Below are 56,378 nucleotides of genomic sequence, written 5' to 3'. Positions count from 1 at the left end.
CCCTGATCCGGCCAAGCCTCGGGCACTTCATCGCCGATCGGTCCGAGCTGCTCCGACGCGCCGCCGACGTGCTTGAATTGGTGCGCACCAAGGCGCTTGAGACCACCGTGACGGCCCGCTACCCGCTCGCCGAGGTCGCCCAGGCTCACCGCGATCTGGAGGCTCGGCGTACCACCGGCAAGCTACTCGTCATCCCGTAGGCACGGGGTATGGAACGCAGCCGGTAGCGGATTTCCCCAGGGAGACGCCAACCGCACCAACATCGGCTCCGAACCAGACGGGCCGGCACGACGGTCACGGCGGATCGTCACATACAGCTCAACCTTGGACACGGATACCCGCATGCGGGCTCCCAGCGGGACAGCACACCGATGGAGGCTTGGCAGTCGATCCGCACCGACACAGATCGCGCGACGAAGACCGTCTTCGAGCTTGGCCACGTGCTGGTGCGGCTCACCGAGCCACCGGCGGGTGGCTTAGGGCCGGTCGGTGAGGTAGCCGCCCATGGAGGTGAAGTAGTCGGTCGCGGCCAACTCCCTGCCCTCCTCGGTGCGGACGCGGGTGATGGCCAGGCCGTGGTTGCGGCCGGTGCGGGCGTCCGCCCCGGCGACGATCACCACGCCGTCTCCCTCGCGGTAGAAGACGCGGCCCGGGGTGCCGCCGTAGCGGCCCTCGGACACCACGGCGGCGAGGACCTCCAGCCGCCTGCCCCGGTGGTGGGTGAAGGCGCTCGGGTACGGGGCGGACTGGGCGCGCACCAGGCGCGCGAGGTCCTCCGCCGGCCAGTTCCAGTCGATGCGGCTGTCCTCGATGGACCGCTTGTGGAAGAAGGACGCCTGGGAGCGGTCCTGTCGGGTGAACTCCGTCTGCCCGGAGGCGATGAGGCCGAGCGCGCCGACGGTGACCGGGGCGATCAGGTCGACCGTCTTGTGGAAGAGGTCGGTGGCGGTGTCCGTGGGTCCGACCGGCACCGCCTCCTGGCGGACGATGTCACCCGCGTCGAGCTCGTCGTTCATCATGTGCGCGGTGACGCCCACTTCGGGCTCCCCGTTGATCAGCGCCCAGATCAGCGGGGAGAAGCCGGCGTACTTCGGCAGCAGCGAGTCGTGCACGTTCAGCGTGCCGTGCCGGGGGAGCCCGAAGATGCGCGGCGGGATCCAGGTCCGCCAGTTGTTGGCCACGATGACGTCCGGGTCGGCGTCCTTGAGACGCTCGAACAACTCGTCGTCGTCGGGCCGGTTGCGGATGAGGACCGGGACGCCGTGCTCCTCCGCGAGGTCGGCGACGGAGTCGCTCCAGATCTTCTCGTACGCGTGCTCGCTCTTGGGATGTGTCACCACCAGCACCACGTCGTGCTCGGAGTCCAGGAGGGCTTGCAGGGTGCGATGCCCCCAGGTCTGGTAGCCGAACATGACGACCCGCATGGGCTTCCTCCTCAACGGCGGGGACTGATCCGAAGTAAGTAAAGCAAGCCTTACCTTAGCTTTCAACGGGCCCTCGATGGGCAGTAGTTGCCCTATCGACAGCCTCGCAAGATTAGCTTAGGCTCACCTAAGTTCGCGGTTGTGCCGCTCCGTCGGCATGCCCACCTCGCGTTTTCCCCCACGCCCGACAGGCGACTGCCCGCACGATGGGAGAGACATGTCGCAGGTTCTACCTGGTGACGCTTCACCGGTCCTTGACCTCATCGGAATCGGCTTCGGGCCGTCCAATGTGGCGATGGCGATCGCACTCGGCGAGCACAACCGGCGCGCCGACCGGCAAGAGACGGTCACCGCCCACTTCTTCGAGCAGCAGCCCCGCTTCGGCTGGCACCGCGGCATGCTGATCGACGACGCCACCATGCAGGTCTCCTTCCTCAAGGACCTGGTGACGCTGCGGAACCCGACCAGCGAGTTCAGCTTCCTCTGCTACCTCCAGAGCAAGGGCCGGCTGATCGACTTCATCAACCACAAGAACCTCTTCCCGCTCCGGGTGGAGTTCCATGAGTACTTCGAGTGGGCCGCGGCCAAGGTCGAGCACATGGTCTCCTACGGCCATGAGGTCGTCGGCGTAGCGCCCGCCGTCCGCGAAGGAGTCGTCGACCACCTGGAAGTGACGGTCCGTTCGGGCGAGGGGCTCGCGGTCCACCGGGCCCGCAACCTCGTCGTCGGCACCGGACTGCGTCCCCTCATGCCGGAAGGCGTCGAGCGTGGCGACCGGGTCTGGCACAACTCCGAACTGCTGGCGAGAGTCGGGGAGTTGGAAAGCGGGGTGGGGGCGGCGGGCGCGCCAGGCGTACAGGGCGCCGAAGACGCGCGAGGCCCGTCCCGGTTCATCGTCGTGGGCGCCGGCCAGAGCGCCGCCGAGAACGTCGCCTACCTGCACCGCCGTTTCCCCGCCGCCGAGGTCTGCGCGGTCTTCTCCCGCTACGGCTACAGCCCCGCCGACGACAGCGGTTTCGCCAACCGCATCTTCGATCCCGCCGCGGTCGACGAGTACTTCGCCGCGCCCGAGAGCGTGAAGCGCCGGCTGATGGACTACCACGGCAACACCAACTACTCCGTGGTGGACATCGATCTGATCGACGACCTGTACCGGCAGATGTACCAGGAGAAGGTCCTCGGCGCCGAGCGGCTGCGCTTCCTCAACGTCTCCCGGCTCACCGACGTCAAGGAGACGCCGGACAAGGTCCGTGCCACCGTGACCTCCCTGGTCACCGGCGAGGAGACCCTCCTGGACGCGGACGTCGTCGTCTTCGCCACCGGCTACAGCCCCGCCGACCCGCTCGGCATCCTCGGGGAGGTCGCGGACCGCTGCCTCCGCGACGACCTGGGCCGCGTCCGCGTCGAGCGCGACTACCGCATCGTGACCGATCCGGACCTGCGCTGCGGCATCTATCTCCAGGGAGGCACCGAGCACACGCACGGCATCACCTCGTCGCTGCTGTCCAACACCGCGATCAGGGTCGGCGAGATCCTGGACTCGCTCCTCGACCGGGGCGTCAAGTCCGCCTCCGGCGAGGCCCGGACGCTCGCCGACGGAACCGGAAGCACCGCCCGCTGATCACCGAGGGATAACGTACGTCGACATGGGCACGACTGGAGTGGAGCGCCCCGCCTCGGGGGGCACGACAACGGCTCGTCGTCGACGAGTCGTGGGTCTGGGCACGTTGGTGGTGATCCTCGTGGCCGCGGGTGCGGTGTCGTTGGCTGTCGGTGCGCGCGCGTTGAGTCCCGCCGAGGTGTGGCACGGGCTCTTCGCGGCGCCCGACCCCGACCGGCGGCTCACCGAGATCCGGCTCATCGTGCAGACCGTGCGGGTGCCCCGGACGGTGCTCGCGATCGTGGCGGGCGTCGCCCTGGGCGTCGGCGGTGCGCTGATCCAGGGCCACACCCGCAACCCGATCGCCGACACGGGCCTGCTGGGGGTGAACTCCGGGGCCTCGTTCGCCGTGGTGACGGCGATCTCCCTGTTCGGCTTCGACAACCCGTTCCAGTACGTATGGTTCGGCTTCCTCGGGGCGGCGCTCGCCGGGGTCGTCGTGTTCGGGCTGTCGAGCATCGGCAGGGGGGCCGGCAACCCGCTGACCCTCGCACTGGCCGGGCAGGGCGTCACGGTGTTCCTCGCGGCGGTGACCACGGCGATCGCCCTGTCGGACCAGGCCGCGCTGAACGCGCTGCGGTTCTGGAACGCGGGCTCGGTGGCCGGCGTCGGATTCGACGTCATCTGGCCGGTGGCCGGGTTCATCGCGCTCGGCCTGGTGCTGGCCCTGACCACGCTGCCCGCCGTCAACCTGCTCAACCTGGGGGACGACGTGGCGCGGGGGCTCGGCGTGAACATCGCGCTGAGCCGGACCGTCGGCATCGTCGCCATCACCCTGCTGGCGGGCGCGGCGACCGCGGCGTGCGGCCCCATCGCCTTCCTCGGGCTCATGGTGGCCCACGTCGCCCGGTACCTGACCGGGCCGGACTACCGCTGGCTGGTGCCGTACGCGGGTCTGCTCGGCGCGGTCGTCCTGCTGGTCTGCGACATCGTCGGGCGCATGGTGGTGCGGCCGGGCGAGCTGGACGCGGGCGTCGTCGTCGCCCTGCTCGGCGCCCCGTTCTTCGCGGCCCTGGTGTGGCTCGGAAAGTTCAGGAACGCGTGAACAGGGCCGAGACGAACGGGATCGAGACGAACGGGACCGGGATGAAGGGGACCGAGGCGACCGGGACGCAGACGAACGGGACCGGGGCCGGGACCAAGGCGACCGAGGCGACCGGGGCCGAGGCGAGGCCGTCGTTGGCGCCGGGCGTGCGGCTCGGCCGGGTGTCGTTCGTGTGGCGGCCCTGGGCGGCCTGCGTCACGCTGCTGCTGGCCGCGGCGGTCTTCCTGGTGTTCTGCCTGTCCATCGGCGTCGGGGACTTCCCCATCGGCCTGCCCCAGGTGATCGCCACCATCGTCGGCCGGGGCGAGCAGGTCGACGAGTTCGTGATCATGGACCTGCGGATGCCACGCGCCCTGGCCGGCCTCGTCGTGGGGGTCGCGCTCGGGGTCTCCGGGGCGATCACGCAGTCCATCGCGCGCAACCCGCTGGCCAGCCCCGACATCCTCGGGATCACCGGGGGCGCCGGCGCGGTCGCGGTGTTCCTGGTGACGGCGTCGGGCGGGGCCGCGTCGGCGATCGCGGACACGGTGGGCCTGTCCGCGGCGGCGCTCGCGGGCGGCCTCGGCACGGGGCTGCTGGTGTACTTCCTGGCCTGGCGGCGCGGCGTCGACGGCTTCCGGCTCATCCTCATCGGCATCGCGGTGAGCGCCGTGATGGAGGCGATCATCACCTGGCTGCTGGTCAACGCCGACATCAGGGACGTGGCCCGCTCCCAGGCCTGGCTGGTCGGCTCGTTGGACGGCCGCTCGTGGGGCGAGGTCCGGGTGGCGATGTGGTGCACGCTCGTCCTGCTCGTCGTCGTGTCCTGCGTCGCCTTCCAGTTCAAGCCGATGCACTTCGGCGACGAGGTCGCCGCCGGTCTGGGCGTGCGGTACGCGACGGTGCGGGCGGTCATGCTGCTGTGCGCGGTGCTGCTGGCCGGCACGGCGGTGAGCGCGGCGGGCCCGGTCCTGTTCGTCGCGCTGGTGGCGCCGCAGGCGGCGATGCGTCTGGTGAGATGTCCGACGCCGCCGCTGACGGCCTCCGGCCTGGTCGGGGCGCTGGTGCTGATCGGCGCGGACCTGGTGGCGCGCACGGCGCTGCCGGTCACGCTCCCGGTCGGCGTGGTCACCGCCGTGATCGGCGGCCCCTTCCTGGTCCACCTGCTGGTGCGGGCCAACCGCAGGTAGTCGACAGTCAGTTGATACAACGTCGGATATGCGTGAACGAGGGGGAGCCGTGGCCGCTGAGGGCAGCACCGGGAGAGGGGCGGGAGTCGGGGAGGACGTCCCACGGCTGGCGGCCAGGGGTGTCAGCGTCGGCTACGGCTCGCGGACCGTCCTCGACGATCTCGACGTGACGGTCCCGCCCGGGGTGATCACCACGATCATCGGCCCCAACGGCTGTGGGAAGTCCACCCTGTTGCGGACCCTGTCGCGGCTCCTCAAGCCGACCAGGGGGACGGTCGTGCTGGACGGCGACGACATCGCCAGGCTCAGGACCCGGGACGTGGCGAAGAAGCTCGGCCTGCTGCCGCAGGCGCCGGTCGCGCCGGACGGGCTGACGGTGGCCGACCTGGTCGCCAGGGGCCGTCATCCGCACCAGAGCTGGCTGCGGCAGTGGTCGTCGGACGACGCGGCCGTGGTGGAGCGCGCGCTCGCCATGACCGGGGTGGCCGACCTCGCCGACCGCCCGGTGGACGCGCTGTCCGGCGGACAGCGCCAGCGCGTCTGGATCTCGATGACGCTGGCCCAGGGCACCGATCTGCTGCTCCTCGACGAGCCGACCACCTACCTGGACCTGGCGCACGCAGTCGACGTGCTCGACCTGGTGGACGATCTGCACGAGTCGGGATGCACCGTCGTCATGGTGCTGCACGACCTCAACCTGGCCACGCGCTACAGCGACAACGTCATCGTGATGCGGGCGGGGTCGATCCTGGCGCAGGGGCACCCACGAGACGTGATCACCGCCGAGCTGCTGCGCGAGGCGTTCGGGCTGCGCGCCGAGGTGATCGACGACCCGGTGGGCGACCGGCCGCTCATCGTGCCGATCGGTCGCACACACGTCCAGGTCAACTACCGTGAAAACAGAAGTTAGGCTAGGCTAACCTCACTTTTGTGGGTAGGGTTTGCGTGCCCTCAGAGCGGGCGCAGGGGACAGTGCGAGAGCAAAGGGATTGCGGATGCTCCTCCATCGAACGACCCTCATGAAGCCCCGGCGGCGGTGCGCGGCGGCCTTGTCGGCCGTGGCCCTCGGCGCGGGACTCCTGGCGGGATGCGGCTCCGGCTCGGCGGACGACAAGGGCGCGTCGAGCGGAAAGGGGGCCTCGGGCGGCGGCGCCTCGGCCTCCGCCGCCACGGGCGCCTTCCCGGTCACCGTGGAGCACGCCTTCGGGTCCACGACGGTCGACAAGGCTCCGCAGCGGGTCGTCTCCGTCGGCTACACCGACGACCAGACCATCCTCGCGTTCGGCATCAAGCCGGTCGGCATGACCGACCAGTACCCGAACCCCGCGGGGCAGAGCCCCGACATCAACACCCAGTGGCCCTGGGTGAAGGACAAGTGGGGCGACGCCAAGCCCGAGGTCATCATGAAGAACGGCGACTCCGGTCCCAACTTCGAGAAGATCGCCGCTCTTCGGCCGGACCTGATCATCGCGGTCTACTCCGAGCTCGACCAGGCCGGCTACGACAAGCTCTCCAAGATCGCCCCCACGGTGGGCCGTACCAAGGCCGAGAAGGAGCCGTTCAGCGCTTCCTGGCAGGACAACGCGCTGCACATCGCCAAGGCGCTCGGCAAGGCCGAGGAGGGCGAGAAGATGGTGGCGGACGTCCAGGGCCGACTCGACGCGGCCAAGAAGGCGCACCCCGCCTTCGCGAACGAGACCGCCGTCGCGCTGTCCTGGTACGAGAACTCGGTGGCGCCGTTCACCTCCACCGACGTCCGCGGACGGCTGGTGTCGGGCATCGGCTTCACGTATCAGACGGAGATCGACAAGGTCGCCGGCGGCAGCTTCTACACCAAGCTCTCCCCGGAGCGCGTCGACCTGGTCGACGTCGACCGCATCTTCGTCATCAACGACAAGGCGGACACCGAGGCGTTGAAGAAGTTCGAGCTGTTCACCAACCTCGACGCGGTGAAGAAGGGCAAGGTGTCGTACCTGCTGGACAGCGAGGGGCCGGCGGTCGGCGCGGCCATCTCCCAGGGCACCCTGCTGTCCATGCCGTACGCGATCGACGAGCTCGTCAAGTCGGCCGAGCAGGGGTGAGCGCGACCGACACGCGTGTCGCCCCGGCGGTCCTGCGCACGGCGACCGGACGAGAGGGCGCCCGATGGGTCACGGCCCACTGCCGTGAGACGCCGTGGCTGACGACGGCCACCGTCCTCACCACGGTGGCCGGAGCCGCGCTCCAGGTGCTCCCGGTGCTCCTGCTCGGCCGTGTGGTCGACGGGGTCGTCGAGGGCGAGGACCGCTCGGTCCTGGTCACGATCGGGGTGTTGATCGGGGCCGCCGCGCTGCTCGGCGCGGCGGCCACCGCGGTGTCGACCTACCTCATCGGCAGGCTGGGCGCGGACCTGCTCGCCCGGCTGCGGGAAGGCGCCGTACGGGCGGTGCTCGGGATGCCGAGCGCACGGATCGAAGAGGTGGGCCGGGGCGATGTGCTCTCCCGGGTCGGCGACGACGTGGCCGTGCTGTCCAAGGGCATCCGCACGGCCATCCCCACGGTGTTCTCGGCGGGCGTGCTGGTCCTCATCGCCACGGTCGGCATGTTCGGCCTGGACTGGCGGCTCGGCCTCGCCGGCGCCGGCGCGCTGCCCGCGTACGCGCTCGCCCTGCGCTGGTATCTGCCCCGGTCCGCCCCGCTCTACCGGCGGCAGCGGGCGGCCCAGGCCGACCGCGCGCAGGCCCTGATCAGCGGGCTCGACGGGATCGACACGGTCCGGGCGTACCGGCTGGAGGCGGCGTTCCGGGAGAAGGTCACCGGCGAGTCGTGGCGGGTGCGCGAGCTGGGCATCGAGGTGTTCCGGTTCTTCGGCCGGTTCGTCGGCCGGGAGAACCGCGCCGAGTTCATCGGGCTGGTGCTGATCCTCGTGGTGGGGTACGCCCTGCTGGAGGGCGGCGCCGCCAGTCTGGGCGAGGTGTCGGCGGCCCCGCTGATGTTCCACCGGCTGTTCACCCCGCTCGGGGCGATCATGTTCACCTTCGACGAGGCGCAGAAGTCGGGCGCGAGCCTGACCCGGCTCGTCGGGGTGCTGGGGGAGGGCGCGCAGGAGCGCCTGGTGGGCGACGCGTCCGTCACGCCGGCGGCCGCCGGCGCGTACCCGGTGACGGTGAAGGGGCTGACGTTCAGCTATGCCGGGACCGACGAGCCGGTCCTGCGGGACGTGGACCTGACGATCCCGGCCGGCGGCTCGCTCGCGCTCGTGGGCGCGACGGGCACGGGCAAGTCGACCCTGGCCGCGCTGATCGCGGGCATAGGGACCCCCGGGTCCGGGTCGGTGCGCATCGGGTCGACCGATCTCGCGGGTCTGGACGAGGCCGGGGCGCGGGCCCTGGTGAGCATCCTGACGCAGGAGACCCATGTCTTCTCCGGCCCGCTCGCCGACGATCTGCGGCTGGCCGCGCCGGAGGCGACCGACGACGAACTGATGGACGCGTTGCGCACGGTCGGCGCCGACGGATGGGTCCAGACGCTGCCCGACGGCCTGAGGACCGCAGTCGGCGAGGGCGGGGAGCGGCTGGACGTCACCAAGGTCGCCCAGATCGCCCTGGCGCGGCTGGTGTTGGCGGGTTCGCCGGTGGTGGTGCTCGACGAGTCGACCGCCGAGGCGGGCAGCGAGGGCGCCGCCGAGCTGGAGCGGGCCGTGCTGGCCGCCTGTGCGGGACGGACCACGCTGTTCGTGGCGCACCGGCTCACCCAGGCGATGGCCGCCGACCGGATCGCCGTGCTGGACGCGGGACGTGTGGTGGAGCAGGGCACGCACGAGGAGTTGGTGGCTCTGGGCGGCCGGTACGCGCGCCTGTGGCGGGCTTGGCGAGAGGGTAGTTAGGTAAACCTTACTTAGGTTAGGCTAACTTTCAGACCGTGGAAGGGACGCTGAGTCTTCGATGATGCAACCGAGCGCTCGTCAGGTACTGCTCTCCCAGACCCGCATGACCGATCTGCGCCGGCGCACCGGCGACCACTCCGACCGGACCCTCGCCGAGGCGTGCGCCATCGGGCTGTCGTACTGGGCGACCGGCCGCAGCCCCGACGGCATCGACCTCACTCCCGGCACCCTGTTCGCCGAAGTCCTCGGCTGGGTCGACAACGGCGGCGGCGTGCCCGCCGGTTGGGAGGTCGACGCGGACGACCGGAGCATCTCCCTGCCGGAAGGCGTCGCGCCGGCCGACGCCCAGCTCGCCCTGGACGACCTCGCCGACTTCCCCGACCGACCCCTCGGCACCATCGGCCCGGCCGGCGTGGCGGAGCGGCTCGAAGCACTGGCCGAGTGGAACGACACCCACGCCGACCGGATCCGCCCGACCCTGGTGGAGATGTTCCTCGAACAGGCGCGGACCAGACCGGACGCCGTCGCCGTCGTCGACGAGCAGCGCATCCTGACCTACCGTCAAGCCGCTGATCTTTCAGCGCAGTTGGCCCACCATCTGCTCGGACGCGGGCTCACCGCCGAACAGGTCGTCGGCATCTCGCTGGGCCGCTCCGCGGACATGGTGATCGGACTGCTCGCCGTGCTCCGGGCGGGATGCGCGTTCGTGCCGCTCGACCCGCAGTGGCCCGCAGCGCGACGGGCCGTCGTCATCGAGGACGCCCGGGTCGTGGTGCAGCTCAACGACTCCGGCGAGCACGACCCGGCGGAACCGGAGGCCGTCGCCGTCGACCTCGGCGACTGGAGGCACGGCGACCGCCCCACCGACGCGCCCGCGGTCACCGTCCCCGGCGCGGCCCTGGCCTACGTCATCTTCACGTCCGGCTCGACCGGGCGGCCCAAGGGCGCGATGATCCGCCACGAGGCGATCAGCGAACGCCTGTTGTGGCAGGTCGATGAGATCCTCGGCTTCGGCCACGACGACGCGTCGCTGTTCAAGGCGCCGCTGTCCTTCGACATCTCCATCAACGAGATCTTCCTGCCGCTGGTGTCCGGCGCCCGGTTGGTCGTCCTGCGGCCCGGCGGCGAACGCGACCCGCACCATCTGCTGAGCGTGATCGCCGAACAGCGCGTCACCTTCACCTACCTGGTGTCGTCCATGCTGGACGTGCTGCTGGAGATCGCGGGCGACACGGGACGGCTCGACAGCCTGCGCCATGTGTGGTGCGGCGGCGAGGTGCTGACCCCTGAACTGTACGAGCGGTTCCGCACGAAGCTCGACATCCCCATGTACCACGGCTACGGCCCCGCCGAGACGACCATCGGCGTCTCCCACGTCGTCTACCGGGGCGCGGCGGAACGCCTGTCGACGTCGATCGGCAAGGCCAACCCCAACACCCGGCTGTACGTCCTCGACGACGAACTGCGCCCGGTCCCGGTCGGCGTCGGCGGCGAACTCTACGTGGGCGGCTTCCTGTTGGGACGCGGCTATGTCAACGCGCCCGGCCTGACGGCCTCCCGCTTCGTGGCGAACCCCTTCGCCGACGACGGCTCCCGCCTGTACCGGACCGGTGACCTCGCCCGGTTCGCCCCGGACGGCTCGCTGGACTTCCTCGGCCGCGCCGACAACCAGATCAAGATCCGCGGCATGCGGCTGGAGATCGAGGACGTCGAGGTCGGTCTCGCGGAGCACCCCGGGGTACGGCACACCTGCGTCGTCGCCAAGAAGAACACGGCGGGCGGCACCTACCTGGTCGGGTACGTCATCCCGGCCGCCGGCCGCGAGGACCTGCGGGCGGACGAGGTCAAGGCGTGGGCCGCCGAGCACATGGTGGAGTACATGGTGCCCGCCCACATCGTGGTGATGACGGAGTTCCCGCTCACCGCGAACGGCAAGCTCGACCGGGGCGCGCTGCCCGAACCGGTCGTGGGCACGGGCACGATCGTCCCGCCCACCACCGAGAACGAACGCCTGGTGTGCGCGGCGGTCGCCCGGGTCCTGCGACTCGACGAGGTCGGCGTCGACCAGGACGTCTTCCAGCTCGGCGCGGACAGCATCCTGGCGATCTCGCTGCTCAGCGCGCTGCGCGAGGTCGGCCTCCACGTCACCGCCGGGCAGATCTTCACGCACAGCGGCGTCGGGGCGCTGGCGGCGGTGGCGAGCCGCGAGGACCGCGCCGCGGTGGACCACGCCGACGTCCCGACCGGCCCCGTCGTCGGAGCGCCCGTCGTGCAGTGGCTCGGCGAGACCACCGACGCGATCGACGGCTTCGTCCAGTCGGTCGTGCTGAACACCCCGGCCGACCTGACCGCCGACGCCCTCGACGCCGTCCTCGCCGCCCTGACCGACCGGCACGACATGCTGCGGGCCCGACTGGTGCGCGGCGACCGCTGGAGCTTCGACATCCTCGAGGCGGGCCGGGCGGCCGGTGAAGGGGGCGCTTCGGGGTGGCAGGAGAGCGACCTCCCGCTCGACGAATGCGTCCGACTCGCCGGCGCCGAACTGGACCCGGACGGCGGGGCGATGCTGCGCGCCGTCTGGCGCCGCGAGGCACGGCAGTTGGTCCTGGTCGCCCATCACGTGGTGATCGACGGCGTGTCCTGGCGGGTCCTGATGGAGGACCTCGCCACCGCCTGGCGGCAGCTCGCCTCCGGCACGCCCGTCGAACTGCCCCCGGTGGGAACGTCGTTCCGACGCTGGACCCAACTCCTGGAGCGCGCCGCGTTCGACGCGGACAGCTCCCACTACTGGCGCCCCCTGCCGGGGGAGGACCTGCCGCTGGGCCGGCGCGCGCTGTCCGCCGCCGACACCGTCGCGGACGAGCGGCTCCTGACCGTCTCGGTCGGACCCGAGATCACGGCCGCGCTACTGGGCGAGATCCCCGCGAAATTCCACGCGCGCGTCAACGACGTGCTGCTGACCGCGCTCGCCGTCACCCTCGCCCGATGGCGCCGGGACCTCGGACAGGACCAGACCTTCGCCCACATCGAACTCGAGGGCCACGGCCGCGAAGCGCGGTTCGTGGCGGCCGCCGCCGGCTTCGAGCCGGACCTGTCGCGGACGGTGGGCTGGTTCACCACCCTGTTCCCGGTGACCGTGGACCCCGGCGCGGCGGCCGACCTCACCGCGCCCGCCTACCTGGCCACCGCCCTCAAGGCGGTCAAGGAGGACCTCGCCCGGGTACCGGACAACGGCGTCTCCTACGGCGCCCTGCGGTACCTGACCCACACCGAGTTCGACGCGCCCGCGCCGCAGGTGCTCTTCAACTATCTCGGCCGCTTCGAGGCGGGCGCCCCCGGTGACTGGCAACTCGCGGGCCACACAGGTCAGTTGGGTGAGAAGCGGGACCCGAGAATGCGGCTGCCGCGCGCCCTGGAGTTCAACGCGATCGCCGAACCGGCGCCGGCCGGCGGCTACGAGCTGGCCACCACCGTCTCCTGGCCCGACGGCATGTTCACCGACGAGGACATCGCTACGGTCGGCGCCTACTTCTCGGAGACCCTGACCGGCCTGGCCGCCCTGGCCGCCCTCGACCTGGGCGGCCACTCGCCCAGCGACTTCCCCCTGGTGCCGCTCGCCCAGGCCGACGTCGACGACCTGGACGGCCCGGCGCTGCGGGACGTCCTGCCGCTGACCCCGTTGCAGGAGGGCCTGTACTTCCACTCCGTCTTCGACGACGACTCGCCGGGTGCCTACGTCGAGCAGCAACTGCTCACGCTGGACGGCGAGGTGGACGCCGGCCGGCTCGCCGCGGCCGCCACCCGGCTGCTCGCCCTGTACCCGAACCTGGCCGCGCGGTTCACCGCCCTCGCCGACGGCCGCGTGGTCTCCGTCCTGGACAACTCCACGGAAGCGCCCTTCACCACGCTGGACCGCCCCGGCATCACCGACGCCGAGATACGCGAACTCGCCGAACGCGACCGCCGCGCCGGGTTCGACCTGGCCACCGGGCCGCTGATGCGGTACACGCTCGTCCGCGCGGGTGCGGGCTCCGACGGGGGCGCCGGCCGGAACGTCCTGGTGCAGACCGTGCACCACATCATCGCCGACGGCTGGTCCGTGCCGCCCATGCTCCGCGCGCTGCTGGCCGAGTACCACGCGCCGGGCAGCGTGTACCCGCTCGGCGGCTTCCGGGACTACGTGGCCTGGCTCGCCGGACGGGACGACGACGAGAGCGACCGGGTGTGGCGCGAGCAGCTCGCCGAACTGCCCGGCCCGTCGCTGGTCGCCGAGGGCCACACCCCGTCCGACCGGTTCGCCGACACCGCCGTGGAGCCGGACGACGACGTCGACGCGGCCGCCCGGTCGGCCGGCGCGCCGCTGAGCGTGGCCGTGCACAGCGCCTGGGCGGTGACCCTGGGCTCCCTGCTGCACGGCACGGACGTGGTGTTCGGCTCCACCGTGTCCGGACGCGACGCGGACGTGCCCGGCATCGCGGACATGGTGGGCCTCTTCATCAACACCGTTCCCGTACGCGCCCGTTGGGACGACGCGACCACCGCGGGCGACCTGCTCGCCTCGGTGCGGGAACACCAGAGCGCGGTGCTGCCGCACCAGCACGTCTCGTTGGCGAGGATCGGCCGCCAGGCCGGCGCGGGCCCGCTCTTCGACACCCTGGTGGTGTTCGACGTGGCGACCGACGTCGGCGCTCTGCGCAGGCCCGGCGACACGCTCGTCATCGCCGACATCGTCAACGAGGGTGCCCCGCACTACCCGTTGACACTGGTCGTCGAGCGCGCGCCGGACGGCCGCTCCCGCTTCAACCTGATCTACGACGGCGAACTGCTCCGGGAGACGAGCGCCCGGGCGATCCTGCGGACGTTCACCTCCACCCTCACCGGCCTGCTCACCCGGCCGGACGCCCTCGTCAACTCCCTTGCGGGCGAGGTCTCCCCGGAGCACGGCCGGCGTCCCGCGTCCATCGCCCCGGTCACCCTGGGCGAGCTGTTCGACGCCGTCGCGCGGCGCGACCCGGCCGCCACCGCCGTCACCCAGTGCGCCCTGGACGGCGGTACCCGCTCACTGACGTACGGCGAACTGGCGGACTCCAAGGACGGGTTGGCGTCCGCTCTGCGCGCGGCCGGGGTCGGGCCGGGCCAGCGGGTCGCCGTCGCCGTCCCGCGCTCCGTCGAGCAGGTCGTCGCCCTGGTCGCGATCGTCAGCGCGGGCGGCGCGTACGTGCCGCTGGACCTGGCCTACCCGGACGAACGGCTGGAGTACATCCTCGCCGACGCCGCCCCACAGGTCGTCCTCGTCGAGAACGAACAACGTGAGCGCTTCAAGGGGCTCCTCGCCCGGGCGGGCGTGTCGGCCCGGGTGCTGGTGCGGGGGGACGAGCATCCGCCCGCCGCCAACCAGCTCGATGTCGCCATCAGTTGGCAGGACCCCGCATACGTCATCTACACGTCCGGATCGACGGGCCGGCCCAAGGGCGTCGTCGTCCCGCACTCCAGTGTGGTGACGCTGCTCGCCCGGACCCGGCCCGACATGGAGTTCGGCCCGCACGACGTGTGGGTGCAGTTCCACTCCTTCTCCTTCGACTTCGCGGTCTGGGAGCTGTGGGGCGCGCTGGCGCACGGCGGTGAGCTGCTGGTGCCGGAGTACGGACTGACCCGCTCCCCGGTCGACTTCCACCGGCTGGTCCGTGAGCGCGGGGTGACCGTGCTCAATCAGACGCCGTCGGCGTTCTACCAGTTCATCGAGGCCGACCGGCACGTCGGCGAGCCGCTGCCCGCGCTGCGCCGGATCGTCTTCGGCGGCGAGGCGCTGGACCTCGGGCGGCTGCGCGGCTGGGTCGAGCGGCACGGCGTCGCCTCGCCCGAACTGGTCAACATGTACGGGATCACCGAGACCACCGTCCATGTCACCCACCGGGTGCTCACCGACGAGGACTTCGCCCACGGCGACGACGTCAGCCCGATCGGCGGTCCGATCCCCGGCCTCGCCGCCTATCTGCTCGACGACCGGCTCCGACCGGTGCCGCCGGGCCGGGTGGGCGCCATCTACGTCGCCGGCGACCAGGTGTCGCTCGGCTATCTGGGCAGGCCCGGACTCACCGCGGGCCGCTTCGTGGCGAACCCGTTCGCGGCCGACGGCTCCCGCATGTACCACACGGGCGACCTCGCCCGCCGCACGCTCGACGGCGAACTGGAGTTCGCCGGCCGCGCCGACGACCAAATCCAACTCAAGGGCTTCCGCATCGAGTCCGGCGAGGTGGAGGCGGTGATCAGGGAGCTGGACGGCGTGGTCGACGTGGCCGTCACCGTGGCGGACGGCGGCGATCACCTGATCGCCCATGTCGTGGGCCGCGCGCCCGCCGACCTCACCACCCGCCTGTCGTCCAAACTGCCCGCGCACATGGTCCCGGGCCGGGTACTCCCGGTCGACGCGCTACCGCTGACGGTCAACGGCAAACTGGACCGCAAGGCGCTCACCCGACGGGCCGCGCTGGTCGACACCCCGGCAGCAGGCTCCTCGGACACCGGCGACTCCGCGCTCGCCGCCCTGATCGACATCTTCGCCGACACCCTCCCCGGCGCAGCCCCCACCGCCGACACCGACTTCTTCACCGCCGGAGGCGACAGCATCGTCGCCATCACCGTCGTCAACCGGGCCAGGGCCATCGGCCTGCCGATCGCGCCACGGGACGTGTTCCTCCACCGGACGCCGCGCGCCATCGCCGAGTACCTGGGGACGCACACCCCGCACACCCCGCACACACCGGCCCCCGCGCCCGCCCGCCGCGAGGACGGCCCCCTGCCGGCCACGCCGATCGTCCTGCGCCAGCGTGAACTGGGCGGCTCCCTCACCCGGTTCGCCCAGGCCAGGACGCTGCCGGCCCCCGAGGGCGCCGGGTTCGCCGACGTCGAGCGGGCCGCGAACGCCGTCGTGGCCGCACACCCGGCACTGCGGCTCCGGCTGCGCGTCGAGCACGGGGCGTGGGCCCTGAGCACCGAACCCGCCCGCGAGATCACCGTCGTACGACCGGACACCGCCGACGCGACGGCCGCCGCGAACGAGGCCGCCGGGCGGCTCGATCCCGAGTCCGGGGACGTCGTCGCGTTCGCGTGGCTGGAGGCGAGCCGGACCCTGGTCGTCACCGTGCACCATCTCGCCGTCGACTCGGTGTCCTGGCTGGTCCTGCTGGACGACCTGGCCGCCGCCCTGCGCGGGGAGACCCTGCCGGCGCCGACCACCTCGTACACCGAGTACGCGGAAGCGCTGACGCTGAGCTCCGCGCGGGTGATCGACGGCCTTGGCCGCTGGATCACCGCGCTCCGGGCGCCCGCGCTGCTGTCGTCGGTGGACCGGCTGCGCGAGACCACCGTCGTCCTCGCGCCGGACCTGAGCGACCGCGTCACCCGCACCGCGCCCGCCGCGCTCGGCGTCGGACTCACCGAGCTGCTGTGCGGCGCGCTGCGCGCCGCGCTGACCCACGTCCAGCCGTCGCCCACCGATCTCGCGATCGAGCTGGAGCGGCACGGCCGGGTGCCGGCCCTGGAACACCACGACTACAGCCGCACCGTCGGCTGGTTCACCTCCATCGCGCCCGTCCGGCTCACCGCGCACACCGACCCCGTCGCCGCGGCGCGCGAGGTCGCCGAACGTCAGCCGGACGAGCGCGCGCACGTCTCCTACGGCCAGCTCAGGTACCTCAATCCGCAGACCGCCCCGCTGCTGACCGCCCGCCCGCAGGTGCTGTTCAACTACCTCGGCCGGGGCAGCGAGTCACAGGCCGTGCACCTCGCCGGCGGCGACCAGGGCAGCCCGTACGCCGTCGAGGTCAACGCCTGGCTCGACGAGGAGAGCGGCAGCCTGTACGCGGCCTTCACCCTCGCCGAGGGCGTCCCCGACGAGATCACCGGGCACTGGCGCGGCGCGCTGGAGCGGATCGCGGTCGTCGCCGCGACGGCCGAGCGCACGGCGCCGGTCACCCCGCTCCAGCGCGGACTGTTCTTCCAGGCCCAGATGGCGGGCTCGGCCGGACACTACGTCGCGCAGAACTGGTTCACCTTCGACCGGCGCCTGGACACCGACGCGCTGGCCGAGGCGATGGCCCACGTCATCGCACGGCACCCGGTGGTGGGCGCCGGCTTCGGCACCGACGACGACGGGAACCCGGTCCAGGTCCTCAGGGCGGGCCGGCGCGTTCCCGTCCGCACGGTCCGGCTGTCGACGGACGCGGAGGTCGACGATCTGCGCGCCCGGGACCGCGACACCGGATTCGACCCCGGGGAGCCGCCGCTGATCCGGATGACCGTGGCGCGGCTGCCCGACGACCGTGACGGCCTGCTGCTGAGCTACCACCTGCTGCTGTGGGACGGCTGGTCCCGCGAGATCGTGCTGCGGGACCTGTTCGACGCCTACCGGTCCGTCCTCGCGGGCGAGCCGCTCGACGCGACCCCGGCCGCGCCGAGTTTCGAGGACCACGCCCGGGCGCTCGCCGCCAAGGACCCCGCCGTGTCGGAACGCTTCTGGGCGGAGCACCTGGCCGCACTGCCCGGCCCCACGCTCCTCGCCGGACCGACGCCGTCCTTCTCGGACGACCTGCCGCGCCAGCTCGTGCACACCCTGACCGCCGAGCGGTCTGACCTGCTGCGGGACGCGGCCAGGACGCACGGCGTCACCCTGAACTCGGTGCTGACCGGCGCGTTCGGTCTGCTCCTCGGCGCGCGCACGGGCCGTGGCGACGCCGTGTTCGGCGTGACCGTCTCCGGCCGGGAGGGCGAGGGGCTGTCCGGCATCGTCGGCGTGCTGCTCAACACCGTGCCGATGTGGACGCGGGCACGGCCCCACGACACGGTCCGCGCGTATCTGTCGGCCGTGCAGACGGCCCGGGTCGAGGCGATGGACCACGAGCACCTGGGGCTCGGCGAGATCCAGCGGGCCAGCGGACACGACACGCTGTTCGACAACCTGTTCGTGCTCCAGAACTTCCTGGACATGGACGCGTTCGCCGAGATGAACGCCCGGCACGGCATCACCTCGGTGAAGGCCGACGACTCCACCCACTATCCGTTCACCTGGGTCGTCACCCCCGGCGACCGGCTCACGGTCAAGCTGGAGTACCGCGACGGCGACACCGCGGGCGCCCGCCGTCTCCTCGACGACTACCTGCGCGTGCTCGACGACCTGGCCCGGTCGACCGGCCCGGTGGGCGCGCTGCCGGGGCTGGGCGTGCCGCCCGTGCCGGGCGAGCGCACGGACGTCGGCACGGACACCGTCGTCGACCGCTTCGACCGGGCGGCGGACCGCGCCCCGGAGCGGGTGGCGCTCGTCGCCCACGGCGCGACCGTGACCTTCGCCGAACTCCGGGACCGCAGCCGGGTGCTGGCGGGTGTACTCGCCGGACGGGGCATCGGCCCCGAGACGAACGTGGGGCTCGCCGTCCCGCGCTCTCTCGACTGGATCGTGGCGCTGTTCGCCGTACTGCGCGTAGGCGCGGCCTATGTGCCGCTGGAGCTGGATCACCCGGACGAGCGGATCGCCGCCATCGTCGCGGACGCCCGCCCGGACGTCGTCCTCACCGTGAGCGCCGTGTCGCCCCGGCTGACCGCACCGGTCGGCGACCTGATCGAGCTGGACCGGCCGCTGCCCGCCGCCGAGCCGTACGTGACGTTCGCGCCGGACGACCCGAACCGCCTGCGGCACCCCGCGTACACGATCTACACCTCAGGGTCGACCGGGAAGCCCAAAGGCGTGGTCACCGAGTACGCCGGGCTCACCAACATGCTGATCAACCATCAGCGGCGCATCTTCGAACCGGTGCTGGCCGAGCACGGCCACCGCGTCTTCCGGATCGCGCACACCGTGTCCTTCGCGTTCGACATGTCGTGGGAGGAGCTGCTGTGGCTCGCCGACGGACATGAAGTGCACATCTGCGACGAGGAGTTGCGCCGGGACGCACCCCGACTGGTCCAGTACTGCCTGGAGCACGGGATCGACGTCGTCAACGTCACCCCGACCTACGCCCAACAGCTCGTTGCCGAAGGCTTGTTGGACAACCCGGAGCGGCGGCCGCCGCTGGTGCTGCTGGGCGGCGAGGCCGTCACCCCGACGCTGTGGCAGCGGCTCGACGAGACCGAGGGCACGGTCGGCTACAACCTGTACGGGCCCACCGAGTACACCATCAACACCCTCGGCGTCGGCACCTTCGACTGCCAGGACCCGGTGGTGGGCGTCGCGATCGACAACACCGACGTGTACGTCCTGGACCCGTGGCTGCGACCGCTGCCGGACGGCGTCCCCGGCGAGCTGTATGTGTCCGGCATCGGCATCGCGCGCGGCTACCTCGGGCAGCCGGCGCAGACCGCGCACCGCTTCGTGGCCTGCCCGTTCGGCGCGCCCGGCGAACGCATGTACCGCACCGGGGACCTGGTGGTGCGACGGCCCGACGGCAACCTGATGTACCTGGGCCGCACCGACCAGCAGGTCAAGATCCGGGGGCACCGGGTCGAACTCGGCGAGGTGGAGGCCCTCTTCGCGGCGCATCCGGCGGTGCGGTTCGTCGCCGCGGTCGCCCAGCCCGACCCGCAGGTCGACGGCGTGTACCGGCTGGCCGCCTATCTGGTCCTGGACGGGGCCGAGTTGGCGACAGTGGCAGCCGAAGTGGGCGCAGAACTGCCGGACTTCCTGCGCCCGACGCACTACGCCCAGGTCGACGGCATCCCGCTGACCGTGAACGGGAAGGCCGACACCAAGGCGCTGCCCGAGGCCAAGCCGCTCGGCGCGCTGACCACGGCGGGGGAGCGGGGACCCGAGACCGAGACCGAGACCGTGGTGTGCGAGTTCTTCGCCGAGGCACTGGACCTGGACGACGACGAGGTGAGCGCGGTGAGCGACTTCGCTTCCCTGGGAGGGCACTCCATGCTGGCGGTACGGCTGATCGGCCTGCTCCGCAGGGAGTACGGTCCAGTGATCACGATCCGCGACCTGTTCACCCTGCGCACCCCGGAAGCGATTGCCCGACACCTCGATGACAAGTCCTGACACTCAGCGCCCCCGACCGGGGGCCGACATCATCCGGACCGCACTGCGCCGCAACGTGGGCGCGATGGTCCGGGGCACCGTCCTGATGGGCCTGTACCAGGCGGGGGAGACCGCGTTCCCCATCGCGCTCGGCCTGATCGTCGAGCACACCATGCGCGACCGCAGCCTCGGCGCGCTCGGTCTGTCGATCGGCGCCCTGGCGGTGATCATCACGACGGTGTCGCTGTCGTGGCGGTTCGGCATGCGCGTCCTACAGAAGGCCAACACGACCGAGGCGCACCACTGGCGGGTGAGGGTCGCGGCCTGCGGCCTCCAGCCGGTCGCCAGGGACGTCGACCTCAAGTCGGGCGAGGTGCTCACCATCGCCACCGAGGACGCCGACCAGACCGCCGACATCATCGAGGTGGTGCCGCTGCTGATCAGCTCGCTGGTAGCGGTGGCGGTCGCGGCGGTCGCCCTCGGGCTGGCCGACGTCCGCCTCGGTCTGCTGGTCATCGTGGGGACCGTCGCGATCCTGTCGGTCCTGAGCGTGATGTCCAAACGGATCGGCGACAGCACCCGGGAGCACCAGGCCCGGGTGGCGCGGGCGGGCGCGAAGGTCGCCGACCTGATCACCGGTCTGCGCCCGCTGCACGGCTTCGGCGGCAACCACCAGGCGTTCCGTGCCTACCGCCGGGTCAGCACGGAGGCGCGGCACCAGGCGATCACCGTCGCCCGGGTGAACGGCGTGTACGCGGGCACCGCGCTGGCCCTCAACGCCGTCCTCGCCGGCGCGGTCACCCTGACGGCGGGCTGGCTGGCGTTCGACGGCCGGATCACCATCGGCGAGCTCGTCATGGCCGTCGGCCTGGCGCAGTTCATCATGGAGCCGCTCCGGCTGTTCTCGGAGATGCCCAAGTACGTGATGACGGCGCGCGCCTCGGCCGACCGGATGGCGCTGGTGCTGGCCGCGCCGCCGGTGACGGTCCCGGGGAAGGGACACCCCGACGCGGGCAGCGACCTGGAGGTCGACTGCGTCCGCCACGGCGCCCTGCGCAAGCTGCGGTTCCAGGTGTCCGCCGGTGAGTTCGTGGCGATCGCCGCCTACCAGCCGCGCGCGGCGGCCGACCTCGCGTCTGTCCTCGCGGTGAACGTCCCGCCCGAGGCGTACGAGGGGGCGGTGCGGGTCGGCGGGCGGGACCTCGCGGACCTGTCGGTCGAGGCGGTCCGCGCGCACCTGCTGGTGAACCCGTACGACGGGGAGATCTTCGCGGGCAGCCTCCGCACCAACATCGACCCGTCGGGCACCAGCCGGACGGTCCCCGAGGCCGTCGAGGCGTCCATGCTGACCGACGTCGTCGCCCTGCACCGCGAAGGCCTCGACTACGCCGTCCGCGACCGCGGCGCGAACCTCTCCGGGGGCCAGCGCCAACGCCTGTCCCTGGCCCGCGCCCTGGCCGCCGACACCGACGTCCTGGTCCTGCACGACCCCACGACGGCCGTCGACGCGGTCACCGAACAACTCATCGCCCGAGGCATCGCCAACCTCCGCCGAGGCCGCACCACGGTCGTGATCACCAACAGCCCGGCCCTCCTGGACACCGCCGACCGAGTCCTGGTCCTGGACGACGGAGTCATCACAGCAGAGGCCACCCACCGCACCCTGCTGTCGACGGACGAGACGTACTGCGCGGCGGTGGCGAGGTAGAGGTAGGGGGGGCAGTCAAGGGGGCGCGGGGTACGGCGCGGTCGTTGTCTTCAGGGGCGCGGGGAACTGCGCGATCTTTGCGGGACGTGAGGAACCCGCGCAGTCTTCAGGGGCTGGCGGGCAACCCCGCATCTTTTGAGGGCGCGGGGAACTGCGCGACCAGCCCCCACCGACCCGCAGCCACATTCACGGCGCACCCGGCGGAGCACCGAGGGCCCACGCGACGTCCCTCAACAACGCCCCCCGCCACCCCGCCCGATCATGCCCACACGCCGACCGAGACACCCGCACGACCGCCCCCGCCCGCTCCACCAACCCCTCCGTCACCTCACAGTGCGGCAGCATCCGCGCCTCATGCTCCCCCACATCGAACGCCACCCGCAGTCCCGACAGATCGACCCCCTCCCGCAGCCGCGCAGCGACGGCGCCCCCCACCGGCCCGCCCAGCGGATCCGCCCACCCCATCGCCTCGGGCGTCCACCAGAACGACCCCGACTGACAGGCCACCCGGGACACCAGTTCGGGAAACTCCAGCGCCGCGTAAACGGCGCTCAGCCCGCCGAGGCTCTGCCCGGCGACCACCAGCCGGTCCCGGTCGGAGGGCACGCCGGACTCCGCCACCAGCGGCAGCAGTTCGTCCCGGACCGCCTCCCACAGCTCGGGCCGGCACCCGAACTCGGCCGCCCGGTCCCGGGTCGGGAGGAAGACGAGGGTGACGGCGGGCATGTCGCCGGCGGCGACGGCCGAGTCGAACGCCGTCATGGCCGGGTGCAGGTACAGCCAGTCGTCGCCGTCGAGCAGCAGGACCACCGGCCCGCCGCCGCCCACCGGATGGACCCGCACGGTACGCCGCCCGCCGAGCCGTTCGCTGTTCCAGCGGATCCGGGTGCGCGGCAGGGGCAGTACGGCGTCGGCGCCGGCGCCCACGTCGGGCCAGTGCGGCTGGGCCGGGGCGTCCGGGGTCGCGGCGATCGACCGGTCACCGCCCGCGCCGACCGGGTTGAACGGGTCGGCGTACGCGGTGTCGCCCACGAGGAACCGGTACGTCACCCGCAGCCGCGCGGGCATGCGCACCTCGGCGTACCAGCAGTCCGTGTCGCCCCACCGGCGCAGCGGCACCGGCTCCGACCAGCTCTCGAAGCCGATGACGGCCGGAGACCCGCGCCACAGGAAGAGGGTCGTCCAGCCACCGTCGTCGGCGGGCGCCGAGACGGGTGTCCCGGCCGCCGACCAGAACGCGTCGGTGCCGGGCTCGCCGGTCAGTCCGTACTCGGCGAAGGTGCGCAGGCGCATCAACGTCTCCTTGTGAGAGGGGAGTTGAAAGGTTACGCTCATCTTGATTAGGCGAGCCTAACCTAAGTCCGTGGCCATGAGGAGGCGCAGACCATGAGCACCAACCCCTTCGACGACGCCGAAGGCCGTTTCCTGGTCCTGGTGAACGACGAGGGCCAGCACTCCCTGTGGCCGTCCTTCGCCGCCGTGCCCGGAGGGTGGACGGTCGCGTTCGGCGAGAACACCCGGGACGCGTGCCTGGAGTACGTCGAGACCCACTGGACCGACCTGCGCCCCCGGTCGCTCACGGCGTCCACCACGCCTGACGACTGACGCCTGACGCCTGACGTCCCAACGTGAGCCACACCGCCCCGCTCCCGCCCGCGGCGGCCGTCCTCGGCGTGCGCCCCGCGCGCCGGGACGACGGCGCCGCGCTGATCGCACTGTCCCGGCCGTTCGTCCGCTCGGGAGCACTGCGCGAGCGCCCCGCCTCGCTCTACGTCCGCCGCGCCGCCGAGTTCCTCGTCGCGGAGGCCCCCGACGGCGCCCTCGAAGGATGCGTCGCCCTGCACGTCCACCCCGCCTCACCGGCGGGCGGCCAGGGTTCGGTCGGCGTCCTGTACAACTTCTGCGTGGCGGGCCACCGGCAGGGCGACGGGGTGGGCGCCCGACTCCTGCGCGCCGGACTCGCCCGGGGCCGCGCCCAGTCGCTGACGGCCCTGTTCACCGCCACCGTCGGCACCGGCGGGCTCTTCCTCCGCCACGGATTCGTCCCGGCGTCCCCGCGCACCGCGCCGACCGCCTGGACCAGGGCCCTGGACCCCCGCCGGGGGGCCCGGATCCTGGCCCGGGCCCTGTGAACGGACGCGGGGCCGACGCCTGACGCGCAGGCGGCCCCTACGCGACACCGTGCCGTCAGCGCCGTCAGCGCCGTCAGCGCCGTCAGCGCCGTCAGCGCCGTCCGCCCATCCGCGCCTGCGTACCGTCCGAACCGTCGTCCGGAAGCACTGTGGTGCCGCGGCCGCCCCCGCCGGCGAGCCCGTCGGCGAGCCCGTGCAGCAGGGCGTGCGGCACGCGCCCGTCGAGCACTTGAGCCCTGCGCACCCCGGCCCGTACCGCGCGCAGGCACCCCTCCATCTTCGGGAGCATCCCGCTCGCCAGGCCCGGCAGCATCGCGTCCAGCTCGCTCGCGGTCAGCCGCTCGACCACCTCGGTGCTGCGCGGCCAGTCCGCGTACAGCCCCGCCACATCGGTGAGCACCACCAGGCGTTCCGCGTCGAGGGCCGCGGCCAGCGCCGACGCCGCGAGGTCGGCGTTGACGTTGAAGACCTCGCCGGCCGCGCCGCGCGCCACGGGGGACAGGACGGGGATGCGGCCCCGGTCCAGCAGGGCGCGCACGGTGTCCGTGTTGACGTCGACGATGTCGCCGACGAGGCCGATGTCCACCGCCCTGCCGTCCACCCAGGCCGGCCGCCGCCGCGCGGTCAGCGTGTGCGCGTCCTCGCCCGTCAGGCCCACCGCGAACGGGCCGTGCGCATTGATGCTGCCGACCAGCTCCCGCTGCACCCGTCCCGTCAGCACCATGCGCACCACGTCCATGGTCTCCGGAGTGGTCACGCGCAGCCCCGCCTCGAAGCGGACCTCCAGGCCGAGACGGTCCAGCATGGCGCTGATCTGGGGCCCGCCGCCGTGCACGACGACCGGCCGCAGCCCGCCGCGCCACAGGTGGACGACGTCCTGGGCGAACGTGCGCTGCAACGCGGCGTCCACCATGGCGTTGCCGCCCAACTTCACCACCACGACGCCGCCTTGGAGCTCCTGCGGCCAGGAGGGCGCGGCGGCCGACGGATCGGTGGGCGTCTCTCGTACGGCGGATTCCCGGGCGGTGGTCACACTCACGAAGGCACTCCATTCACGGGCGGGCCGCCCCTCGGGACAGGCCGCAGCCGACGGTCATGTACGGGGGTCGGGCGACGGTCACGCCTCGCGTCGTCCGTGGTGCAGGAGCAGGCCGCGCAGTAGGGCGTCCGTCGTGCGGACCACGCTGCCGCGCGCGCTCCACCGCAGCGCCGTCCCATGCTCCTCGGCGGAGACGTCGGCCACGGCGTCGGCGACGACGAAGGGCTGCAAGCCGTTCATGGAGGCGTCCGCCGCGGTGAGCAGGATGCCGAGGTGGGCGTACACACCGCAGACGATCAGCTGGTCGCGGCCCTCCGACCGCAGCAGCCGGCCGAGACGGCTGCGCAGGAAGGCGTTGTGGCGCACGTTGCCCAGCACGTGTTCGCCGGGGCGGGGAGCGAGGGGTTCGATGATCTCGGCGGCGTCCGGCGCGTCACCGGGCCCCCGGTCCTCGGCCTCCGGCGCGAGGCCGCCGTCGCCCGGCGTCCACCCGACGGTCTCCGCGCTGAAGACGACGGGCATGCCGAGCGCTCGGGCGAGTTCACGGAGGGCGGTGATGTTCTCGACGAGTTCGACCACGGGCGACCGTCCCGCCGGGAACGCGCCGACCGACCGGTTCTGCATGCCGTGGATCAGCAGCGCGCCACGCTCCGGGGCGATGCTCCAGGCCATGGGGGACCGGGGGAGTGCCGAGCCGTCCGGCATGGGGTAGGGGGCGATCGTCGGCAAGCCCACGGGTGATCCCCTCCCTTCCGACACGCCTGTCGGACCAGCTCCCCAGCGGCCTTTATTAGGTTAGCCTAAACTAAGTAAGTGGGGGGGCGTCGAGGCGCGTCAGATCCCGTCGAGGTCGTCGGACGGACGGGGCCACGGCCGGCCGCCGATGCGCTCGATGCCGTTGTTGAAACGCTTGAGGTAGGTCGCGAACGCGGCGATGTCGTCGTCCGGCCAGTCCGCCATCACCCGCTCCAGGACCGCGACGATGCCCTCGCGCTCCTCCTCCAGCAGCCGGGCGCCCTCGTCGGTGAGGCGGAACTTGCGGGCCATCCCGCCCGCCGGATCGGGGATCCGCTCGATCAGCCCCGCGCGCATCGCCGCCGCCGTCTGCCGGTTCAGGGTGGAGGCGTCCAGGCCGAAGGCGTCGCTCAGCTCCCCGATCGACATCGGCCCCTGTACCCGGATCCGGCTGAGCAGGATGTAAGCGCTGCGCTCCAGCACGCCGTCCTGCCGGCGACCCCCGCGCCGGCTCAGGAACGTGTGGCGGCTGAGCAGCATCTGCTCGTACTCGACCTCGTCCGTCGGCCTCTCCATGCGCCGGAGCCTCCTGTTCGCGCTGCCGCCTCCGGGACGCGTCCCGGCCCGGCCCACGGCCGCTCCATCCTTGCACACGGGCGTGCATGCACCACATCACATGCTTGATACACAAGACATGTACGATGCACATCGCTCGCGCCGGAGACAGTCCGGAGAGAGTCCGGAGCAACACGAGACGCGCGAGACGCGCGACACGAGAAGAGAGCCGAGGAGCCCGCCCATGGACGCCCACGCCCAGCCCGAGGACCGCGCAGGCGGCGTGGTCACCACGCTCGCGCTCGCCGGCATCACGGCCGCGATCATGCAGACGCTGGTCACGCCCCTGATCGCCGAGCTGCCCCAGATCCTGCACACCTCGTCCTCCAACGCGGCCTGGGTGATCACGATCACCCTGCTGGCCGGCGCGGTGTGCGTGCCGGTAGTGGGACGGCTCGGCGACCTGGTCGGCAAGCGGCGCATGCTCCTCGCGTGTGCGGTGCCCCTGGTCGTGGGCTCCGTGGTGTGCGCCCTCGCGTCCTCCGTCGGCACGATGATCGTCGGGCGCGGGCTCCAGGGGATGGGCATGGGCATGGTGCCGCTCGGCATCGCGCTGCTGCGTGACGTCGTCCCGGCGGAGAAGCTCAGCTCCTCCATCGCGCTGGTCAGCGCCTCCATGGGCATCGGAGGCGGACTCGGCCTGCCCATCGCCGCGGCGATCGCCCAGTACGCGAACTGGCGGGCGCTGTTCTGGGGCTCGGCCGGCATGGCCGTCCTCGTCGCCGTCCTCATCTGGTTCCTGATCCCGGACGTCCCCGCCGCCGCCAAGGGGCAGCGCTTCGACCTGCCCGGCGCGCTCGGCCTGGGCGCCGGGCTGGTCTGTCTGCTGCTCGCGGTCTCCAAGGGGGCCGACTGGGGCTGGGGCTCCGGTCTCACGCTCGGACTGTTCGCGGCGGCCGTCGTCGTGTTCGCGGCGTGGGGCGTGTGGGAGACCCGTACCGCCGACCCGCTGACCGATCTGCGCACCACCGCCCGGCCCCGCGTGCTGCTGACCAACGTCGCCTCGATCTTCGTCGGCTTCGCGATGTACGCGAGCATGCTCGTGATGCCGCAGCTGCTCCAGTTCCCGGAGGCCACCGGGTACGGCCTCGGCCAGTCGATGCTGGCGGCCGGGCTGTGGATGGCGCCCGGCGGCATCATGATGATGTTCGTCTCCCCGCTCGGCGGGAAGCTCACCAACGCCCGGGGACCTAAGTTCACGCTGATCTGCGGCGCGCTCGTCATCGCGGCCGGCTACGGGCTGTCGCTGGCGCTGATGGGCTCGGCGTGGGGGCTCATGGTGGTCGGCATCGTCATCAACAGCGGCGTCGGCCTCGCCTACGGCTCGATGCCCGCGCTGATCATGAGCTCGGTGCCGCTCTCGGAGACGGCGGCGGCCAACGGCTTCAACACGCTGATGCGCTCGCTCGGCACCTCGGTCGGAGCGGCCGTCATCGGCGTCATCCTCGCGCAGATGACGACCACCCTGGGCGGCCACACCTTCGCCTCCGAGGCGGGCTTCCGCACCGCCCTCCTCGTCGGCGGCGGCCTCGCCCTGGTCTCGGCGGCCATCGCGGCGACGATCCCGGGGGGTCGCTCGGCGGGCGGGGCCGGTGCGGAGGAGAGCGACGGGTCGACGGAGGCGGAGGCCGAGCCGGCGCGGGCCTGAGAGGTCGATCCCGGGCGGGCGTCCGGACGCGGGGGGTGGCGCCGGCGCCCCGGTTCAGCGCCCGAGGCGAGGCCTGGCCCCGGTGCCGTCCGCCTCCGTCACGGGCGCGTCAGCCGGCGCATCGTCAGGGCGAGGTGCAGCCGCAGGCGGCCCTGCGGGGTGCGGATCGGCCAGCCCAGCAGGTGTTCGGCGTGGGCCAGGCGGTCCTGGAGCGTCGAGTGGTGCACGGTGACCTCGGCGGCGGCCGACCGCAGACTCGTCGTGGCGGTGACGGCGTGCAGGGTCGCCAGCATCCAGGGGGCGTCCGCGGCCGCCGCCTCCACCGCCCGCACGTCGGGCGGGGGCTCGGCGCCGGGTGCGACGAGGTCGGCCAGCAGGGCGAGTCCGCCGAGTTCGTCGGCGTGCACCACCCGTGGGCCGGGGTCCTGCGGGGTGCCCTCCGCGGTGAAGCGGAGCGCGGTGCGGGCGGCGGTCCAGGAGCGGGGCAGATCGAGCACGGGGACGGCCGGGCCGACGCCCGCGCGCCCCGCGGCCACCGCGGCCGTCGTCGCCGAGGGCTCAGGTGCGGCGGGCAGCACGCGGGGCCGTCCGTCCGGTGTGGCCAGCGCGCGGGCCGGGGCGGCGGGGTCGAGCCCGAGCGCGCGGGCCGCGTGCAGCCGCGCCTGATCGGGGGCGCTCGCGTCGAGGAGCGTCTCGACCAGGGCCGGGTCGTCCAGCGGGGCCCGGCCGCGCGTCCGGTCGAGGACGAGCCGGATCGCGCCGGCGGCCCGCTCCAGGATCACCGCGTCCACGACGCCGGAGTGCACGCCGGCCCGCTCCAGCCACAACGCCGGCGTACCGCCCGGCGTCAGCCCTGCCGAGGGCCACTCGGGATCGGACGGCAGCACCGAGTCCCGGCGCACGCCGTCGGCGTCCACCCGGACCCGTACCCGCCGTTCGGCGTCGACCAGCCGCGCGGGCACCCCGGCGAGCACGGCGGCCCCGCGCACGAGCGCCTCCACCCCGGCCCGCGTCTCGGCCAGCCGGTCGAAATAGGCGATGACCCGCACGGCGGCCCCGGCATCGGGATCCAACGCGGTCAGCCGCCCGGCCAGCTCTTTCATACGCCCATCATGCGCCACGGCCCCACCGGCGGGGAGGGGCACGACGACCCCGGCGAGGGGAACCGCCACCGCACACCGCTCACCCGGAATCCCGCCCGACCGGCACTCGGGCGAGAAACGCCCGCCCCGACCACCGTCACTCCGCCAGCAGCCGCCGCAGCCAGTCCACGTGGGCCGCCCGTGCCGAGCGGGACAGTGCGGCCTGGGGGGCGAAGCCGTCGAAGCCGTGGAAGCCGCCAGGCCATACGTGCAGCTCGGCCGACCCGCCCGCCTGCCAGATACGGGAGGCGTAGGCGACGACCTCGTCCCGGAAGGTCTCCGCGGAGCCCACGTCGAGGAAGGCCGGCGGCAGCCCGGACAGGTCCTCGGCACGGGCGGGCGCGGCATAAGGGGAGACGTCGGGCCCGCCGCGCTCCGCGCCGAGCAGCGCGCCCCACCCGGTCGCGTTGGCCGTGCGGTCCCAGACGCCGAGGCCCGCCATCTGGTGGGAGGAGACAGTGTCGTTGCGATCGTCCAGCATCGGGCACAGCAGCAGCTGGCCCAGCGGACGAGGCCCCCGCCGGTCGCGCAGGAGCAGGGCGAGCGCCGCGCACAGCCCGCCGCCCGCGCTGGCCCCGGCGATCACGATCCGGTCCGGGTCCCCGCCCAGCTCCTTCGCGTGCTCCACCGTCCACAGCAGCCCGGCGTAGACGTCCTCCACCGGGGCGGGGTGCGGATTCTCCGGCGCGAGCCGGTACTCCACGGACACCACGATCAGGTCCAGTTCCCGCGCCCAGTCCAGCGCCGCGTCCACCCCGACCCGGTTGTTGCCGATGACCATGCCGCCGCCGTGCACGTGATAGACGACCGGACGCGGACGGTCGGGCGCCGGCGAGGTGGGACGGCAGACCAGCAGCGAGATCTCCGGAGCGCCCTCGGGGCCCGGCGCCGACCGGTCCTCTACCTCGAAGGCGCCGCCCCGGGTCAGGTCCAGGTCGGCCAGGAGCGCGATGCCCGGACCCTGGCGGACGAGCTCGATGTCCTCCGGGTTCATGCCGGGCTGGATCACTTCCTTGATCAGCTCCAGGGCGGCGGCGAGTTCGGGGTCGAACGGCGGCGGCGGGGTGGACGACGTCATGGCTTCTCCTCACGTCCTCACGCGAATGCGGCCATCATTCGCCCGGCACCGGCGCACCGTGCGCCGCCGTTCGGCGGAAGCTGCCCGCCATCCGGCGGGTGACGGTGCCGCCGGACCCCACACCCCTTGCATCTTCATTGCCTTTTGTTCACCTGTGCGCGGTGGAAGGGACACCTCCGATCGACAACGATTTCCACCCCCACACCGGCCTCAGGAGTCCCACCCGTGAACGTGTCCCTGAACGTCTGGCTGCTGACGGTAGCGGCTCTGTGCGCGCTCGTCGCCGTCGACTTCCTCATCGGCAGGAAACCCCACGACGTGTCGGTGAAGGAGGCCGGGACCTGGACGATCGTCTGGATAGTGCTGGCCTGCCTCTTCGGGGTCGGGTTGTACGCCTTCGGCGGCGGGCAGCCCACCGGCGAGTTCTTCGCCGGGTACATCACCGAGAAGTCGCTGAGCGTGGACAACCTCTTCGTCTTCGTCCTGATCATGGGCAAGTTCGCGGTGCCCTCGCAGTACCAGCAACGGGTCCTCATGGTGGGCGTGGTGATGGCGCTGGTGCTGCGCGCCGTCTTCATCGCGGCCGGCGCGGCGATCATCTCCACGTTCTCGTGGGTGTTCTACCTCTTCGGCGCCTTCCTGATCTGGACGGCGTGGAAGCTGGTCGAGGACGCCCGCAAGGAGGGGCACGACGAGGAGTACGAGGAGAACAAGCTCCTCAAGGCGGTGGAGAAGCGTTTCGGCGTGGCCGACCGGTACCACGGCACCAAGCTGTGGATCGAGGAGAACGGCAAGCGCGTCATGACGCCGATGCTGGTCGTGATGCTCGCGATCGGCTCGACGGACGTCCTGTTCGCCCTGGACTCCATCCCCGCGATCTACGGGCTCACCGAGGACCCGTACATCGTGTTCACGGCCAACGCGTTCGCGCTGATGGGTCTGCGCCAGCTGTACTTCCTCATCGGCGGCCTGCTGAAGAAGCTGGTCCACCTCAGCTACGGGCTGTCGATCATCCTGGGCTTCATCGGCGTGAAGCTGCTGCTGCACGCGCTGCACGAGTCCGGCGTGCACGTCCCGGAGATCAGCATCCCCTTCTCGCTCGGCTTCATCGTGCTCGTCCTCGCGATCACGACCTTCACCAGCCTGCGGGCCGCGAAGCGGCAGGAGGAGCCCGAGGGAGTCGCCGAGGGGGAGGCCCCGAACCGTCCCGGGCTCTAGGGAAGCCGCCCCGGGCTCCAGAGCCGCGAAAAGCCGCGGGAAAGCCGCGGAAAGCCGCGGAAAGCCGCGAAAAGGGGCCCGGACACTCCTCCGGACCCCTCGCTCGGCTACTCGGCCACCGTGTTCAGGCGGCCGTGACCTCGCCCGCGTGCGCGTGCAGACGGGCGACCACCTCGGTCAGCTGCCCGGCGACCTCGGCGTCGTCCGCCGGGTGGGTCTCGGCGAAGCGGGTCAGGGAGCCCGGGATGGAGAGCTTGAGGTCCTCGATCACCTTCGCGCCGGCGATGCCCACGGCCTTGCGGGCCTCGTCCTGCGCCCAGACGCCGCCGAACTGGCCGAAGGCGGTGCCGACCACGGCGGCGGGCTTGCCGCCGAAGGCGCCGGCGCCGTAGGGGCGGGACAGCCAGTCGATCGCGTTCTTCAGGACGGCCGGGATGGTGCCGTTGTACTCGGGGGAGAAGAGCAGGAAGGCGTCGGCGGCCTGGGCGGCCTCGCGCAGCTTGGCCGCCGCGGCGGGGACGCTGCCCTCGACGTCGATGTCCTCGTTGTAGAACGGGATCTCGGCCAGGCCTTCGTAGACGTCGACCTCGGCGCCCTCGGGAGCGAACTTGACGGCCGCCTCGGCGAGCTGGCGGTTGGTCGAACCGGCGCGGAGGCTGCCGACGAGCGCGAGGATGCGAACAGACATGGGTACTCCCAAGGGGCTGAAACATTGCCGTAACGATCCGGACCGGGGTCCGTTTACCGTTGTACCAGGCTAACCGGACCGGGGTCCAGTTTCATTCCCAGTGCTTTACGCTGAGTTCATGTCCGCCGCCCTGCCCCCTTTCCCCAAGCCCGAGGAGACCGTCGGCGAGCCCGAGTTGCTCCAGCTCGGACCGGCCGAGGACGAGCCCTGCCTGCGCGCCGACGCGGCCCGCAACCGGGCCCGGCTGCTGGACGCCGCCGCGCGGCTGATCGCCGAGCACGGCGCGGCGGCGGTCACCATGGAGGCGGTGGCCACCGCGGCGAACGTCGGCAAGGGCACCGTCTTCCGCCGCTTCGGCGACCGCACGGGGCTGCTGACGGCACTGCTGGACCACTCCGAGAAGAAGTTCCAGGCCGCCTTCCTGAGCGGACCCCCGCCGCTGGGCCCCGGCGCGCCGCCGGCGGAGCGGCTGCGGGCGTTCGGCTCGGCCATGCTGCGGCGCGCGGTCGACGAGCTGGACCTGCAACTGGCGGCCGAGCCCGGTCCGGAGCGCCGGCACATGGTCGTGGTGCGCCGCCTGCACCACGGCCACCTCGTGCTGCTGCTCAGGCAGGCCGTCCCGGACGGCGACGCCGAGCTGCTCGCCCACACGCTGATGGGCTACCTCAACCCGGTCCTCGTCCACCATCTGATCCGCCAGTGCGAGCAGCCGCCGGAACGCCTGGAAGCGGGCTGGAGCGACCTGGTCGACCGGATCACCCGCACCTGAGCCGCGGCACCTGACGGTTCGTCAAGATCGTTACGGGGAAGCCTTCCAGGTCATCCGCACCCCACCGCCCCCGCCGGACGACACCGTGACCGCTTCTGCCAAGATGCGGTACGTCATGGTGCAGATACCGAACACACCCGCGCCGGCATCGTCGTCGACGCCGCGCTCCGTGCCCACGAGCGCCGACGTGGCCCGCCTGGCCGGCGTCTCCCGCGCGACCGTCTCCTACGTGCTGAACAACACCAGCGCCGTACGGATCAGCGAGCCCACCCGCCGCCGTGTCCACCAGGCCGCCAAGGACCTCGGGTACGTGCCGCACGCGGCTGCCCGCAGTCTGCGCGCCGGGCACAGCCGCATGGTCCTGATGCCCGCCCCGCCCGTCCCGGCCGGCCCGCTCTACAGCCAGTTCGTGCACGACTTCCAGGGCGCGCTGAGCCGCCTCGACTACATCGTCGTCCAGTACGGCGCCAGCGGTCTGCGCGGCGACGACGCCGCCCGCGCCTGGGCCGAGTTGCGGCCCGTCGCCGTGCTGGTGCCGGGCCCCGGGCTCGGCCCCGAGGGCGTGGCCGTGCTCAAGCGCTCCGGCGCGCGGGCCGTCGTCACCCTGGGCTCCGAGGCCGTCGAGGGGGCCCACGCGCTGCTCCTGGACCACGCCGGCGTCGGCCGCAGCGCCGCCCGGCACCTCTACGCCCGCGGCCGCCGCCGCATCGGCGTGGTCGTCCCCCAGGAGCGCGGCCTGGAGATGTTCTCCAAGCCCCGTCTGCGCGGCGCCCGCGAGGCCCTCCACGGCACCGACGCCACCGTCACCGAACTGCCCCTCGCCCATACCGAGGATTCCGCGGCGGCCCTCGCCGCGCGCTGGAGGAGCCTCGGGCTCGACGGGGTCTTCGCCTACAACGACGAGTACGCCATGCTGCTGATGCGCGCCCTCCAGGACGAGGGCGTGCGCGTCCCCGAGGACGCTGCCCTCATCGGCGCCGACGACCTGATGCTCGGCCGGCTGCTGCGACCCCGGCTCAGCACCGTCCGGATCGCGCTGCCCTCCGGGCGCGACCTCGCCGGGCTGGTCGACCGGGCCGTCCGCAACCCCGGCGCGGCGCCCGAGTCGCACGAACTGTTCGAGGCCACGGTGGTGCGGCGCGACTCCACCTGATGAGGTCGCCGTACGGCTCCCGGCTCTGCTCCGGCCTGTGCCCGGAACGCGTATGGCGAGCCGCGTATGGCGAGCCACCCGCTTCCCGTGCGACATGACTAGGATGTTGCACGCTCAACCAGATGGGGATGCGTTCGACCACCGGACGCGGCTCGCACGGCTGCGCCGGATCACCTCATCGCGCCACGCGGCCGCCGAACTGGCGGCGAACTACACGGGACTTCCGCTCCCCGAGTGAGTCCCGCGGGTCACCGATCGGAGAGCCCTCATGCCGTTGCTCGACCCCACGTCCTGGCAGCCCCGCGCCCTGTCCGGGCCCCGGCACACCGTCACCGAGCCCGCCACCGGCGACCCGCTCGGCACGGTCGTCCTGGCCGGCGCCGCGGACGTCGCCCCGGCCGCCGAGGCGGCCCGCGCCGCCCAGGCCGAATGGGCCCGTCTGCCGCACTTCGTCCGCGCGGGGGTGCTCCGCAAGGCGGGTGACCTGTTCACCGCCCACGCCGAGGAACTGCGTGAGTGGATCGTGCGCGAGTCCGGCTCCATCCCCGGCAAGGCCGACTTCGAGCTGCACGTCGCCGCCCAGGAGTGCTACGAGGCCGCCGCCCTCGCCTCCCGCCCGGCCGGCCAGGTGCTGCCCAGCGAGGCGCCCCGGCTGTCGTACACCCGGCGGGTCCCCGTCGGCGTCGTCGGAGTGATCTCCCCGTTCAACGCGCCGCTGATCCTGTCGATCCGCTCGGTCGCCCCGGCCCTCGCGCTCGGCAACGCCGTCGTGCTCAAGCCCGACCCGCGCACCGCGGTCTGCGGCGGCCTCTCCCTGGCCGCGGTCCTCGCCGAGGCCGGCCTCCCCGAGGGCCTGCTGCACGTCCTGCCGGGCGGCGCCGAGACCGGCGCGGCCCTGGTCGCCGATCCGCGCGTCCCGGTGATCTCCTTCACCGGCTCCACCGCGGCCGGCCGCGCGGTAGGCGAGGCCGCCGGACGCCACCTCAAGCGCGCCCACCTCGAACTCGGCGGCAACTCCGCCCTGGTCGTGCTGGAGGACGCCGACCTCGACGCCGTCATCTCCACGGCCGCCTGGGGCTCCTTCTTCCACCAGGGCCAGATCTGCATGACCACCGGCCGCCACCTGGTGCACGCCTCGCTCTACGAGGAGTACGTCGAACGCCTCGCCGCCAAGGCCGACTCCCTGGCCGTCGGCGACCCGCACCGCGCCCACGTCCACCTCGGCCCGCTCATCGACGACGGCCAGCTCACCAAGGTCCACGGCCTGGTGGAGGCCAGCACCGCCGCCGGAGCCAAGCTCGCCGCGGGCGGCACGCACGAGAACCGCTTCTACCGGCCGACCGTCCTCGCCGGCGTCGACGACCACACCCCCGCCTACGCGGAGGAAGTCTTCGGCCCCGTCGCCCCGGTGCGCGCCTTCAGCACCCCCGACGAAGCCGCCGCCCTCGCCGCGGCGAGCTCCTACGGCCTCTCCCTGGGCATCGTCACCCGGGACGCCGCCCGCGGACTCGACCTCGCCGAGCGCATCCCGACCGGCATCGTGCACATCAACGACCAGACCGTGAACGACGAGGCCGTCGCCCCCTTCGGCGGGATCGCCGCCTCCGGCACCGGCGCCCGCTTCGGCGGCGAGGCCAACCTGGAGGCCTTCACCGACGTGCGCTGGACGACGGTACGCGGCGACGTCGCGCCGTACCCCTTCTGAGGACGACCCCTGCGCGGGCGACCCCGCCGGGGCACGGCGGGCCGGCGGTCACTGACCGCCGGCCGAGTCCTGCTGCTCCTCGATCGACTTGCGGACCTGGTCCATGTCGAGCTCGCGGGCCTGCCCGATGACGTCCGTGAGGGCCGACTCGGGCAGGGCGCCCGGCTGCGCGAACACGGCGACCCGGTCCCGCACGATCATCAGCGTCGGGATCGACTGGATGCCGAAGGCCGCGGCCAGCTCCGGCTGCGCCTCGGTGTCCACCTTGCCGAACACCAGGTCCGGGTTGTCCTCGGCGGCCTGCTCGTAGACCGGCGCGAACTGACGGCACGGCCCGCACCAGGTCGCCCAGAAGTCGATCAGGACGAAGTCGTTGTCGAGGACCGTCTGGTCGAAGTTCTCCTTGGTGAGCTCCACGGTGCTGCTCATGGCGTGACTACCTCTTCCCGGTGATTCCTGCCAGGGGCTCCTGACATGGGGTGAAGCCGCCCGCACAACGCGGGCGGCCGGTCGGATATTCCGCGCCCCTACCCGTGTGGCCACCTTGCACACCACCCACCAGACTGGCCCCATGACGGAAACGGAAACCAACCTGTACGACGTGGTTGTGCTCGGGGCCGGACCCGTGGGGGAGAACGTCGCCGATCGCACCCGCGCGGCCGGCCTCACCACCGCGGTCGTCGAGAGCGAACTCGTGGGCGGCGAGTGCTCCTACTGGGCCTGCATGCCCAGCAAGGCCCTGCTGCGGCCGGTCATCGCCCGCGCCGACGCCCGCCGCGTGCCCGGCCTCGCCCACCTGGTCCACGGCCCCCTCGACACCGCCGCGGTCCTCGCCCGCCGGGACTACGAGACCTCCGACTGGAACGACGACGGCCAGATCGCCTGGCTCGACGCCATCGGCGCCGACCTGTACCGGGGACACGGCCGCCTCTCCGGGCCGCGCACGGTCACGGTCACCGCGCCCGACGGCACCGAACGGACGCTGACCGCCAAGCACGCCGTCGCCCTCTGTACCGGCTCCCGCGCCCTCCTGCCCGACCTGCCCGGCCTCGCCGACGTCAAGCCCTGGACGAGCCGTGAGGCCACCAGCGCCAAGGCCGCCCCCGGACACCTGATCGTCGTCGGCGGCGGGGTCGTCGCCGTCGAGATGGCCACCGCCTGGCGCGCCCTCGGCTCCGACGTCACCCTCCTGGTCCGCGGCAAGGGCCTGCTGCCCCGCATGGAGCCCTTCGCGGGCGAACTCGTCGCCGAGGCGCTCACCGAGGCCGGCGTCGACCTGCGCACCGGCTCCTCGGTGGAGTCGGTCACCCGGAAGAACGGCACCGTCCTCGCCGTCACCGACCAGGGCGACCGCATCGAGGCCGACGAGATCCTCTTCGCCACCGGCCGCGCCCCCCGCACCGACGACATCGGCCTCGACACGGTCGGCCTCGAACCCGGCTCCTGGCTCTCGGTCGACGACAGCCTCCGCGTCACCGGCAGCGACTGGCTCTACGCCGTCGGAGACGTCAACCACCGCGCCCTCCTCACCCACCAGGGCAAGTACCAGGCCCGGATCGCGGGCGCCGCCATCGCCGCCCGCGCCTCCGGTACGGCGAACCTGGCGTCCGACCCGTGGGGGCCGCACACCGCCACCGCCGACCACCACGCCGTACCGCAGGTCGTCTTCACCGACCCCGAGGCCGGCGCGGTCGGCCTCTCCCTCGCGGAGGCGGAACAGGCCGGCCACCGCGTCCGCGCCGTCGACGTCGAGTTCTCCTCGGTGGCCGGCGCGGGCCTGTACGCCGAGGGCTACAAGGGCCGCGCCCGCATGGTCGTCGACCTGGAGCAGGAGATCCTGCGCGGGGTGACCTTCGTCGGCCCCGGCGTCGGCGAGCTGATCCACTCGGCCACCGTCGCGGTCGCCGGACAGGTCCCGCTGTCACGGCTGTGGCACGCCGTCCCGTCCTACCCGACGATCAGCGAGGTGTGGCTGCGCCTGCTGGAGGCGTTCCGGGACGCGTGACGCAAAGGGCGCAGGACACGGCTCGGGCCGTAGCCCAGAGGACGGCTCAGGGCAGCTCGAAGCCCAGCGCCCGCGCCGCCTTCTCCGGCGTGGGCTGCGCCCAACGCTCCATCACGGCCGCGTTGGCGGAGAGCGAGCGCAGCTCGGCCCGGTCCAGATAGAGCGTGCCGTCGAGGTGGTCCGTCTCGTGCTGGACGATACGGGCGGGCCACCCGCGGAACACCTCGTCCAGCGGCCGGCCGGTCTCGTCCGCGCCGGTCAGCCGCACCTCGGCCGGCCGGGCCACCACCGCCTGCCAGCCCGGCACGCTCAGACAGCCCTCGAAGAACGCGGCACGGGCGGCGCCCACGGGCTGGTACGACGGATTGACCAGGACCCGGAACGGCTGCGGCACCCGGCCCCGGGCCGTCCGCACCTCCGCCGGCACCGGCGCCGGATCCTCGATCACCGCGATCCGCAGCCCCACGCCCACCTGCGGCGCGGCCAGACCCACACCGGGCGCCGCGTGCATGGTGACGCGCAGCGCCTCGACGAAGCGGGCCAGGAGCGCGGGGCCGAGCTGACCGTCGTAGCGCTCGGCGCCGGCGCGCAGCACCGGATCGCCGGCCGCGACGATGGGCAACGGGCCGCCGGGAGCGAGGAGTTCCTCGATCCGCTCGGCAAGGGGCGTGCGGGGACTGGGAGATGCCATCGCCCCAGCATGCCACGACGGTCCGGCGCTTCTCCGGGTTCGGTGTGACGCGAGTCACTTCGATCTCAGGGAACTGGACGGCGTCCCCGTACGACGACTGGTGTGCCACGGCCGACGACGTCCCCCCGACCGCACCGCCGACCGTGCCAGCGCACGTCCCTCGCACCCGAACCGGAGAACCCGCCGATGTCCACCGCACCCCCGACCTCCACTTCCGGCTCCGCTTCAGCGGGGGGACCCCCATCGGACGAGACCCCGCAATCCCCGGCGCCCGCGCCGAAGTCCCGTAGCCCCTGGGCTCCGTTGCGCCCCCTGGTGCTCCGACTGCACTTCTATGCGGGCGTGTTCGTCGCCCCGTTCCTGTTCGTCGCCGCCGTCACCGGCTTCCTGTACGCGGGCGCGTTCCAGGCCGAGAAGCTCGTCTACGCGCACGAGATGACCGTCCCGGCCGGTGAGAGCAAGCTGCCGATATCCGAGCAGGTGGCCGCGGCCCGCAAGGCCTACCCCGAGGGCACGGTCGCCGCGGTGCGGCCCTCCCCGCAGGACGACGCCACCACCCGCGTCATGCTCTCCGGCGTCGAGGGCGTCGCCGCCACCCACACCTTCGCCGTGTTCGTCGACCCGTACACCGCCGAGGTGCGCGGCGGTCTGGAGCAGTACGGCTCGACCGGCGCGCTGCCGCTGCGGACCTGGATCGACGAGTTCCACCGCGATCTGCACCTCGGCGAGAACGGCCGCCTGTACAGCGAGTTCGCCGCGAGCTGGCTGTGGGTGATCGCCGGCGGCGGTCTGGTGCTGTGGTTCTCCCGCCGCCGCGCCCTGCGCAAGCTCCGCGGCACGGGCGGCCGTCGCCGCACCCTGGGCCTGCACGGCACGGTCGGCGCGTGGGCCGCGGCCGGCTTCTTCTTCCTGTCCGCCACCGGTCTGACCTGGTCGCAGTACGCGGGCGCGAGCATCGACGAACTGCGCACCTCGCTCGGCGGCTCCACCCCGTCCATCTCGGCGGCGGCGGCGAGCGGCGGCGACCACGCCGGCCATGACGCGGCCGCCGGCGCCGGCGGGAACGGCGAGCACGGCGTCGGCCTCGACAAGGTCCTGGCCGCCGCCCGCGCCGAGGGTTTGGGCGACCCCGTGGAGATCGTGCCGCCGGCTGACGCCGCGTCGGCGTACGTCGTCAAGCAGGTGCAGCGCAGCTGGCCCACGAAGCAGGACGCCGTCGCGGTCGACCCGTCCAGCGGCGAGGTCGTCGACGTGCTTCGCTTCGAGGACTACCCGGCGCTCGCCAAGCTGACGCGGTGGGGCATCGACCTGCACACCGGCGTCCTGTTCGGCCTGGTCAACCAGATCGCGCTGATGCTGCTCGCGCTCGCGCTGATCCTGCTCATCGTCTGGGGCTACCGCATGTGGTGGCAGCGCGGGCGCGGCAACGCCTTCGGCCGGCCGATCCCGCGCGGCGCGTGGGCGCAGGTCCCGCCGTACGTCCTCGTCCCGCTGATGGCGGTGATCGCGGCCCTCGGCTACTTCGTGCCGCTGCTGGGCATCCCGCTGGCGGCGTTCCTCGTGGTGGACGTGGTGCTGGGGGAGATCGCGCATCGGCGGGGGCGGAAGGCGTCGGTCTGAGCGCGTGAACGACGGCGGCCCGGCGGTGATGTCACCGCCGGGCCGCCGTCGTGTGTGACGCGGGTGCGTTCCGCCTCCGAGAAGGAGAGGCGCGTCATGCCTCCGGGAAGTCGCCCGCCAGTGCCGAGGCGAGGCGCAGGTGCGGTCCGGCCTCCTCGTGCCGCCCCTGCCGTTCCAGGGTGCGGCCCAGCATCAGCCGGGCGTAGTGCTCCACCGGGTCACGCTCGACGATGACACGCAACTCGGCCTCGGCGCGGAGCAGTTGGGCAGAGTGGTAGTAGGCGCGGGCCAACAGCAGCCGCGGCCCGGTCTGCTCCGGCACCTCCTCGACCAGCCCCGCCAGAACGCGCGCGGCGGAGTCGTACTCCTTCGCCGCGAAGAACAACTGCGCGCGGTCCCAGCGCTCGGCCGGCGTTCCGTGGGCATAGTAGGCGGAGTCGTACGCCGCCCGGTATGTCGTGTCCACTCGTGACCTCCTTCGAGCCGGGCAACCAGGAGTGGTGGTTGAATATTCCACTACCTCTGGCGGGGCGGGCGCGGCTACCCCTGCGAGGTGAGTCCGGCGAGCTCCGCGTCGGCCCGCGCGGTGATGAGTCCCAGGACTCGTCCGGCGACGGCGAGGTCCTCCGCCGGGATGCCGGCGTAGATCCGGGCGGAGAACCGGCCCGTCTCGGCGGCGACGAGATCGATCAGCTCACGCCCCGCGTCCGTGGCCCGGACCAGCGGACCGTCGGCCGACGCCAGCCCCTTGCCGACCAGTTCGCCGATCGTGGCGTCGACGTCGGCGGGGTCGGTCTTGAGCGCCCCGGTGACCCGGGCGACGAGATCGCCCCGGTCGAGCGGCCCGCCGGCGACGACCGCCTCCCGCAGGGCGATCTGCTGCGCGAAGGTGACGCCGTGCCCGGCGAGGACACGCTCGAGGACGGCCCGGCCGGCGTAGTGCGCGAGGCCGATGACGCGGCCGTTGAGGGTGGGTGCGGCAGTGGTCATGTGGTCCCCCTGGGGCTTCGGTCGGTGCTTCGGTCGATGAGGTCGAGCGGGGTGTCGCGTGAAGCGTCGAGCGGCGCGTCGAGCGGCGCGTCGAGCGGCGCGTCGAGCAGGGTCGCCAGTTCGCTCGTGAACGTGCGGGTGCGGTCGCTGTCCAGGCCCCCGAGCGGCTCCAACAGCCGTTCCAGCAGCCCTCGTACCACCTCGACGGCCTGCCGGGTGACGTCCCGCCCCTGCTCGGTGAGGGCGAGCTGGACGGCGCGCGGATCCCGGGGGTCCCGATTCCGCTCGACCAGCCCGGCGGACTCCAGGGCGCGCGCGAGCTTGGAGACGTACAGAGGCTCCAGCCCGGTGTGGTCGGCGAGCCGACGCTGACTGGGCCGCTCCCCGTCGCGCTGCATGCCGTACAGCGACGCCACCAGCGAGTACTGCGCATGTGTGAGCCCGAGCGGCGCCACCGCCCGGTCCACCGCCACCCGCCACTTCGTCGACAGTCGCCACACGAGATATCCGGGCGTGGCCCGTCCGTTCTCGGAACCCTTGCTCATGCCAGAAACTGTACATGGCTACTATGTCCATGGCTACTAAATGGAGTGTGATCTCCTGGAGAAGCAATGAAGCTGCCGATCACCATCCACCACGCACGCCTCGGGGCAACGGAGTTCAAGGTCATCCGCCCTGCCGGGCCACTGCTCCACGCGGTGCTCATCGACCACGACCGGCACCTGGACGCCTACCTCGATCAGGACGCCGCACGCCGCGTCGGCGGCCTGTGGGCACTCGCCGCCACGTCACCGCGCGCGCTGATCCACCTGCCGATGCGCGGCAACCAGCCCCCCTCCCGCGAACTGCCGGAGGACACCACACGCCGGCTCGATCTCGTGCTGCTGCACCACTCGTTGCAGTTCTCGCCGGCACGCTGGAAAGACGTCCGCAGCCGGCTCGGCCCGGGCCGTCCGCGAACCGTGACGCTGCCCGACTCAGAACTCGGAAGCGATGCCGCGGTCGACCATGAGGCACGGCACTACCAGGAGAACCGGGACCTGTTTCACCAGCACCTCCACGCCGAGACCCTGTTCATGACCGGCAGCGCCAAGGTGTTCAGGGAGACCGCCCGGCACTTCCTCGACGTCGCCCGCAACGGCCCCGGCTACGTCCCCGTCCACCCGGGCTGCCCGCACTTCTGCGCAGAGCTCCACTCCAACGCCGGCATCCTCGGCGACGCGCGCGAGATCCACATCGAGTACTGCGACGAATGGCTGTCCTGATCGACCGTGCGCGCCTCGCGGTCGTCGCCGCGCTCTTCGCCACGTCGCCCACGGCTTCGGCCACGGCCCGAGGCGGACGCGGCTTCCTAGGACGCGGCGACCCACCCACCGTGATCGCGACGGCCTTGCCGGGGCCCGAGTATGGAGTCATGGCCGGCAACGTGGACCTCTCCCAGTTCCTGCGCCGCTGCCGGGACCGTATCGACCCCGAGTCGGTCGGCCTTCCGGAGCGCGGCGCCTTCCGTCGCGTGCCCGGTCTGCGGCGGGAGGAGGTCGCCCAGCTCGCCGGAGTGAGCACCGACTACTACACCCTCCTCGAACAGGGGCGCAACATCACCGTCACCGACGGCGTCCTGGACGCCGTCGCCGAGGCGCTGCGCCTGGACGACAGGGAGCGGGCGCACCTGTACGACCTGGTCAAGGCGCGGCCCGGCCGCCGCAGCCGGCGCACACCGCCCAGCGTGCAGCGCGCCCGCCCGGGACTGCTGCGGTTCGTGGAGTCCTTCCACGACCACGCCGCCTTCGTCCTCGGCAGACGCGGCGACATCCTGGCCACCAACCACCTGTGCCGCGTCCTGATCGCCGACTTCGACGCCATGCCCTACCGCGAGCGCAACCTCACCCGCTGGATCGTCCTGTCGCCCGAGGCTCGAGAGCTGTACGCGGACTGGGAGCGGCTGGCGGCGGAGATGACGGCGATCCTGCGCCTGGACGCCGGCCGCCACCCGGACGACGCCCGCACCGCCGAGCTGGTCGGCGAACTGACGATGAAGAGCGAGCACTTCCCCCGCTGGTGGGACGACCACAAGGTCCTCACCCGCACCCACGGCCAGAAACGCTTCCGCCACCCGCTGGTCGGGGAGCTGACCATCGACTACCAGGCCATCACCCCGCCCGGCGAGGACGACCAAGACCGCGACCGGGATTCCGTGAACGTGCAGGACACGTGCCAGCGTGAGTCCGCCGAGTCCGGTGCCGATGATCGTGACTTGGGTGCGCATGGAGGCTCCTTCGGGATCCGGCCGGCAGCACCCCGACACGGAACCGACACCGCCGTCGTCGAGGGGCCTCCCGGCACGCCCCCTCCCATCCGGCCCCGGGCCGTTCGCCACGCGGCTACGACCAGGGCAGGACCAGCGCGCCCCAGGCGACGACAGGGCCGAGGGCGACGATTCCGCCGGTGTAGCCGATGACCTGGCGGTAGAAGCGGCGGGGGTCCACTCCGCGGGCGTTGCTGAGGACGAGTGCGCCGTTGGTGGAGAAGGGCGAGGTGTCGACGATCGTCGTGGAGACGGCGAGAGCGGCGATCAGTCCGGCGGCGCTGAGGTGACTGGAGAGCAGCAGCGGCACGGCGATCGGGATGATCGCGGTGAGGATCGCGGTGGAGGAGGCGAAGGCGGACGTGATGGCCACGGTGAAGCACAGCAGCAGGGCGACGGCGGCCGGTGCGCCCAGGCCCGCCGCGTGCTCGGAGATGTTCTCGATGATGCCGGCCTTCTCCAGCATGGCGATGTAGGTCATCATGCCCGCGACCAGCAGCAGCGTGGACCAGCTGACGCCGTCCACCGCCTGCTCCTGCCGCTTCATGTCCACCAGGGCCAGCAGGGCGCCGGCCGCCAGAGCCAGGAAGCCGATCTCCAGGTGGAAACCGAGAGCGCCGACCACGAGCGCGACCAGGCAGGCGAGGGTGAGCCACTGACGCCAGTCCGGCCTGCCGGACACGGCGAGGTCCTCGTCCTCGGCCGCTTCCTCGGAACCCTCGGCCAGCGGGGCGGGGCGCTTGGCGAGCAGCACGTAGGTGAGTGCCGAGAGCACCAGGTTGATCAGGAAGCTGGCGCTGAACAGCGTCACCGCGGAGACCTGAAGTTCGGTCTTGTCGACCAGGCCGAGCACCAGCGCACCGGAGACGGCCAGCGGGGAGAACGCGCCCGCGTGTCCGCCGCTGATCACCATCATGCCGACGACCAACGGGTTGAGCTTGTAGCGGTAGGCGAAGTTCATGCCGATCGGCGCGAGGATCGCGACCGCGGCGGGAGTGAAGGTGCCGAACGCCGTCAGCAAGGCGGCCACCAGGAACAGCACCCAGGGGATGAGCGCGACCTTGCCGCGCACCAGCCGCACGCCGGCCGCGACGAGCCAGTCGATGGTGCCGTTCCGGCGGGCGACGGAGAACAGGTAGGTGACCCCGACGATGGTGACGAAGAGCTTCGCCGGGAACCCCTCGAAGATCTCTTCCTCGGTGAGGCCGAGCGAGGCGGTGCCGACGGCGAAGGTGGCGACGAAGGCGAGGATGCCCAGGTTGATCGGCAGCACCGTGCCGACCACGAACATCACCAGCAGCGCGCCTATGGAGATCACTTCAGCAGACATCTTTGTCCTTGGTGCGATGGGGAGGGGCGCGCCCCGAGGGCGCGAGGGTATCCCGGTGCGGACGGCTGGGGGACCGGCCGACCGAGGTGACGTCCGTCCCGTTCAGGCGGCTCGCGTGCGGCCTGTCTCCGGAACGTAGATGCGGGCGTCGGCGAGCAGCCGTGCCGCGCGATGCACGGTGACCCGCCGCGGCAGGCCGTCGGCTACGTCGGTGCAGCGGACCGCGACGATGCCCGCGGGCGTGCCGAGGCGCAGCCGTTCCTCGGTCGGGCCGCCCGTGGTCCGGCAGACCACGGAGTCCGCTACGAGCCCGGCTGCCGCGACGGCGACGGCTGAGGTCAGGCCGATCGCGGGGTGCGGGGCGTTCATGCTGAGCATGCGCACGGAGATGTCGTAGTCCTCGGCCGCGATCTGCTCCCCGAGGGTGGTGGTGTACGGCGCCGGCGGGCCCACCAGGCCCACCTTGGGCACCGCGTCGCCTGGTTCCTCACCTGGCCCGAGCAGCCCCATCAGCGGTGCGGCGGCACGGCGCACGGTGCGCAACCAGGGCACGTCCGCGCCCATCCGCTCCAGTGATTCGGCGCCGGTGCGTCCGGTGCCGAGGGCGTCGATGAGGACGACGGGTGCACCGGCGTCCACCATGCTCACCCGTACCGGCTCGGCGGCGACCCGCAGGTCCTGCGCGGCCTGCCCGGTGGGGAGCAGTGAACCGGTGGTGCCGCCGGCCGGATCGCGGAAGGTGAGGCCCACGGCGACCCCGCCGGCACGGGTGCCGGGTACGGTCTCGCGGCCGAAGTGGTGCACGACGCCACCGGTGGTGTCCACGAGCCCTTCGAGGACCGCGCCGGTGTTGGTATTGCGCATCACCACACGAGTCCGGTCACCGGTGATCGCCACCATGCCCTTCGCGACGGCGTACAGCGCGACCCCCGTGGCGCAGTTGCCGCAGTTGCTCGTCCACTCGACCGAGCCGGTGCCGATGCCTACTTGGGCGAAGAGATAGTCCACGTCCACGCCGGGTTCGGGGGAGGCGCCGACGACCGCCGCCTTCGACGTGGTGGGGGTCGCACCGCCCACCCCGTCCAGTTCCACGGGATCGGTGGCGCCGTACGCGGAGACCAGCAGCTTCTCCAGTTCGCCACGGCCGGCGGGAACGTCGACCTGGTTGAACAGCCAGCACTTGCTGGTGCCGCCACGCACCAGGGTCGCGGGAATGTGCACGTCTGAGCTCTTCCTTCAGAGACGAGGGGGGAGGGAAGGACCGAGACGGTCGTCACGGGCGCATTGCGGGCCGGTGAACCGCTCGGCGATTCCGGAGACCTTGGCAGAGGCGTGACTTCGGAACAATCGCAGTTCGCTTCACCTGGGTTTAGCTCAGCTAAAGTCGCTGACATGCTGAACGTGCGCCGACTGCTGCTGCTCACCGAGGCCACCGAACGCGGTTCGCTCACCGCCGCGGCGGAGGCGCTGGGCATGACCACCTCCGCCGCCTCCCAGCAGATGTCCCTGCTGGAGCAGGAGGCCGGACAGCCCCTGATCGAGCGGCTGCCACGCGGAATCCGGCCCACCCCGGCGGGTGCCGCGCTGGCCGAGCGAGGTCAGGCGATCCGCCGCGAACTGCGCGCGGCGCAAGCCGACTTGGACTCCTTCACGGCACTCGACCAGGGCACGCTGCGGCTGGGCTCCTTCCCCACGGCCAGCGCGTCCCTGCTGCCGCTCGCGCTCACCCGCTTCCGACGCCGTCACACCGGCATCCGCATCGAGGTACGGGCCGGGGTCCTCGCCGAGCTCCGGGAAATGCTGCACACCGGCGAGGTGGAGCAGGGGCTGCTCTGGGACTACGAGTGGAACCGCCTCGACGATCCGGCGCTCTCCCTCACCCACCTCCTGGACGATCCCACGGTGCTGGTCGTCCCCGCCGACTCACCCTTGCGCACCCATCCCGCCGTGCGCCTCGGCGACCTCGCCGACCAGGAGTGGATCATTCGCGCCGACAACCACCCCGTCGCCGACGTCCTGCGCCGCAGCTGTCGCCAGGCGGGCTTCGAGCCGCGCATCGCCTACTCCTCGCACGACTACCAGGAGGCACAGGCCATGGTCGCCGCCGGGCTCGGCATCGCCCTCGCCCCGCGCCTGGCCCTCACCAGCCGCCGCAGCGACGTACGTCTCCTGCCCTTCGCCTCCGACGTGCCCGCACCCACCCGCCGCATCCTCCTCGCACGCGCCGCAGCCCGCCCCGCCACCCCGCCCGCCCAGGCGATGGCCCGCGTCCTGCGCACGGTCGCGCCACGCTTCACCGCCCCCGACCTGCACCGAACCCAGCTCGGAGCGGTACGGCGCGGCTGAGGTGCCTGGACCGGTGCGGCTGAGGTGCCTGTACCGGTGCGACTGACGTCGGCCTCTCAGGCTCCCGGTCCGCTCGGCCCCTCGCCGGCGGCGGAGGCGGAGTCCTCGGTGTAGTAGCGCCGCAGGAGTTCCCGCTCGGCGTCACGGTGCGGGAACATGAAGAAGATCCAGGGCGGTGATCAGCGCCAGGGTGGTCGGGTAGGCCATGCCGGCCGAGAGCCCGCCGAGGATCCGGGCCGACACGAGGACGGTGTCGTTCGGCGCGAACGCGGCGAGCAGGCAGGCGGGGACGGACAGAGCGACGCCGATGATCAGCAGCAGCTTGCGCCCGTGACGGTCGCCGACCGCCCTCAGATAGAGCACCGACGCGGCCAGCCCGAGGGAGTACCCCACCGCGACGAGGTTCAGCGCGGTCTGGGAGGAGTCGAAGGCCTTCCCGATCGCGGGCAGCGCCACGTTGGCCACCGACAGGTTCAAGTTGGCCACCGCGGCGACGACGATCAGTGACGCCAGGACGAGCGACGCCCGTGCCGGCGCCTCGCGCGGAACGTCGATGCGAGGCGCGGCGCTTTTCGGCATGGGACCTCCGGGGCGAAGTTCGTGCTTCGCGAGAGTCTTGCCTGATCCACCGCGCCGCACATCGCCCCATTGGGATGACGCGCGGCAAGGGTGTTCCGAGCCGGTGTCAGTGGGCTCTGCGATCGTGTGCGTCGTGGATGAACTCGTGGAACTCGTGGAACGCGTCGACGCTGAGGACCGTGTGCTGGGGGTCGTCGGTCGGTGGGAGGCCGTTCGGGAGGGCTGGCTGCACCGAGTGGCTTCGGTGGTGTGCCGGGACGGGCAAGGCCGCTTTCTCGTCCACCGGCGTGCCGAGCAACTGTCCCGATTCCCAGGGCACTACGAACTCGGGGTCGGGGGCGCTGTGGGAGTCGGCGAGTCCTATGAGCAGGCGGCTGTCCGCGAGCTCGGTGAGGAACTGGGAGTGCGGGCGGCGGTGTGCCTTCGGTTCAAGTTCCTCAACCGGGGCGGGTTCAGCCCTCACTGGCTCGGGGTGTGCGATGCCGTGCTCCCGGAGGTCGTCGCCCCCGATCCGGGTGAGGTGGCCTGGCACGGGTGGCTGACCGAGTCCGAGCTGCGACGGGCTTTGCAGCAGTGGACCTTCACTCCTGACAGCCAGGTGATTTTCGATCGGTATCTCGCTGGTCGCGCTGACCCGGCGCTTTCGTAGCAACGGCACAGGGGCCTGGTGCGTTGCATGGCTCGCTCAGTCACACTTCGTTCGTCGGGTGGCTGCGCTCGATCGTGGGCCGGATCCGGCCGTCAGGCCGAGGCAGGACCTCCAACGCGGTGTCCGCGATGCCCTGCACGGTCTCCCGGGCCAGGCCGGCTTTGCCCACCGCCTCGATGCCGCGGAGCACCGCCAGCAGCAGCGCCGCCAACTGCGCCGGGTCCGCACCGTCATCGATGTCCCCGTTGCGCTGAGCGGCGACGATCTCCGTCCGCAGCAGCGCCAGGAGTGCCGTCATGGTCTCGGCGGACCGGGTGGCGACCATCGGGTCCTGTTGGGCCAGCTCGGCTGCGCCCTTCGCCAGCAGGCACCCACGGTTGCCGGTGTCGGCAACGGTGTTCGCCGCGATGAGGTGCACGTACGCCGACAAGCGAGCGAAGGCCTCGCTGTCCGAATCACCGGCCAGATTCTGCTCGGCCACCCCCACGATCGCGGTGCACCAGTCGTCGAACACGCGATGGAACAGGGCGCTCTTGTCGCCGAAAGCGCCATAGAGGCTGCCCTTGCCGAGGCCGGTCGCCTCGGCGATCTCGTCCATCCGCGTGCCCGCGTAGCCGGTCGCCCAGAACTGTTCCCGAGCCAACTCCAGGACTCGTTGTTCGTCGAACTTGCGTGGTCGTGGCATGCCGTCATCCTACCCGTTCTTGACTCGATCGTCCATAATTGTCTACGTTCTGGACGATCGCTTCCATAACCCTTCGCCCAGGAAGGTGCGCGGGTCTTCGTGACCGGTCGCGACGCCGAGCGCCTCGAGGCGGCCGTGAAGGAGATCGGCCCGGCGGCGACCGGCGTACAGGCCGACGTCACGGCCCTGTCCGATCTGGACGTGCTCTATGACCGGGTGCGCGAGGAGGCCGGGCGCATCGACGTGCTTGTGGCAGGGTTGCCTGCATGTCGTGTCCCTTCTGCCGGCTCATCCGCGAAGACAGTGCGCGATGGGTAGCCCGTGGACCGTCCGCCTGCGCGTTCACTCCACTCGACACTCTCGCTCCAGGGCACACCCTGGTGGTGCCGACGGCTCACTACCGGGACGTCTTCGACACGCCCACCGAGGTGCTGGCCGAGACGGTCGACCTGGTCCAGCGTCTGGCGAAGGCGATGCGCTCCGCCTTGAACGCAACCGGGGTGAACGTCCTCAACGCGAGTGGCCCGGACTCGGAACAGTCGGTACCCCACCTGCACTTCCACGTCGTACCGCGATGGCCCGACGACGGCATCTCCACCTGGCCGAACGGGCAGTCCCGACATCGAATCGCCGGCGACCCGGCCGTGCAGCTCGCCGACGCACTGTCCGCCCCCGAACACCACAGAAGTTGAGCCCTCGGGACCGAACATCGCCGCCCCGCAGTGACACGACGCGCCACCGCCATCGCGCCCTCCCTCCCCGACGGCGGTTGCGTCATGTCTGAGTTCAGCCAGCCGGATCATCTGCGCGGTGCGCTCGCGGTGCACGGCATCCCCGTCGGCCTGGCTCATCGTGACGGCACGTCGCCCGACCTCTCCGGCGAGTTCGGGGAAGTCGCGCATGTTCTCCTCGTACTGGGAGGGCTGCACGCCCTCGAAGAGGTTCTCCGGGCGGTTGATGGTCATGGGGTTGCCGTCCTTCTTACCGGGCCCATGGTTCCAGCGCCCGCGACGATGAACGGACCGCTGCCCGCTGCCCGCTGCCGATTGGCCGGGTCGGCAGGGCTTCGACAGGTCCGTTCCCTCGCATGCCGGTGAGGGCCTCGCCGCGCAGGCCGGCGAGAACTACGGTGCTGGGGTGACTGATCTTGAAGTGGTGGCACGTGGTCTGGTTGGTGGCGGACGCTCCTTTGAACAGCTGAGATGCCATCCGCGGCTTCCGCTGGTGGCCTGCTCGGACTCCGAGCGTCCGGCAGTCCACATCTGGGACTGCGGCGCGGGGCAGCTACGCGAACTCGGCTCGGTAGGCCTCACGTCGAACGCCTATGGAGACGCCTTCGGAGTGGAGCGGGCAGAGCGGACGCCCGCTGTGGCGTGGCATCCGGACCAGCCCCTGCTTGTCGTGACCGGGGAAGACGGAATGCGGCAATGGACTCCCGCTGGGGTCTCCGAACCGGAAGGTGCTCCAGCCGCGGCCTCCTACCTGGGTCTGGCTTTCAGCCCGGACGGGCAGACCCTGTGGGGTTCACCGTCGATTCGCGACGAAGGCGGCGGGTGGGAGAGCTCGGACGTCCTTGACCTCGCCTCCGGAACCATCGGTGCCGGACTCCCGTGGGACACCGGAGTCGCGGAGCATCCCGGGGGCGGACTTGTTGTCACGCTCGCCAGCGACCAGGGGGCCACTCACTGCCTTTTCGCACGCGTCGATCAGGGGACCGCGCCTGCCGTGATGAGGCCGCTCCGCCGGGCGCTGATCCTGGACTGTGACGGCTACGAGACTCCGCTCTTCAGCGCAGACGGACGTCATATGGCGATCCGTGGCAACGCGTACGACAACTCGGTGGAGGTTTTCGAGTTTCCTTCGTTGCACCGGGTTCTGGCCACCACCCTCGGCGACCCCAGCCCTGGCTATCCGTACCCGCAGGAGTGGCTTGACCAGATGGAAGCCTGGTCGCGTCACAACCTCGCCTTCGGATCGCGACCGGGCGTGCTGTGGATCGCAACGCCCGCCGGGGCGCTGGTCGAGGTGGACCTCGAAACCCGGCAAGCGGTCGAGCACGATGTGCTGACCGGGTCCCGCTTGTCCGCGCTGACCGCCACGGCGGCCGGCGAGCTTCTCGTTGCCGGAAGTGGGGGAGAGCTGGTGCTCTTGTCCGTGCTCTCCGGATCCACGCAGACCCGCACCACGAGCAGGGACATCTCCAGGGCCGCAGCCACAGCGTTCCTGGGAGCCACCGCCGAGATTCCGGACGACGGCGGCGACCTGGAGACGCATCTAGTCCTGACCGACGGAACCCGCACATGGGAAGCGGACGATCTGGCAACGGTGACCGCGGCCTGCGCGACAGATCCGACCTGGCTGCAAATTCAAGCCGCCGTCAACAAGGCGCAGGACCAGAGCTTCGGGCCCCCGGCCGGCCACTCCCCGCCTTCGGGATGACTTCGCGAGTTCGACGCCCATTGACTCGGAACGGCGGGTGTCGCCGGGGGTGCTGGGTCGTCGGACGGGGTTGAAGATCAAGACGCGGGACGGTCCCGGCCGCGGGCACCGCCGCGCCGCCATCGACCGCCCTCGTGGTCGGCGCGAGCTGCGGGCAGAGAACACTGTTGTCCGCCAGCAGCGCCCGGGGGTTCCTCTGGCGGCTGCCGGCTCACGGGATACAGGTTGAGGCGTTGCGTTGGTCAGCGGGTCTCGATGACGACCCTCTCGATGACGACGTCCTGGAGCGGGCGGTCGTTGCGAGGGTTGGTTTCCGTGGTGCCGATGGCGTCGACGACCTTCTGGCCGGCCTCATCGGCGACCTCGCCGAAGATGGTGTGCTTGCCGGTGAGCCAGCTGGTGGGCGCGAGGGTGATGAAGAACTGGGAGCCGTTGGTTCCCGGGCCCGCGTTGGCCATGGCGAGCAGGTACGGCTTGGTGAAGGCAAGGTCGGGGTGGAACTCGTCGGCGAACTTGTACCCGGGGCCGCCCGTTCCGTTGCCCAGGGGGTCGCCGCCCTGGATCATGAAGCCCTCGATGACCCGGTGGAACACCGTCCCGTCGTACAGCGGCTGGTTGCTCGGCTGGCCGGTGTCCGGGCTGACCCACTGGCGCTCACCCTTCGCCAGCTCCACGAAGTTGGCCACCGTTTTGGGAGCGTGGTCGGGCAGCAGCCGGATCCGGATGTCGCCCCGGTTGGTCTTCAACGTCGCGAACAGCTCTTCTGCCATGACGATCCTTCGGTGTGCGGCTAACGGGCCTGGCCAGTTTTCCCTGCTCGGCCGACGGCCCCGAGGTGATGACACGGCATCTCACCCACATGAGTGGCCCGAGCCGGGATGGCGGCCAGGTGCCGTCCGAACCCGTGCGCGCACGGTCGACACGGTCGGACTTCGACGGCTCACGGTTCAGCGCGGACCGCTGCGCCGTGCACTGCTGGACACCTCCGTGCTGACCACGGACATCAGCGCGGCCACCCGGCGGCCGACCCCGTCGTCGCTCGTCGCCGGGGCGCCGGCGGGGGAGGTGCGATGCCTGACCCTGGCTCACATGTGGAAGGAGGTAATGCGGGTGCCGGCCGACCGGCACCGTTGGAGCGGCCGGCTCGACCTTGACCGGGCACTGGCGCTGTGGCGGTCCCGGTACGCGCCCGTCCTGTGCGTGGTCGATACCGCTGGCCTGCCGAGAGTTCAGGAGTCGCGTAATCGCCGTAGCCGTCGGCCGATCGTCACCCTGTGTCAGTGCTCTGCGGCATGATGACCGGCGTGAACACCGAGATACTGATAGACGTCTGGCAGCGGCTTCTCGCCGACCCTCGCAAGTCGTGGGTGCTGTTCGAGCATGGCACTTGTGTCGTGCTGACCGCTCCGGAAGGGGAGCTTGCTGAACAGGCAACCGACCTCCTGAAGAAGTTCGGCCCGGCGCATGCAGGATCTTCGGCAGGAGACTTCGGAGTGATCGACCTCAAGGACATCGAGGGATGGGTCGTCACCGGGCATCACAACGACGTTCTTACCTATGTCGGCCCTGATGAGCCTCAGGATCAGTCGCAGATCGCTGTCGGGCTGTTCGGACGTTCCAAGCGCCACCGGGACGGCACCGAGCTTCACGTCGTCCACGTTGAGGACAAACGCGGTTCAGCGGACCCAGCGTAAGTACCGCGCTTCACCGCTGATGGTCACCGGGGCGTATCGGCTCCATGTTCCTCCGGCTCCGGTGACCGGGCGAGTGCTGTTTTGTCGTGGCAACCGAGCGCCTTCGCGATGACGCGAGCCGGGGCCTGGAGGACGAGCTGCCGAATGGCAGAGGTCTTGCCGCGCTGCGGCGGGACGGCGCGGGACTACATGGCCCGGCGCCGGCCGCAGATCCGCGTCGAGGAGGGACGGGGCCGCTCTCGGGTGTTCATACCCCAGTCGCACCGTCCCGGCGTCGACGCGGAGGTCGACTTCGGCGACGTCTACGTGAAGCTGGCCGACGTTTCGCACCGGGCCGGCTCTACGGCACCCCTGCGCACACGAGCATGCCTGCTTCTCTGAACTTGTGCTGGTGAGGTGATCGAGTCAGGAGCGTCCGTGTTCGCGGCTGAGTTCGTGGTAGCCGCGAAAGTCGAAGAAGCGCAGGCCGTCGATCACCGCTCCAGACAGGATTTCCGACAGGGTCCATGGGTGGGTGGTGTAGTCGTCCGTTGCCACGCCTCCATGTTCAAGGAGCAGAGCGATCATTTGATGAACCTCTGCGGTGCCGTCGATCCGCCCGGAGATGTCGATCTGCACCGCCCAAGTGGGGTGATGTCCGATGGCTGCTTCGAGGATCGCCACATCCTCAGGATCCCAGTCGGAGAAGAGGTAGCCGGTCTGCTCATCGTCGATGTCGATGTAGAGGTTGCCGTCCAGAGTCCACGGATCGCGCTGCTCGGGCAGATGCCGATCGAGCGAGGCGACGGTCTCAGCTCGCTCACCTGTGGGAAACACGAAGACGGTTCGCATGGGTTGGAGCGTAGGCAGTTCGGCTTCGTGGCGACCATGGATTTCAGGGGCAGTGCTGGTCCGTCGACGTGGTGGTGCGGCCGGCGATGTCTGCGAAGGTCGGCATGCCTGGATTGACTGTGGAGGGTCGGCGGGCTGCTTCGGCATCGAGCCGGTCCAGCTTGCCCTGCGCGCCGGCATCGAAGTGCCTTCGCAACGGAAAGCAGTCTTGAAGTCGCCGGACAAGAAGCCGTCCCGGGCGTGTCGCGCTCCGGGGCGGCCATTTAGCGTGCCTACTCGGAGAACGCGTAGGTTCGGACGGGGTCGAGGTGCAGTTCGTAGGGCCCGAAGCAGTCTGCCGCTAGCGTCGCGACCGGGGCGCCGCAGGGACAGGCTCGGTTGAGTCCTTCGTCACCCGTCGGCCCGCAGCAGCCGGTGCTGTTCTCCCAGTTAGGCAGCGGTTGAAGGTCGGTGGCGTCCTCAGGGTGTATCAGCACCGTGCCCGGGACGCCCGCAGAGATGACGAAGCCCTCCTCGCGGAAGACCAGCGGCCCTCGGGACTGAGCCGGCTTCGGGTCCTCCTGATCGTCCTGCGCGACGTAGGGAGGTCCCCAGGGCTCGGGATCGATCGCGTAGCGGCCCCGCGGAACGGTGGAGGGTGCCCGGCGTGTCTCCTCGTCCCGGTCGTGTTCGTCGTCGGAGGGGTCGGGGACGGCGGCCAGCTCGGCCAGCTCCGGCGTGATCGCGGTGCCGCACTTGGAACAGAGGAAGACGGTCATCCCCTCGTTGTGGTCCTCAGAACTACTGCTTCGCACCTTCGTTCGGCTGCTCGGAGTCGATGCGCGCGACGACGCTGCGGCGAGCGCACCGAGCACCCCGTAGCCGTCATTGCTCATCGGAGCTCAGGCAGTGGTCCGGAGTTCTTTGGGTAGCAGCCCTCTTCAAGCCGGAAGAGGTACTTCCGGAGGTCTGCGCCGAGCCCTTCAGTGATGTAGGCGGCGAAGTCCCTCAGCCCCTCCGCGGCTTCCCGCTCGTCAGCCCTGTCGCTGGACGACCATGCGGGCAGGAGGGACTCCAGGTAATCGGTAACCCGCCCACGGTCGCGCCACCAGTCCCGAACAACCTCGGGTGTCCATCGGCTGTCGCCGTCGCAGGCATAGCCGCGGTACGGATCTTCCTGGGCTGCGGTCACCAGGTTCAGGACCTCGGCCGTGGTCGCCGGCTGGCGATACACATATTCACCGAAGTACTCGCCGCCGTAGAGCACATGACGCGGTGCGTGCAGCCGGCCCGTCCAACAGTTATCGGCGATGCCGGTATAGAAGGGGCCAGGAACGTTCAACCAGAGCCGGTCCTCCCAACGCCCTCCGAAGGACGCCTCGGGCTCGCCTTCTGGAAGCGCCGCTATCGGTTCCCAGCACAACTCTTCATAGGTCATCCGCGAAGCTTAGGATCCGATGGGAAGGACCATTCGACGTCTGCGCTGCTTCGTCCGGCGTCGCGTCGGATGTCGGGCATGCCGAGGTGGACCGTGGACGGCTGAGTCGCACGCTCGCGCATGGCCTCCAGCTTCTGCGCGGCGGCGGCCATGGTGGTCTCGATGGCGGCGACCCCACCGAGGGACCGCAAGGGTCGCCAAATCTCGTCGAGGAGCATCGTTCATCACGTCCGGTGGCCGTAGTGCCAGGCGATCGGCTTGCTTCTGCTTCTCAGTAATGTGTCGCAAGTTCTCTTTCAGAGCTACGACTTCGTCCAGCCACTGCATCCGGTGGGCCTCTCCGAGCCGCTCACGGGTGTTGGCTGCGAACTCCAGCGGCCGCGGGACCTGGGCGAGGTCGAGGCGCAGCATCGGGCACCGAACGCCCCGTTGGCTGAACGAAGCCTGTAGCAACAGGCCGAGCTCGGCGAGAGCAGGACCAACGCTCTCGGGTGAGAATCCGAAGCAGAAGTTCTCCGTGCCGCGCAAGGCCGCGGTCACGTCGGCGCATTGGAAGGCTCTGCTGCTCCTTCGCGGACAGTGGGGCCCGCTTCGCAAGAGCCGTACGGTCCGCATGCCGGCCAAGGTCAAGGGCGCTCACGTGTCGCCGAGGGTGCCCACCAAATCCAGGTCGGGCAGTTCGAGTGCGCAGATTCGCGAGGCCTCCTCGGCGGGCATGCCGAAGTGCCGCAGCAGTCCCCGCACGATCAGGTCCGAGGACCGTGCGTCGTCGCGGTCGGGCTGGGCGTGCAGCAGGGTTCCCAGGGCCAGTTGGGCGCTGACCGTCATCGCCAGGGCGAGATCGATGTCCTCCACCTCGAATCGCCCGGCTTCGGTCGCGTTCTGGATGTCCCGGCGTGCGCGCGGGCCCAGGCCGCGCTCGAAGCCGGCCACGTCGAGCCCGTGCTGTAGGAGGACTCTGCTGAGCTGCGGGTAGCGGCGATGCAGGCGGCCGGT

Annotated in this window: 48 protein-coding genes and 3 pseudogenes (2 of these 51 running past the window's edge); 28 read left to right on the top strand and 23 right to left on the bottom strand. The window is 71.6% G+C overall.

Annotated elements, in window-relative coordinates; all coding sequences use genetic code 11:
* Nucleotides 1-200, top strand: partial view of a quinone oxidoreductase family protein gene (locus ACFYX4_RS17075; protein WP_389332853.1) — the 3' end only. The gene continues 772 nt to the left of window position 1, outside the view; only the last 200 of its 972 coding nucleotides appear in the window; its start codon lies off the left edge, out of view; its stop codon occupies nt 198-200.
* A 276-nt stretch (nt 201-476) separates the two neighbouring features.
* Here the strand turns inward: ACFYX4_RS17075 and ACFYX4_RS17070 are convergent, their stop codons facing one another.
* Entirely contained in the window at nt 477-1,424 is a 948-nt protein-coding gene (locus ACFYX4_RS17070; protein WP_389332850.1) for a methionyl-tRNA formyltransferase, read from the bottom strand.
* Nucleotides 1,425-1,641: 217 nt separating this feature from the next.
* Between ACFYX4_RS17070 and ACFYX4_RS17065 the strand changes: the two genes are divergently transcribed.
* The 8 genes from ACFYX4_RS17065 to ACFYX4_RS17030 all read left to right on the top strand — a co-directional run bounded on the left by ACFYX4_RS17065 (nt 1,642) and on the right by ACFYX4_RS17030 (nt 21,879).
* On the top strand, nt 1,642-3,045 hold the full coding sequence (locus ACFYX4_RS17065) for a lysine N(6)-hydroxylase/L-ornithine N(5)-oxygenase family protein (protein WP_389332847.1): 1,404 nt from the start codon (nt 1,642-1,644) through the stop codon (nt 3,043-3,045).
* A gap of 25 nt (nt 3,046-3,070) precedes the next feature.
* The gene (locus ACFYX4_RS17060) at nt 3,071-4,129 is read left to right on the top strand and encodes a FecCD family ABC transporter permease (protein WP_389332844.1); all 1,059 of its coding nucleotides are present in this window, start codon (nt 3,071-3,073) and stop codon (nt 4,127-4,129) included.
* A gap of 41 nt (nt 4,130-4,170) precedes the next feature.
* Complete coding sequence (locus tag ACFYX4_RS17055) at nt 4,171-5,298, top strand: FecCD family ABC transporter permease (protein ID WP_389333046.1); 1,128 nt, start codon at nt 4,171-4,173, stop codon at nt 5,296-5,298.
* 28 nt (nt 5,299-5,326) lie between these two features.
* Nucleotides 5,327-6,208 carry an ABC transporter ATP-binding protein gene (locus ACFYX4_RS17050; RefSeq protein ID WP_389332841.1) on the top strand — a complete coding sequence of 294 codons (882 nt, stop codon included), beginning with the start codon at nt 5,327-5,329 and terminating at the stop codon, nt 6,206-6,208.
* An 85-nt stretch (nt 6,209-6,293) separates the two neighbouring features.
* Complete coding sequence (locus ACFYX4_RS17045; RefSeq protein WP_389332839.1) at nt 6,294-7,379, top strand: iron-siderophore ABC transporter substrate-binding protein; 1,086 nt, start codon at nt 6,294-6,296, stop codon at nt 7,377-7,379.
* Nucleotides 7,376-9,163: an ABC transporter ATP-binding protein gene (locus tag ACFYX4_RS17040; protein WP_389332836.1), complete on the top strand. Its 1,788-nt coding sequence runs from the start codon at nt 7,376-7,378 to the stop codon at nt 9,161-9,163. Before ACFYX4_RS17045 ends, ACFYX4_RS17040 begins: the two co-directional genes overlap by 4 nt.
* Nucleotides 9,164-9,221: 58 nt before the next feature.
* Nucleotides 9,222-20,192: an amino acid adenylation domain-containing protein gene (locus ACFYX4_RS17035; protein WP_389332833.1), complete on the top strand. Its 10,971-nt coding sequence runs from the start codon at nt 9,222-9,224 to the stop codon at nt 20,190-20,192.
* The gene (locus ACFYX4_RS17030; RefSeq protein WP_389332830.1) at nt 20,179-21,879 is read left to right on the top strand and encodes an ABC transporter ATP-binding protein; all 1,701 of its coding nucleotides are present in this window, start codon (nt 20,179-20,181) and stop codon (nt 21,877-21,879) included. The genes ACFYX4_RS17035 and ACFYX4_RS17030 overlap by 14 nt, the downstream gene beginning before the upstream one ends.
* Nucleotides 21,880-22,065: 186 nt before the next feature.
* Here the strand turns inward: ACFYX4_RS17030 and ACFYX4_RS17025 are convergent, their stop codons facing one another.
* Nucleotides 22,066-23,172: an alpha/beta hydrolase-fold protein gene (locus ACFYX4_RS17025; protein ID WP_389332826.1), complete on the bottom strand. Its 1,107-nt coding sequence runs from the start codon at nt 23,170-23,172 to the stop codon at nt 22,066-22,068.
* A gap of 93 nt (nt 23,173-23,265) precedes the next feature.
* Between ACFYX4_RS17025 and ACFYX4_RS17020 the strand changes: the two genes are divergently transcribed.
* Nucleotides 23,266-23,484 carry an MbtH family protein gene (locus ACFYX4_RS17020; protein WP_389332823.1) on the top strand — a complete coding sequence of 73 codons (219 nt, stop codon included), beginning with the start codon at nt 23,266-23,268 and terminating at the stop codon, nt 23,482-23,484.
* 23 nt (nt 23,485-23,507) lie between these two features.
* On the top strand, nt 23,508-24,011 hold the full coding sequence (locus ACFYX4_RS17015) for a GNAT family N-acetyltransferase (protein WP_389332820.1): 504 nt from the start codon (nt 23,508-23,510) through the stop codon (nt 24,009-24,011).
* A 91-nt stretch (nt 24,012-24,102) separates the two neighbouring features.
* Here the strand turns inward: ACFYX4_RS17015 and argB are convergent, their stop codons facing one another.
* The 3 genes from argB to ACFYX4_RS17000 all read right to left on the bottom strand — a co-directional run bounded on the left by argB (nt 24,103) and on the right by ACFYX4_RS17000 (nt 26,361).
* On the bottom strand, nt 24,103-24,924 hold the full coding sequence (gene argB, locus ACFYX4_RS17010) for an acetylglutamate kinase (RefSeq protein ID WP_389333043.1): 822 nt from the start codon (nt 24,922-24,924) through the stop codon (nt 24,103-24,105).
* A 204-nt stretch (nt 24,925-25,128) separates the two neighbouring features.
* Nucleotides 25,129-25,785: an isochorismatase family protein gene (locus ACFYX4_RS17005; RefSeq protein ID WP_389332817.1), complete on the bottom strand. Its 657-nt coding sequence runs from the start codon at nt 25,783-25,785 to the stop codon at nt 25,129-25,131.
* A 99-nt stretch (nt 25,786-25,884) separates the two neighbouring features.
* The gene (locus ACFYX4_RS17000) at nt 25,885-26,361 is read right to left on the bottom strand and encodes a MarR family winged helix-turn-helix transcriptional regulator (RefSeq protein WP_389332814.1); all 477 of its coding nucleotides are present in this window, start codon (nt 26,359-26,361) and stop codon (nt 25,885-25,887) included.
* A 223-nt stretch (nt 26,362-26,584) separates the two neighbouring features.
* Between ACFYX4_RS17000 and ACFYX4_RS16995 the strand changes: the two genes are divergently transcribed.
* Complete coding sequence (locus ACFYX4_RS16995; RefSeq protein WP_389332811.1) at nt 26,585-28,048, top strand: MFS transporter; 1,464 nt, start codon at nt 26,585-26,587, stop codon at nt 28,046-28,048.
* A 98-nt stretch (nt 28,049-28,146) separates the two neighbouring features.
* Here ACFYX4_RS16995 and ACFYX4_RS16990 read toward each other — a convergent pair whose 3' ends face one another.
* Complete coding sequence (locus tag ACFYX4_RS16990; RefSeq protein ID WP_389332808.1) at nt 28,147-29,151, bottom strand: helix-turn-helix domain-containing protein; 1,005 nt, start codon at nt 29,149-29,151, stop codon at nt 28,147-28,149.
* A 136-nt stretch (nt 29,152-29,287) separates the two neighbouring features.
* Nucleotides 29,288-30,268, bottom strand: a complete 981-nt coding sequence (locus tag ACFYX4_RS16985; RefSeq protein ID WP_389332805.1) for an alpha/beta hydrolase — start codon at nt 30,266-30,268, stop codon at nt 29,288-29,290.
* 225 nt (nt 30,269-30,493) lie between these two features.
* Here ACFYX4_RS16985 and ACFYX4_RS16980 point away from each other — a divergent pair, with 225 nt between their 5' ends.
* Nucleotides 30,494-31,486 carry a TerC family protein gene (locus ACFYX4_RS16980; RefSeq protein ID WP_389332802.1) on the top strand — a complete coding sequence of 331 codons (993 nt, stop codon included), beginning with the start codon at nt 30,494-30,496 and terminating at the stop codon, nt 31,484-31,486.
* Nucleotides 31,487-31,610: 124 nt separating this feature from the next.
* On the opposite strand, the gene ACFYX4_RS16975 is transcribed toward ACFYX4_RS16980, so the two are convergent.
* Entirely contained in the window at nt 31,611-32,174 is a 564-nt protein-coding gene (locus tag ACFYX4_RS16975; protein ID WP_389332799.1) for an NAD(P)H-dependent oxidoreductase, read from the bottom strand.
* Nucleotides 32,175-32,292: 118 nt separating this feature from the next.
* On the opposite strand from ACFYX4_RS16975, the gene ACFYX4_RS16970 reads away from it, so the two are divergent.
* From ACFYX4_RS16970 to ACFYX4_RS16955, 4 genes and pseudogenes are all read left to right on the top strand, one after another.
* Nucleotides 32,293-32,943: a TetR/AcrR family transcriptional regulator gene (locus ACFYX4_RS16970; protein WP_389332796.1), complete on the top strand. Its 651-nt coding sequence runs from the start codon at nt 32,293-32,295 to the stop codon at nt 32,941-32,943.
* A gap of 103 nt (nt 32,944-33,046) precedes the next feature.
* A complete protein-coding gene (locus ACFYX4_RS16965) occupies nt 33,047-34,096 on the top strand; it encodes a LacI family DNA-binding transcriptional regulator (RefSeq protein ID WP_389333040.1) in 1,050 nt (349 codons plus the stop codon).
* Between the two features lie 61 nt (nt 34,097-34,157).
* Nucleotides 34,158-34,334, top strand: a pseudogene (locus ACFYX4_RS16960) (4-hydroxybenzoate 3-monooxygenase); the annotation flags it as partial.
* Between the two features lie 30 nt (nt 34,335-34,364).
* On the top strand, nt 34,365-35,801 hold the full coding sequence (locus ACFYX4_RS16955) for an aldehyde dehydrogenase family protein (protein WP_389332793.1): 1,437 nt from the start codon (nt 34,365-34,367) through the stop codon (nt 35,799-35,801).
* 48 nt (nt 35,802-35,849) lie between these two features.
* On the opposite strand, the gene trxA is transcribed toward ACFYX4_RS16955, so the two are convergent.
* Nucleotides 35,850-36,230, bottom strand: a complete 381-nt coding sequence (trxA, locus tag ACFYX4_RS16950; RefSeq protein ID WP_389332790.1) for a thioredoxin — start codon at nt 36,228-36,230, stop codon at nt 35,850-35,852.
* 142 nt (nt 36,231-36,372) lie between these two features.
* Between trxA and ACFYX4_RS16945 the strand changes: the two genes are divergently transcribed.
* Entirely contained in the window at nt 36,373-37,806 is a 1,434-nt protein-coding gene (locus ACFYX4_RS16945) for a dihydrolipoyl dehydrogenase family protein (RefSeq protein WP_389332787.1), read from the top strand.
* Nucleotides 37,807-37,852: 46 nt separating this feature from the next.
* On the opposite strand, the gene ACFYX4_RS16940 is transcribed toward ACFYX4_RS16945, so the two are convergent.
* Nucleotides 37,853-38,497, bottom strand: coding sequence for a peptide deformylase (locus ACFYX4_RS16940; protein WP_389332784.1), 645 nt, complete (start codon nt 38,495-38,497; stop codon nt 37,853-37,855).
* A 186-nt stretch (nt 38,498-38,683) separates the two neighbouring features.
* Between ACFYX4_RS16940 and ACFYX4_RS16935 the strand changes: the two genes are divergently transcribed.
* Nucleotides 38,684-40,117 (top strand): PepSY-associated TM helix domain-containing protein, encoded by a 1,434-nt coding sequence (locus ACFYX4_RS16935; RefSeq protein ID WP_389332781.1) that lies wholly within the window; start codon nt 38,684-38,686, stop codon nt 40,115-40,117.
* 94 nt (nt 40,118-40,211) lie between these two features.
* Here ACFYX4_RS16935 and ACFYX4_RS16930 read toward each other — a convergent pair whose 3' ends face one another.
* From ACFYX4_RS16930 to ACFYX4_RS16920, 3 genes are all read right to left on the bottom strand, one after another.
* Nucleotides 40,212-40,583: a tetratricopeptide repeat protein gene (locus ACFYX4_RS16930; protein ID WP_389332778.1), complete on the bottom strand. Its 372-nt coding sequence runs from the start codon at nt 40,581-40,583 to the stop codon at nt 40,212-40,214.
* 74 nt (nt 40,584-40,657) lie between these two features.
* Nucleotides 40,658-41,107: a MarR family winged helix-turn-helix transcriptional regulator gene (locus ACFYX4_RS16925; protein WP_389332775.1), complete on the bottom strand. Its 450-nt coding sequence runs from the start codon at nt 41,105-41,107 to the stop codon at nt 40,658-40,660.
* Entirely contained in the window at nt 41,104-41,652 is a 549-nt protein-coding gene (locus tag ACFYX4_RS16920; RefSeq protein WP_389332772.1) for a MarR family winged helix-turn-helix transcriptional regulator, read from the bottom strand. The genes ACFYX4_RS16925 and ACFYX4_RS16920 overlap by 4 nt, the downstream gene beginning before the upstream one ends.
* Before the next feature lie 66 nt (nt 41,653-41,718).
* Between ACFYX4_RS16920 and ACFYX4_RS16915 the strand changes: the two genes are divergently transcribed.
* Both ACFYX4_RS16915 and ACFYX4_RS16910 read left to right on the top strand, forming a co-directional pair.
* The gene (locus ACFYX4_RS16915; RefSeq protein WP_389332769.1) at nt 41,719-42,372 is read left to right on the top strand and encodes a hypothetical protein; all 654 of its coding nucleotides are present in this window, start codon (nt 41,719-41,721) and stop codon (nt 42,370-42,372) included.
* Between the two features lie 149 nt (nt 42,373-42,521).
* Nucleotides 42,522-43,565 (top strand): helix-turn-helix transcriptional regulator, encoded by a 1,044-nt coding sequence (locus tag ACFYX4_RS16910; protein ID WP_389332766.1) that lies wholly within the window; start codon nt 42,522-42,524, stop codon nt 43,563-43,565.
* Here the strand turns inward: ACFYX4_RS16910 and ACFYX4_RS16905 are convergent.
* On the bottom strand, nt 43,489-44,742 hold the full coding sequence (locus tag ACFYX4_RS16905; RefSeq protein WP_389332763.1) for an SLC13 family permease: 1,254 nt from the start codon (nt 44,740-44,742) through the stop codon (nt 43,489-43,491). The two genes, ACFYX4_RS16910 and ACFYX4_RS16905, sit on opposite strands and share 77 nt — an antisense overlap.
* A gap of 102 nt (nt 44,743-44,844) precedes the next feature.
* Nucleotides 44,845-45,963 carry a PrpF domain-containing protein gene (locus tag ACFYX4_RS16900; RefSeq protein ID WP_389332760.1) on the bottom strand — a complete coding sequence of 373 codons (1,119 nt, stop codon included), beginning with the start codon at nt 45,961-45,963 and terminating at the stop codon, nt 44,845-44,847.
* A 171-nt stretch (nt 45,964-46,134) separates the two neighbouring features.
* Between ACFYX4_RS16900 and ACFYX4_RS16895 the strand changes: the two genes are divergently transcribed.
* On the top strand, nt 46,135-47,088 hold the full coding sequence (locus tag ACFYX4_RS16895; RefSeq protein ID WP_389332757.1) for a LysR family transcriptional regulator: 954 nt from the start codon (nt 46,135-46,137) through the stop codon (nt 47,086-47,088).
* A 141-nt stretch (nt 47,089-47,229) separates the two neighbouring features.
* On the opposite strand, the gene ACFYX4_RS16890 is transcribed toward ACFYX4_RS16895, so the two are convergent.
* On the bottom strand, nt 47,230-47,667 hold the full coding sequence (locus tag ACFYX4_RS16890; RefSeq protein ID WP_389332754.1) for an MFS transporter: 438 nt from the start codon (nt 47,665-47,667) through the stop codon (nt 47,230-47,232).
* A gap of 154 nt (nt 47,668-47,821) precedes the next feature.
* Here ACFYX4_RS16890 and ACFYX4_RS16885 point away from each other — a divergent pair, with 154 nt between their 5' ends.
* Nucleotides 47,822-48,316: an NUDIX domain-containing protein gene (locus ACFYX4_RS16885; protein ID WP_389333037.1), complete on the top strand. Its 495-nt coding sequence runs from the start codon at nt 47,822-47,824 to the stop codon at nt 48,314-48,316.
* 40 nt (nt 48,317-48,356) lie between these two features.
* On the opposite strand, the gene ACFYX4_RS16880 is transcribed toward ACFYX4_RS16885, so the two are convergent.
* Entirely contained in the window at nt 48,357-49,001 is a 645-nt protein-coding gene (locus tag ACFYX4_RS16880) for a TetR/AcrR family transcriptional regulator (RefSeq protein ID WP_389332751.1), read from the bottom strand.
* 72 nt (nt 49,002-49,073) lie between these two features.
* Between ACFYX4_RS16880 and ACFYX4_RS16875 the strand changes: the two are divergent.
* A pseudogene (locus ACFYX4_RS16875) lies at nt 49,074-49,256 on the top strand (SDR family NAD(P)-dependent oxidoreductase); the annotation flags it as partial.
* An 11-nt stretch (nt 49,257-49,267) separates the two neighbouring features.
* Nucleotides 49,268-49,693: an HIT family protein gene (locus tag ACFYX4_RS16870; RefSeq protein ID WP_389332748.1), complete on the top strand. Its 426-nt coding sequence runs from the start codon at nt 49,268-49,270 to the stop codon at nt 49,691-49,693.
* Between the two features lie 93 nt (nt 49,694-49,786).
* On the opposite strand, the pseudogene ACFYX4_RS16865 reads toward ACFYX4_RS16870, so the two are convergent.
* Nucleotides 49,787-49,984 (bottom strand): annotated as a pseudogene (locus ACFYX4_RS16865) (MerR family transcriptional regulator); the annotation flags it as partial.
* A 154-nt stretch (nt 49,985-50,138) separates the two neighbouring features.
* Between ACFYX4_RS16865 and ACFYX4_RS16860 the strand changes: the two are divergent.
* Entirely contained in the window at nt 50,139-51,440 is a 1,302-nt protein-coding gene (locus tag ACFYX4_RS16860; RefSeq protein WP_389332745.1) for a hypothetical protein, read from the top strand.
* Between the two features lie 242 nt (nt 51,441-51,682).
* Here ACFYX4_RS16860 and ACFYX4_RS16855 read toward each other — a convergent pair whose 3' ends face one another.
* Complete coding sequence (locus tag ACFYX4_RS16855; RefSeq protein ID WP_389332742.1) at nt 51,683-52,210, bottom strand: peptidylprolyl isomerase; 528 nt, start codon at nt 52,208-52,210, stop codon at nt 51,683-51,685.
* A 522-nt stretch (nt 52,211-52,732) separates the two neighbouring features.
* On the opposite strand from ACFYX4_RS16855, the gene ACFYX4_RS16850 reads away from it, so the two are divergent.
* Nucleotides 52,733-53,134: a hypothetical protein gene (locus tag ACFYX4_RS16850; RefSeq protein WP_389333034.1), complete on the top strand. Its 402-nt coding sequence runs from the start codon at nt 52,733-52,735 to the stop codon at nt 53,132-53,134.
* Nucleotides 53,135-53,278: 144 nt separating this feature from the next.
* The gene (locus tag ACFYX4_RS16845) at nt 53,279-53,515 is read left to right on the top strand and encodes a hypothetical protein (RefSeq protein ID WP_389332739.1); all 237 of its coding nucleotides are present in this window, start codon (nt 53,279-53,281) and stop codon (nt 53,513-53,515) included.
* A gap of 24 nt (nt 53,516-53,539) precedes the next feature.
* Here the strand turns inward: ACFYX4_RS16845 and ACFYX4_RS16840 are convergent, their stop codons facing one another.
* The 4 genes from ACFYX4_RS16840 to ACFYX4_RS16825 form a co-directional block, all read right to left on the bottom strand.
* Nucleotides 53,540-53,965, bottom strand: coding sequence for a hypothetical protein (locus ACFYX4_RS16840; RefSeq protein WP_389332736.1), 426 nt, complete (start codon nt 53,963-53,965; stop codon nt 53,540-53,542).
* A gap of 272 nt (nt 53,966-54,237) precedes the next feature.
* Complete coding sequence (locus tag ACFYX4_RS16835) at nt 54,238-54,723, bottom strand: hypothetical protein (protein ID WP_389332733.1); 486 nt, start codon at nt 54,721-54,723, stop codon at nt 54,238-54,240.
* 113 nt (nt 54,724-54,836) lie between these two features.
* Entirely contained in the window at nt 54,837-55,382 is a 546-nt protein-coding gene (locus ACFYX4_RS16830) for a hypothetical protein (protein ID WP_389332730.1), read from the bottom strand.
* A 636-nt stretch (nt 55,383-56,018) separates the two neighbouring features.
* Nucleotides 56,019-56,378, bottom strand: partial view of a TetR/AcrR family transcriptional regulator gene (locus ACFYX4_RS16825; RefSeq protein WP_389332727.1) — the 3' portion only. The gene runs 291 nt beyond the window's last position; the window shows 360 of its 651 coding nt (coding positions 292-651); its start codon lies off the right edge, out of view; its stop codon occupies nt 56,019-56,021.

The sequence above is a fragment of the Streptomyces sp. NPDC002328 genome, from assembly GCF_042890065.1.
GTDB lineage: Bacteria > Actinomycetota > Actinomycetes > Streptomycetales > Streptomycetaceae > Streptomyces.
Note: the sequence above shows the minus strand (reverse complement) of the source record. Positions and strands in the feature narration are given on the sequence as shown.

Coding starts and splice junctions, on each gene's coding strand:
- ACFYX4_RS16955 (WP_389332793.1), top strand. CDS start 34,365: ATGCCGTTGCTCGACCCCACGTCCTGGCAGCCCCGCGCCCTGTCCGGG.
- ACFYX4_RS16845 (WP_389332739.1), top strand. CDS start 53,279: ATGGCAGAGGTCTTGCCGCGCTGCGGCGGGACGGCGCGGGACTACATG.
- ACFYX4_RS16925 (WP_389332775.1), bottom strand. CDS start 41,107: ATGACCACTGCCGCACCCACCCTCAACGGCCGCGTCATCGGCCTCGCG.
- ACFYX4_RS16915 (WP_389332769.1), top strand. CDS start 41,719: ATGAAGCTGCCGATCACCATCCACCACGCACGCCTCGGGGCAACGGAG.
- ACFYX4_RS16945 (WP_389332787.1), top strand. CDS start 36,373: ATGACGGAAACGGAAACCAACCTGTACGACGTGGTTGTGCTCGGGGCC.
- ACFYX4_RS16840 (WP_389332736.1), bottom strand. CDS start 53,965: ATGCGAACCGTCTTCGTGTTTCCCACAGGTGAGCGAGCTGAGACCGTC.
- ACFYX4_RS16830 (WP_389332730.1), bottom strand. CDS start 55,382: ATGACCTATGAAGAGTTGTGCTGGGAACCGATAGCGGCGCTTCCAGAA.
- ACFYX4_RS16890 (WP_389332754.1), bottom strand. CDS start 47,667: ATGCCGAAAAGCGCCGCGCCTCGCATCGACGTTCCGCGCGAGGCGCCG.
- ACFYX4_RS17000 (WP_389332814.1), bottom strand. CDS start 26,361: ATGGAGAGGCCGACGGACGAGGTCGAGTACGAGCAGATGCTGCTCAGC.
- ACFYX4_RS16995 (WP_389332811.1), top strand. CDS start 26,585: ATGGACGCCCACGCCCAGCCCGAGGACCGCGCAGGCGGCGTGGTCACC.
- ACFYX4_RS16910 (WP_389332766.1), top strand. CDS start 42,522: ATGGCCGGCAACGTGGACCTCTCCCAGTTCCTGCGCCGCTGCCGGGAC.
- ACFYX4_RS17050 (WP_389332841.1), top strand. CDS start 5,327: ATGCGTGAACGAGGGGGAGCCGTGGCCGCTGAGGGCAGCACCGGGAGA.
- ACFYX4_RS16970 (WP_389332796.1), top strand. CDS start 32,293: ATGTCCGCCGCCCTGCCCCCTTTCCCCAAGCCCGAGGAGACCGTCGGC.
- ACFYX4_RS17035 (WP_389332833.1), top strand. CDS start 9,222: ATGATGCAACCGAGCGCTCGTCAGGTACTGCTCTCCCAGACCCGCATG.
- ACFYX4_RS16990 (WP_389332808.1), bottom strand. CDS start 29,151: ATGAAAGAGCTGGCCGGGCGGCTGACCGCGTTGGATCCCGATGCCGGG.
- ACFYX4_RS17030 (WP_389332830.1), top strand. CDS start 20,179: ATGACAAGTCCTGACACTCAGCGCCCCCGACCGGGGGCCGACATCATC.
- ACFYX4_RS16975 (WP_389332799.1), bottom strand. CDS start 32,174: ATGTCTGTTCGCATCCTCGCGCTCGTCGGCAGCCTCCGCGCCGGTTCG.
- ACFYX4_RS17070 (WP_389332850.1), bottom strand. CDS start 1,424: ATGCGGGTCGTCATGTTCGGCTACCAGACCTGGGGGCATCGCACCCTG.
- trxA (WP_389332790.1), bottom strand. CDS start 36,230: ATGAGCAGCACCGTGGAGCTCACCAAGGAGAACTTCGACCAGACGGTC.
- ACFYX4_RS17055 (WP_389333046.1), top strand. CDS start 4,171: ATGAAGGGGACCGAGGCGACCGGGACGCAGACGAACGGGACCGGGGCC.
- ACFYX4_RS16895 (WP_389332757.1), top strand. CDS start 46,135: ATGCTGAACGTGCGCCGACTGCTGCTGCTCACCGAGGCCACCGAACGC.
- ACFYX4_RS16940 (WP_389332784.1), bottom strand. CDS start 38,497: ATGGCATCTCCCAGTCCCCGCACGCCCCTTGCCGAGCGGATCGAGGAA.
- ACFYX4_RS17020 (WP_389332823.1), top strand. CDS start 23,266: ATGAGCACCAACCCCTTCGACGACGCCGAAGGCCGTTTCCTGGTCCTG.
- ACFYX4_RS16850 (WP_389333034.1), top strand. CDS start 52,733: ATGATGACCGGCGTGAACACCGAGATACTGATAGACGTCTGGCAGCGG.
- ACFYX4_RS16965 (WP_389333040.1), top strand. CDS start 33,047: ATGCGGTACGTCATGGTGCAGATACCGAACACACCCGCGCCGGCATCG.
- ACFYX4_RS16855 (WP_389332742.1), bottom strand. CDS start 52,210: ATGGCAGAAGAGCTGTTCGCGACGTTGAAGACCAACCGGGGCGACATC.
- argB (WP_389333043.1), bottom strand. CDS start 24,924: ATGGTGGACGCCGCGTTGCAGCGCACGTTCGCCCAGGACGTCGTCCAC.
- ACFYX4_RS16905 (WP_389332763.1), bottom strand. CDS start 44,742: ATGTCTGCTGAAGTGATCTCCATAGGCGCGCTGCTGGTGATGTTCGTG.
- ACFYX4_RS16935 (WP_389332781.1), top strand. CDS start 38,684: ATGTCCACCGCACCCCCGACCTCCACTTCCGGCTCCGCTTCAGCGGGG.
- ACFYX4_RS17045 (WP_389332839.1), top strand. CDS start 6,294: ATGCTCCTCCATCGAACGACCCTCATGAAGCCCCGGCGGCGGTGCGCG.
- ACFYX4_RS16985 (WP_389332805.1), bottom strand. CDS start 30,268: ATGACGTCGTCCACCCCGCCGCCGCCGTTCGACCCCGAACTCGCCGCC.
- ACFYX4_RS16920 (WP_389332772.1), bottom strand. CDS start 41,652: ATGAGCAAGGGTTCCGAGAACGGACGGGCCACGCCCGGATATCTCGTG.
- ACFYX4_RS17060 (WP_389332844.1), top strand. CDS start 3,071: ATGGGCACGACTGGAGTGGAGCGCCCCGCCTCGGGGGGCACGACAACG.
- ACFYX4_RS16870 (WP_389332748.1), top strand. CDS start 49,268: ATGTCGTGTCCCTTCTGCCGGCTCATCCGCGAAGACAGTGCGCGATGG.
- ACFYX4_RS16835 (WP_389332733.1), bottom strand. CDS start 54,723: ATGACCGTCTTCCTCTGTTCCAAGTGCGGCACCGCGATCACGCCGGAG.
- ACFYX4_RS16880 (WP_389332751.1), bottom strand. CDS start 49,001: ATGCCACGACCACGCAAGTTCGACGAACAACGAGTCCTGGAGTTGGCT.
- ACFYX4_RS17025 (WP_389332826.1), bottom strand. CDS start 23,172: ATGCGCCTGCGCACCTTCGCCGAGTACGGACTGACCGGCGAGCCCGGC.
- ACFYX4_RS17065 (WP_389332847.1), top strand. CDS start 1,642: ATGTCGCAGGTTCTACCTGGTGACGCTTCACCGGTCCTTGACCTCATC.